The sequence below is a fragment of the Nocardia arthritidis NBRC 100137 genome (assembly GCF_001612765.1).
GTDB lineage: Bacteria > Actinomycetota > Actinomycetes > Mycobacteriales > Mycobacteriaceae > Nocardia > Nocardia arthritidis.
On sequence record NZ_BDBB01000045.1, the window covers coordinates 1 to 57671 of the forward strand.

General features: G+C 69.0%; 53 protein-coding genes, 1 pseudogene and 1 riboswitch. Of the genes and pseudogenes, 36 read left to right on the forward strand and 18 right to left on the reverse strand.

Going from position 1 to position 57671, the window contains the following annotated elements:
• Positions 1–758: 758 nt before the first annotated feature.
• Positions 759–1499, forward strand: coding sequence for a GAF and ANTAR domain-containing protein (locus NA8_RS26505; RefSeq protein ID WP_218019512.1), 741 nt, complete (start codon positions 759–761; stop codon positions 1497–1499).
• A 183-nt stretch (positions 1500–1682) separates the two neighbouring features.
• On the opposite strand, the gene NA8_RS26510 is transcribed toward NA8_RS26505, so the two are convergent.
• Together NA8_RS26510 and NA8_RS26515 are read right to left on the reverse strand one after the other, a co-directional pair.
• Positions 1683–1934, reverse strand: coding sequence for a WGxxGxxG family protein (locus tag NA8_RS26510; RefSeq protein WP_063053075.1), 252 nt, complete (start codon positions 1932–1934; stop codon positions 1683–1685).
• Between the two features lie 93 nt (positions 1935–2027).
• A complete protein-coding gene (locus NA8_RS26515) occupies positions 2028–2213 on the reverse strand; it encodes a hypothetical protein (protein ID WP_063053076.1) in 186 nt (61 codons plus the stop codon).
• A 271-nt stretch (positions 2214–2484) separates the two neighbouring features.
• On the opposite strand from NA8_RS26515, the gene NA8_RS26520 reads away from it, so the two are divergent.
• Both NA8_RS26520 and NA8_RS26525 read left to right on the forward strand, forming a co-directional pair.
• Positions 2485–2844: an STAS domain-containing protein gene (locus NA8_RS26520; protein WP_084467097.1), complete on the forward strand. Its 360-nt coding sequence runs from the start codon at positions 2485–2487 to the stop codon at positions 2842–2844.
• Complete coding sequence (locus NA8_RS26525) at positions 2841–3809, forward strand: sensor histidine kinase (RefSeq protein WP_063053078.1); 969 nt, start codon at positions 2841–2843, stop codon at positions 3807–3809. Before NA8_RS26520 ends, NA8_RS26525 begins: the two co-directional genes overlap by 4 nt.
• A 71-nt stretch (positions 3810–3880) precedes the next feature.
• Here the strand turns inward: NA8_RS26525 and NA8_RS26530 are convergent, their stop codons facing one another.
• Positions 3881–4156: a GlsB/YeaQ/YmgE family stress response membrane protein gene (locus NA8_RS26530; protein ID WP_063053079.1), complete on the reverse strand. Its 276-nt coding sequence runs from the start codon at positions 4154–4156 to the stop codon at positions 3881–3883.
• A 131-nt stretch (positions 4157–4287) separates the two neighbouring features.
• Positions 4288–4992: an AraC family transcriptional regulator gene (locus tag NA8_RS26535; RefSeq protein ID WP_063053080.1), complete on the reverse strand. Its 705-nt coding sequence runs from the start codon at positions 4990–4992 to the stop codon at positions 4288–4290.
• Between the two features lie 150 nt (positions 4993–5142).
• On the opposite strand from NA8_RS26535, the gene NA8_RS26540 reads away from it, so the two are divergent.
• A complete protein-coding gene (locus tag NA8_RS26540; protein ID WP_063053132.1) occupies positions 5143–6132 on the forward strand; it encodes a zinc-binding dehydrogenase in 990 nt (329 codons plus the stop codon).
• A 285-nt stretch (positions 6133–6417) separates the two neighbouring features.
• Here the strand turns inward: NA8_RS26540 and NA8_RS26545 are convergent, their stop codons facing one another.
• Entirely contained in the window at positions 6418–7005 is a 588-nt protein-coding gene (locus NA8_RS26545) for a TetR/AcrR family transcriptional regulator (RefSeq protein WP_063053081.1), read from the reverse strand.
• Between the two features lie 159 nt (positions 7006–7164).
• Here NA8_RS26545 and NA8_RS26550 point away from each other — a divergent pair, with 159 nt between their 5' ends.
• From NA8_RS26550 to NA8_RS26580, 7 genes are all read left to right on the forward strand, one after another.
• Positions 7165–8091: a ParB/RepB/Spo0J family partition protein gene (locus NA8_RS26550; protein ID WP_084467099.1), complete on the forward strand. Its 927-nt coding sequence runs from the start codon at positions 7165–7167 to the stop codon at positions 8089–8091.
• A gap of 54 nt (positions 8092–8145) precedes the next feature.
• Entirely contained in the window at positions 8146–10362 is a 2217-nt protein-coding gene (locus tag NA8_RS26555) for an MMPL family transporter (RefSeq protein WP_063053083.1), read from the forward strand.
• A 15-nt stretch (positions 10363–10377) separates the two neighbouring features.
• Complete coding sequence (locus NA8_RS26560) at positions 10378–11523, forward strand: LLM class flavin-dependent oxidoreductase (RefSeq protein WP_063053084.1); 1146 nt, start codon at positions 10378–10380, stop codon at positions 11521–11523.
• A gap of 129 nt (positions 11524–11652) precedes the next feature.
• Entirely contained in the window at positions 11653–17931 is a 6279-nt protein-coding gene (locus NA8_RS26565) for a type I polyketide synthase (protein ID WP_063053085.1), read from the forward strand.
• 11 nt (positions 17932–17942) lie between these two features.
• On the forward strand, positions 17943–18905 hold the full coding sequence (locus NA8_RS26570) for an AvrD family protein (RefSeq protein WP_169810568.1): 963 nt from the start codon (positions 17943–17945) through the stop codon (positions 18903–18905).
• Between the two features lie 36 nt (positions 18906–18941).
• Complete coding sequence (locus NA8_RS26575; protein ID WP_063053087.1) at positions 18942–19718, forward strand: ATP/GTP-binding protein; 777 nt, start codon at positions 18942–18944, stop codon at positions 19716–19718.
• A 9-nt stretch (positions 19719–19727) separates the two neighbouring features.
• On the forward strand, positions 19728–20405 hold the full coding sequence (locus NA8_RS26580) for a class I SAM-dependent methyltransferase (protein ID WP_063053088.1): 678 nt from the start codon (positions 19728–19730) through the stop codon (positions 20403–20405).
• Between the two features lie 135 nt (positions 20406–20540).
• Here NA8_RS26580 and NA8_RS26585 read toward each other — a convergent pair whose 3' ends face one another.
• Positions 20541–23084: a helix-turn-helix transcriptional regulator gene (locus tag NA8_RS26585; RefSeq protein WP_157106938.1), complete on the reverse strand. Its 2544-nt coding sequence runs from the start codon at positions 23082–23084 to the stop codon at positions 20541–20543.
• Between the two features lie 125 nt (positions 23085–23209).
• Here NA8_RS26585 and NA8_RS26590 point away from each other — a divergent pair, with 125 nt between their 5' ends.
• The gene (locus NA8_RS26590; protein WP_063053090.1) at positions 23210–24412 is read left to right on the forward strand and encodes a styrene monooxygenase/indole monooxygenase family protein; all 1203 of its coding nucleotides are present in this window, start codon (positions 23210–23212) and stop codon (positions 24410–24412) included.
• A gap of 14 nt (positions 24413–24426) precedes the next feature.
• On the opposite strand, the gene NA8_RS26595 is transcribed toward NA8_RS26590, so the two are convergent.
• On the reverse strand, positions 24427–25683 hold the full coding sequence (locus NA8_RS26595) for a cytochrome P450 (protein WP_063053091.1): 1257 nt from the start codon (positions 25681–25683) through the stop codon (positions 24427–24429).
• Between the two features lie 491 nt (positions 25684–26174).
• On the opposite strand from NA8_RS26595, the gene NA8_RS26600 reads away from it, so the two are divergent.
• On the forward strand, positions 26175–26570 hold the full coding sequence (locus tag NA8_RS26600; RefSeq protein WP_063053092.1) for a hypothetical protein: 396 nt from the start codon (positions 26175–26177) through the stop codon (positions 26568–26570).
• On the opposite strand, the gene NA8_RS26605 is transcribed toward NA8_RS26600, so the two are convergent.
• Complete coding sequence (locus NA8_RS26605; RefSeq protein WP_063053093.1) at positions 26560–26844, reverse strand: hypothetical protein; 285 nt, start codon at positions 26842–26844, stop codon at positions 26560–26562. The two genes, NA8_RS26600 and NA8_RS26605, sit on opposite strands and share 11 nt — an antisense overlap.
• Before the next feature lie 59 nt (positions 26845–26903).
• Positions 26904–27018, forward strand: a riboswitch (TPP riboswitch).
• On the opposite strand from NA8_RS26605, the gene NA8_RS26610 reads away from it, so the two are divergent.
• The 4 genes from NA8_RS26610 to NA8_RS34770 all read left to right on the forward strand — a co-directional run bounded on the left by NA8_RS26610 (position 27015) and on the right by NA8_RS34770 (position 31111).
• A complete protein-coding gene (locus tag NA8_RS26610) occupies positions 27015–28382 on the forward strand; it encodes a purine-cytosine permease family protein (protein ID WP_063053094.1) in 1368 nt (455 codons plus the stop codon). It overlaps the preceding riboswitch by 4 nt.
• Positions 28383–28403: 21 nt before the next feature.
• Complete coding sequence (locus tag NA8_RS26615) at positions 28404–29231, forward strand: DUF72 domain-containing protein (protein WP_063053095.1); 828 nt, start codon at positions 28404–28406, stop codon at positions 29229–29231.
• A gap of 19 nt (positions 29232–29250) precedes the next feature.
• Complete coding sequence (locus NA8_RS35595; RefSeq protein WP_281199187.1) at positions 29251–29385, forward strand: hypothetical protein; 135 nt, start codon at positions 29251–29253, stop codon at positions 29383–29385.
• Between the two features lie 292 nt (positions 29386–29677).
• Positions 29678–31111 (forward strand): alpha/beta fold hydrolase, encoded by a 1434-nt coding sequence (locus tag NA8_RS34770; protein ID WP_218019513.1) that lies wholly within the window; start codon positions 29678–29680, stop codon positions 31109–31111.
• Positions 31112–31129: 18 nt separating this feature from the next.
• Here NA8_RS34770 and NA8_RS26625 read toward each other — a convergent pair whose 3' ends face one another.
• The 5 genes from NA8_RS26625 to NA8_RS26645 all read right to left on the reverse strand — a co-directional run bounded on the left by NA8_RS26625 (position 31130) and on the right by NA8_RS26645 (position 35298).
• Complete coding sequence (locus NA8_RS26625; RefSeq protein WP_063053096.1) at positions 31130–31453, reverse strand: ribbon-helix-helix domain-containing protein; 324 nt, start codon at positions 31451–31453, stop codon at positions 31130–31132.
• Entirely contained in the window at positions 31446–31724 is a 279-nt protein-coding gene (locus NA8_RS26630; RefSeq protein WP_063053097.1) for a hypothetical protein, read from the reverse strand. The genes NA8_RS26625 and NA8_RS26630 overlap by 8 nt, the downstream gene beginning before the upstream one ends.
• A 33-nt stretch (positions 31725–31757) precedes the next feature.
• Positions 31758–33176, reverse strand: coding sequence for a DUF4153 domain-containing protein (locus NA8_RS26635; protein WP_245664017.1), 1419 nt, complete (start codon positions 33174–33176; stop codon positions 31758–31760).
• Between the two features lie 344 nt (positions 33177–33520).
• Positions 33521–34564 (reverse strand): HAMP domain-containing sensor histidine kinase, encoded by a 1044-nt coding sequence (locus tag NA8_RS26640; protein ID WP_063053135.1) that lies wholly within the window; start codon positions 34562–34564, stop codon positions 33521–33523.
• 38 nt (positions 34565–34602) lie between these two features.
• Complete coding sequence (locus NA8_RS26645) at positions 34603–35298, reverse strand: response regulator (RefSeq protein ID WP_063825394.1); 696 nt, start codon at positions 35296–35298, stop codon at positions 34603–34605.
• Between the two features lie 60 nt (positions 35299–35358).
• Between NA8_RS26645 and NA8_RS26650 the strand changes: the two are divergent.
• Positions 35359–35598, forward strand: a pseudogene (locus tag NA8_RS26650) (MFS transporter); the annotation flags it as partial.
• Between the two features lie 10 nt (positions 35599–35608).
• Here NA8_RS26650 and NA8_RS26655 read toward each other — a convergent pair.
• The gene (locus NA8_RS26655) at positions 35609–36745 is read right to left on the reverse strand and encodes a lipase family protein (protein WP_063053099.1); all 1137 of its coding nucleotides are present in this window, start codon (positions 36743–36745) and stop codon (positions 35609–35611) included.
• A 118-nt stretch (positions 36746–36863) separates the two neighbouring features.
• Here NA8_RS26655 and NA8_RS26660 point away from each other — a divergent pair, with 118 nt between their 5' ends.
• The 5 genes from NA8_RS26660 (at position 36864) to NA8_RS26680 (ending at position 41077) form a co-directional block, all read left to right on the forward strand.
• The gene (locus NA8_RS26660; protein WP_063053100.1) at positions 36864–37493 is read left to right on the forward strand and encodes a TetR/AcrR family transcriptional regulator; all 630 of its coding nucleotides are present in this window, start codon (positions 36864–36866) and stop codon (positions 37491–37493) included.
• A gap of 74 nt (positions 37494–37567) precedes the next feature.
• On the forward strand, positions 37568–38272 hold the full coding sequence (locus tag NA8_RS26665) for an endonuclease/exonuclease/phosphatase family protein (protein ID WP_245664018.1): 705 nt from the start codon (positions 37568–37570) through the stop codon (positions 38270–38272).
• A 157-nt stretch (positions 38273–38429) separates the two neighbouring features.
• On the forward strand, positions 38430–38957 hold the full coding sequence (locus NA8_RS26670; protein WP_063053102.1) for a hypothetical protein: 528 nt from the start codon (positions 38430–38432) through the stop codon (positions 38955–38957).
• 349 nt (positions 38958–39306) lie between these two features.
• On the forward strand, positions 39307–39879 hold the full coding sequence (locus NA8_RS26675; protein ID WP_063053103.1) for a copper chaperone PCu(A)C: 573 nt from the start codon (positions 39307–39309) through the stop codon (positions 39877–39879).
• Complete coding sequence (locus tag NA8_RS26680) at positions 39872–41077, forward strand: Dyp-type peroxidase (RefSeq protein ID WP_063053104.1); 1206 nt, start codon at positions 39872–39874, stop codon at positions 41075–41077. The genes NA8_RS26675 and NA8_RS26680 overlap by 8 nt, the downstream gene beginning before the upstream one ends.
• A gap of 82 nt (positions 41078–41159) precedes the next feature.
• On the opposite strand, the gene NA8_RS26685 is transcribed toward NA8_RS26680, so the two are convergent.
• Positions 41160–42770 (reverse strand): transcription termination factor Rho, short form, encoded by a 1611-nt coding sequence (locus NA8_RS26685; RefSeq protein WP_245664019.1) that lies wholly within the window; start codon positions 42768–42770, stop codon positions 41160–41162.
• Between the two features lie 81 nt (positions 42771–42851).
• Here NA8_RS26685 and NA8_RS26690 point away from each other — a divergent pair, with 81 nt between their 5' ends.
• The 5 genes from NA8_RS26690 to katG all read left to right on the forward strand — a co-directional run bounded on the left by NA8_RS26690 (position 42852) and on the right by katG (position 48513).
• Entirely contained in the window at positions 42852–43613 is a 762-nt protein-coding gene (locus NA8_RS26690; RefSeq protein WP_063053105.1) for an enoyl-CoA hydratase, read from the forward strand.
• Positions 43614–43907: 294 nt separating this feature from the next.
• Positions 43908–44429, forward strand: a complete 522-nt coding sequence (locus NA8_RS26695; RefSeq protein ID WP_063053106.1) for an SRPBCC family protein — start codon at positions 43908–43910, stop codon at positions 44427–44429.
• Between the two features lie 12 nt (positions 44430–44441).
• On the forward strand, positions 44442–45611 hold the full coding sequence (locus NA8_RS26700; RefSeq protein ID WP_063053107.1) for a zinc-dependent alcohol dehydrogenase: 1170 nt from the start codon (positions 44442–44444) through the stop codon (positions 45609–45611).
• A 191-nt stretch (positions 45612–45802) separates the two neighbouring features.
• On the forward strand, positions 45803–46246 hold the full coding sequence (locus tag NA8_RS26705; RefSeq protein ID WP_063053108.1) for a Fur family transcriptional regulator: 444 nt from the start codon (positions 45803–45805) through the stop codon (positions 46244–46246).
• A 35-nt stretch (positions 46247–46281) separates the two neighbouring features.
• The gene (katG, locus tag NA8_RS26710) at positions 46282–48513 is read left to right on the forward strand and encodes a catalase/peroxidase HPI (RefSeq protein WP_063053109.1); all 2232 of its coding nucleotides are present in this window, start codon (positions 46282–46284) and stop codon (positions 48511–48513) included.
• A 79-nt stretch (positions 48514–48592) separates the two neighbouring features.
• Here katG and NA8_RS26715 read toward each other — a convergent pair whose 3' ends face one another.
• Entirely contained in the window at positions 48593–49258 is a 666-nt protein-coding gene (locus tag NA8_RS26715) for a phosphate signaling complex PhoU family protein (RefSeq protein ID WP_063053110.1), read from the reverse strand.
• Between the two features lie 207 nt (positions 49259–49465).
• Entirely contained in the window at positions 49466–49885 is a 420-nt protein-coding gene (locus tag NA8_RS26720) for a DoxX family protein (protein WP_063053111.1), read from the reverse strand.
• Positions 49886–50115: 230 nt separating this feature from the next.
• On the opposite strand from NA8_RS26720, the gene NA8_RS26725 reads away from it, so the two are divergent.
• Positions 50116–51108, forward strand: a complete 993-nt coding sequence (locus NA8_RS26725) for an MBL fold metallo-hydrolase (RefSeq protein ID WP_084467100.1) — start codon at positions 50116–50118, stop codon at positions 51106–51108.
• Between the two features lie 164 nt (positions 51109–51272).
• Here NA8_RS26725 and NA8_RS26730 read toward each other — a convergent pair whose 3' ends face one another.
• Entirely contained in the window at positions 51273–52001 is a 729-nt protein-coding gene (locus NA8_RS26730) for a hypothetical protein (protein ID WP_063053113.1), read from the reverse strand.
• Between the two features lie 131 nt (positions 52002–52132).
• Between NA8_RS26730 and NA8_RS26735 the strand changes: the two genes are divergently transcribed.
• From NA8_RS26735 to NA8_RS26765, 7 genes are all read left to right on the forward strand, one after another.
• Positions 52133–52756 (forward strand): TetR/AcrR family transcriptional regulator, encoded by a 624-nt coding sequence (locus tag NA8_RS26735; protein ID WP_063053114.1) that lies wholly within the window; start codon positions 52133–52135, stop codon positions 52754–52756.
• Positions 52757–52802: 46 nt separating this feature from the next.
• Positions 52803–53132, forward strand: a complete 330-nt coding sequence (locus tag NA8_RS26740; RefSeq protein ID WP_063053115.1) for a hypothetical protein — start codon at positions 52803–52805, stop codon at positions 53130–53132.
• A gap of 180 nt (positions 53133–53312) precedes the next feature.
• The gene (locus NA8_RS26745) at positions 53313–54335 is read left to right on the forward strand and encodes an Acg family FMN-binding oxidoreductase (protein WP_063053116.1); all 1023 of its coding nucleotides are present in this window, start codon (positions 53313–53315) and stop codon (positions 54333–54335) included.
• 44 nt (positions 54336–54379) lie between these two features.
• Positions 54380–55036, forward strand: coding sequence for a DUF2267 domain-containing protein (locus tag NA8_RS26750; protein WP_063053117.1), 657 nt, complete (start codon positions 54380–54382; stop codon positions 55034–55036).
• Positions 55037–55195: 159 nt separating this feature from the next.
• Positions 55196–55852 (forward strand): response regulator, encoded by a 657-nt coding sequence (locus NA8_RS26755; RefSeq protein ID WP_063053137.1) that lies wholly within the window; start codon positions 55196–55198, stop codon positions 55850–55852.
• A 38-nt stretch (positions 55853–55890) separates the two neighbouring features.
• Positions 55891–56184, forward strand: a complete 294-nt coding sequence (locus tag NA8_RS34590) for a sensor histidine kinase (RefSeq protein ID WP_063053118.1) — start codon at positions 55891–55893, stop codon at positions 56182–56184.
• Positions 56185–56210: 26 nt separating this feature from the next.
• Complete coding sequence (locus tag NA8_RS26765; RefSeq protein ID WP_063053119.1) at positions 56211–57224, forward strand: methyltransferase; 1014 nt, start codon at positions 56211–56213, stop codon at positions 57222–57224.
• The last annotated feature ends 447 nt before the right edge of the window (positions 57225–57671 follow it).

Here is a 57671-nt window from a genome sequence, read left to right on the forward strand (position 1 = left end):
ATCCGCGTCTCGGGGCGGATGCATCCGCACGCGGACAACGGAGTCCTTCTGCGGGGCCCATGTCCGACCCCGGACCACTCCAGAAGCGGAGCGAACCTGCGATAACATACGGTACACAACTGCGAGCACATCACGGGCGCGATCAGGAAATTGGTAGTAACTTAACGCTCTTCGCAGCTGCTCTGAATCCAGAGTACCGGCCCGCGCCGCCCCACGCCCGTGCCCGTTTCGTTCGCTGCTGTCGCAGTTGAGGTTTCGCGAAGGCCTTGTCGCACTCGACAGGTCGGTCGACGTGGCACGGGTCCAGCTACTTCTCCGCGAAAAGAGCGGCGCCGAGGACGTCGGCAACCGCACCCGGCCAACGGGTCGGTGACGCGCTCGCGCAGCTGATCGAGCGCGCCGCTCGAGGCGATGGCTGACACCGGATTACCGGTCGGCCGAGGGTGATCCACTGCCGCTCGCCGACGTTCGCGCCGGCCACGGCGCTGTGCAGGATCGCAGTGTCTTCCTGCCGTGGTTCGGCTGCCCTCGATGCCGTCGTCGCTGTCGCAGTGCCGCATCCACGGTCGATATGGCGCGGCGGCGTGTCGCCGGACAAGTCATCCACTCCCTGCGCTTATCGGTTTGATGACGTTGTGGCGACTTCGCCGCGGGGTCGCGCGTAGGGTGGTGTGCACTGTCCTTCGGAACAGGGCGAGGCCGGCGCTCCCGGACGGCACCTGCCATCTCGGGAGCTTTCTCGGAAAGACGGGCAGACGATGACGGATGCGCGCCTCAGCGCCGACGACAACACACCGACCGGTCCCTCCGCCGCGGACGCCGATCTGGCTGTGCGATTGGGTGATCTGGCACGGTACCTGCAGGAACAAGACGATCTCGACGACACGCTGCGCGGCATCGTCGATACCGCCGTGCAGACGGTGCCCGGCGCCACTTACGCCGGAGTGCTGGTCAGCGGCAACCGCGAGACGATGCATACGCCGGCCGTCACCGCCGACCTGATCCACCGAGTCGACCGAGCGCAGATCGACCTGCGGCAAGGGCCATGCCTGGACGCGCTCTACCACGAGCGCATCGTGGTTCTGCCCGATACGACCGACGAGCCGCGGTGGCCCCGTTTCGCGGCCCGGGCCGCCGAACTCGGTATCGGCAGCATTCTGTCTTTCCAGCTCTATGTCACCGGCAACGACCTCGGTGCCCTCAATCTCTACTCGCCGTCCCCCGCGGCGTTCGACGCCGAATCCGAGCACGTCGGATCCCTGTTCGCCGCCCATGCCGCCGTGGCACTGGCCTCCGCCCAGCAGGTGACCCAGCTCGCGCGTGCGATCGACACCCGCGATCTGATCGGACAAGCCAAGGGGATCCTGATGGAGCGCCACAAACTGACCGCCGATCAAGCCTTCGCCCTACTCGTACGCGCCAGCCAACACACCAATACCAAACTCGCCGATATCGCCGAGTACCTCACTCACCGCGGCGAACTACCCCCGCGCCCATGATCAGCGCTTGAACAACGACGTCGCTGGGAGCCGCGCACCGAGCCGCCCCATCCCACTGTTCAGGCGCGGATCCATCGCCGCATCGATCGGACGGGAATCCCGACGCGTGGCACTCGCAGCCGCGGTAACCGTGGCGGGGCCCCTGTCGGCGGACAGGGGCCCCTGAGTCCAGCGGTTGCCGCGTCAGGGCTGACGGGGATGCGTCCCGGTGGTGGGGGCCGTGCGAGTGTCCTTACGGCGTGCCAGCCCCGCCAGGCCGCCGAGGCCGAGCAGGCCGAGCAGGCCCCACAAGCCGGTCTTGTCGCTGTTGTCGTCGTCCATGTGGGTGTCCTGGGCCAGCTGCGCCGGGGCCGGTGCCGGTGCCGCGTCGGCTACCGCCGCACCGCCGAGCATGAGGAACAGGGCCGTCAATGAGATCGCGAAGGTTTTGCGCATCGTGCATCACACCCTTTCTCTCGATGACCCAGCCGCTGTACCCGGCGGGAGAGATCGGAAACCTGCCGATCCCCTCCTGACCGCATCCGGGTGTCACCCGTTCTCGGTGACGGTGGTGTCCGGGTGGCGGCGGCTGGTGTCGGGCTTGACGAAGTGCCCGGTGATCGACGAGCCGTCGCGACGGTTGTCACCCTGGTGCGGCTCATCCTCGAGCTGTCTGATCGCACCTCTCGTCAGGGCGCCGATCCACTCCTTGACCGAATAGCACCCAGATGCCACGGGAAACGTCCGCCGACAGCGGATTTCGACCCGAGTGGCCGCAGTATGCGCACCAGAAGCCGAAAGCGCCCAGCGAGCCACGGTATTCGGACTCTTCCCGTCACAGCGAGCCGATGGGGCACGTCGGCCGCGTCGCATAGGCCGTGATCACGCGGGATCGTGAATACGTCGTCTGGCCACGGCGCCAGCAGGCGGTGCGGCGGCGCTCGTTCGGCGGAGGCGTAAGATCCCACGCGTCGTCTCGTGTAGGCCAGTGGAAGGTCGGTGAGCAGTGGAGCCCGCACCGTCGGCCACACCTGCGCGTAGTGCGGCGATCTCCGATCCTTCGACCTTCCGCACGTCTCGGACCAGCAGTCCTTCCGGTCTACGGTGCGCAGGAGCGGTGGATTTCACCACCCGGGCTGCTTGGCGCTCGGCGCTGGCGGAACTGACCGCCGCGAAGCGCGACGCCCACTTGGACCTGTCCGAGCTGACGTTCATCGATGTCCACGGAACGTCGATACTGGTGGAAGCCGCCTCCCGCACACCACAGGCGCCACGAATCGTGTTGCATCAGCCCCCGCCGATGATGCTTCGGATCCTCGCAGTGTTCTGGCCTTCCCTACCCACGATCGAGGTAGTGCACACATGAACTCTGTTGGCGCTGCATCGGCCCCTTCGGAATCGACCGATCCGTTCGCGCATCCCGCGCTGTTCTATCGCGACACCGAGGAATACCTCACGGGCACCCTAGGATTCATCCGCGAAGGACTCGCCGACGATGAACCGGTCGCTGTCGCGGTCCCCGGCCCGAACCTTGCCCTCCTGCGTGCCGAGCTGGGCTCTGACGCGCGCTCGATACACCTGATGGACATGACCGTCGAGGGCCGCAACCCTGGCCGCATCATCCCGGGAGTGCTCCGTGCCTTCGCCGACCGGCATCGGTCCGGACGAGTGCGAATCATCGGCGAACCCATCTGGGCCGGCCGCTCGTCGCTGGAGTATCCAGCGTGCGCTCAGCACGAGGCGCTGATCAACGCCGCGTTCACCGGGCGCGAGGTCAGCATCCTGTGTCCCTACGACACCGCGCGCCTATCGCCGGAGGTCTTGGCCGACGCGCACGCCACCCACCCCGTTCTCATCGACCACACGGGCCGGCGGACCAGCGATAACTACGACCCCGGCCACATCGTCGACCTCTACAACGAACCGCTCCCCTCCGCACCCCCCACCGCTACCACCATCGTCTTCGACGCGACATCCCTGGCGCATGTCCGGCACGTCGCCACAGAGCACGCCCGCACAGCGGGTATACCCGAGCACCGTCTTATCGATCTGGAACTGGTCATAGCGGAGACCACCACCAACTCCGTCGTCCACGGCGGCGGGAACGGCACGCTGAAGATGTGGACCGACGACAACCGGCTGTATTTCCAGATCAGCGACAAGGGACACATCACCAATCCACTCGCGGGCCGCCTGCCCGCACAAACCTATCGCCCGGGCGGCCGTGGCCTGCTGTTGGTCAACCAGCTCACCGACCTCGTGCGCATACACACCAGCCGACAGGGCACCACCATCCAGCTCCACTTCGACTTCGATCACGATCTGCCATAACGCATCGCGGAGCGGTCGGCCACCCGGGATGGCCGTCGACCATGTGGCGGCTACCCCGGGTTCGCCAGAAGTCAGCGCAATGCGCCGCGGCGGCCGGTCACCAGCCCGACCAGGAACAGCAGGATCACCGCGCCGCCCAGGCAGGTGAAGAAGCTGAACCACAAGCCTCCGCCTTCGACATCCACCCCCAGCAGCTTCAGCAGGAAACCGCCCAGCAGCCCACCGATCACACCGACGACGACATTGAGCAGGATGCCCTGCTGAGCATCGGTTTTCATGATCTTGCTGGCGATCCACCCCGCCAACCCGCCGATGATGATCCAGCCGAGTATTCCCAGTCCGAGCATCGCGTTCTCCGTTTCATCCGATCCAGCTGCTTACGATGGAGCGTGCGTTCGCGCTCGACATACCCACGGTAGTCGCAGTCAATCCGCCTGTCACGACGCTGTATTCGCCCGGCAGGCAGTCGGTTCACGCGCTACTTCGCCGGATGTCCAGCTCGGTAGCGGCCGGGTGTGGTGCCGAGGACGCCGGTGAAGGCTGCGATGAAGCTGCTGGGGTTCGCCCATCCGCAGGCATGTGCGACGTGGGTGGTGTCGTGGCCGTCGGCGAGCAGGACGAGCGCGTGATAGATGCGTAGCTGGGTGCGCCACTCGTAGAAGGTCATGCCGAGTTCGTTGTGGAACAGACGGCTGAGCGTACGCGCGCCGGCTCCGATCGTCCGCCCGAGTTCGGCCAGCGTCGTGTTGTCCGCGGGGTTTCGGTGCAGTATCCGCGCGACGGCTTGCAATCGGTCGTCGTGCGGTTGCGGGAGGATCAGTGGCTGCTCGTGCGCTTCGCGGAGTTCGTCGACGAGGACCCGGCGAAGGCGAGCGCGCGCGGCGCGCTCGTGGTCGCTTGCGACGCTGTCACCACCGCGCGAACCCGTGAGGGTGAGAAGGATTTCGCGGACGAGGCCGGAGGCTGTGAACACGGCTGGGTGGGCAGGCACGAGGCGGGCCAGGGATGCCGGGAGAAAGACGATCCGCATATCGGTGTGCCCGTGCGCGCGGTGGTAGTGCGTGAATCCGGCAGGGGTCCATGCGACTCGATTGGCCGGAACGATCGATGTGCCACGTTCGGTGTGCACCGACAAGACACCACGCGCCGCGTAGACGAGATGCCCGCGAGGATGGGAATGCACCGCACTCGTTCCTCCCGACGGCCAGGTATGGGCGCCTCCGGACGGCCATATCCGCGATGTCGCGCCGGGCCGGGAATGTTGGCGGCCAACGGGCATAACTCGGCATTCTATCGGTGGCAGGCCAGACTGCCTCCCGGCGACAGTGGACACATGTCTACGACGATGCGAGCGGCGGTCTGTGTCAGGGCGGGTGGCCCGGAGGCGCTGGAGATTCGAGAGTTGCCGGTACCGGCGGTTCGGGAGGGCTGGAGCCTGGTGCAGGTGAAGGGCACCGGCTTGAACCGGTCGGAACTGAGAACCCGGCAGGGTCATTCTCCGAATGTGGCGTTCCCCCGTGTGCTCGGGATCGAATGCGTCGGAATCGTGGCGGCCTCGACCGATCCCGGGTTGCCGGAGGGCATGACCGTCGCGGCGGTGATGGGTGAGATGGGCCGGGACTTCGACGGCGGCTACGCGGAGTACGCGCTGTTGCCGAACGCACTGCTGATGCCGGTCACCACCACGTTGCCCTGGGAGGTGTTGGCCGCGCTGCCCGAGACATATCTGACCGCACAGGGCTCGCTGGACGCGTTGGGGATCGTGCCGGGTGTCCGAGGGCGGTTGCTGATCCGTGGCGGGACCTCGTCGGTAGGGATGGCGGCCGCCTCGATCGCGTCCGGCGACGGTATCGAGATCGCCGCCACGACACGGCAGCCGGGCAAGATCGACGCCTTGGCCGCGGCCGGCGTCGACCACCCACTCCTCGACCAGGGTGGCACACTGGCGGCGAGCGTGCACGCGGTCTGGCCCGAGGGTCCGGACCATGTACTGGATCTCGTCGGGGCGAGCACAGTGGTGGACTCGCTGCACCTGGTGCGCCGCGGCGGGACCGTGTGTGTAGCGGGCTCGCTCAGCGGGTGGTCGATTCAGGACTTCGAACCGGTAGCGATGATCCCGTCCGGAACCAAACTCACGGCCTTCCACAGCGATACGGTGCAGGGCAACGCAGGTACGCCGATGCTGCGGCGGATCGTCCGCGCGGTCGAGGCCGGCGCCTGTCGGCCCAACATCGACCGCGTCTTCAGCCTGGCCGACATCGTTTCGGCGCACCGGTACATGGAGAGCGATCAGGCCACCGGAAAGGTCGTCGTGGTGCCCTGACCACCTGCCCGTCGAAGGCCGGCGTCGAGACGGCCGCGCCGGCGTCGGCCTGAGCGACCGCGGAAACGGTTCCGCTTCCACGTCTGGGACGAGCGCACCGGCGAGGTCCGTTGAATGTGCTCGTTCGACACCACCGAGGCCGATGTGGACGCCTTCGCCGCGGCCATCGCCCGGGAGATGGCCGCCGCGTAGCCGCAACCACAGCAACGTGTCGGCGACGGCAGCTGCCTGGCACCTGCGAGACACGGAAGGTATTCGGTACGAGACACTTTCGGGCCGAGCAGCTCAGATCGCATCGCCCTCGGGCGGTTCCCCGGCAAGCGATCCGGTGCGATTGGCGGTCAGCATGCGCACGGCCGCGATCCGCAGATCCGGACGGGCACGCCGGGAGGTCAGCTCGGCGAGACAGATCTCACCGACCATGGCGACCTTCATCCGGGAGGCGGCGTCGGGGTCCGGCCACCCCGCCGCGACCATGTCCGGCCGCCCGACCGCGATGAACAGCTCGTGGCGGCGGCGGATCTCCTCGCGCAGATCCGGATCCGTGCGCGCTTGGACCATGAACGCCTCGGTGCCGCGGGCGTCGAGGCAGGCATCCAGGAACGCGTCCAGGCTGGGGCCGATCCGTTCGATCCCCGGCGGAATCCCGGCCAGCGCCGCGGCCACCGACTGGGACAACGCGTCGAAGAAGCGGCGGTGCAACGCGATGACGTAACTGCGGCGATTGACGAAGTGATGGTAGAAGGTGCCCTTGGCCATCCCGGCTTCCTCGACCACCGCGTTGATCGAAAGTCGGTGCAGCCCCTCGCGTTCCGCCACCACGGTGCCCGCGATGAGCAGGGCCGTGCGACCCGGGTCGGCAATGACTGTCATGCTTTCGAATTCTCCCGACTCTTTCCGGAAAGCCTAGTGTCGCGCACCGGGCGCACCTACGCTGTGACCGATCGGTCGGTCGAAGCCTAGCCGGGTTCCGGATGGACCATCGGGTCATCGAGGACCGATCTGAATCCGGGCGACCCTGGGGGTTTCGAAATGTCCGCTGAGTTTAAATTGGTGAGCGGCGATGTGGTGCCGCTGGCGTCGAACGCGCGCTATCTCGTATCGATCGGCGAACTGTTGCCCGCGGACTCACCGCGGTCGAACGGCGAGGACCGCAGGCATATCGCACGACTGGCCGAGAGCGACACCGAATTGCCGCCGATTCTGGTGCATCGCAGCACGATGCGCGTCATCGATGGAATGCACCGGCTGCGTGCCGCACAATGGCTCGGCCGCGAGGACATCGAAGTCGTGTTCTTCGACGGAACAGCGGCCGAGGCCTTTCTGCGCGGCGTCGAACTGAATACGACGCACGGGCTGCCGTTGACGCTCTCGGATCGCAAAGCGGCGGCGGAGCGGATCATCGAGACGATGCCGGAATTGTCCGACCGCGCCATCGCGTCCACCACGGGGCTGTCCGCGCGCACGGTGGCCACGCTCCGGCAACGTTCGAGTGCGGAAATTCCGCAGTCGAACATCCGCGTCGGCGCCGACGGCAGGCGCAGGCCGATGGATCGCGCGCAGCGCAGGCGCCGCGTCGCCGAGCTGCTCGCGGCCTCGCCGGACATGCCGTTGCGCGCGCTGGCCGCCGCGGCCGAGGTGTCCATCAGCACAGCGCACGCGATCCGCAAACGCCTGCGCGAGACCGGATCATCCGAGCACGACAGCGCCGCCGACCAGCCCGAGGGCAGCGCGCTGCTGCTGCAGCAGCTCACCCGCGACCCGGCCATGCGGCACAGCCAGCAGGGCCGTGACCTGCTGCGCTGGTTGCACACACACTCGATGCAGCGCGAGGTGTGGACCGCCCTGGTGGCCACGGTCCCCCCGCATTGCATTCCGGCGGTCGCCGAACTCGCCCACCGCAATGCCAAGGAGTGGCGTGCGCTGGCCGGCTACATCGATCCCGGCGCCACCGAATAGCGCCGATCGCATACGCATTCGCCACGGCCGGAGTTCGAGAAGAGGTCTTTCATCATGCTTGTTGGTCTCGCACGCCTGGCGATCCGGCGGCCGCGCTCCATCCTCTACGGCGCGCTGCTCATCGGAATCGTCTGCGTCGGACTGGGCTGGTCGGCGCCTGCCCATCTGAAGTCCGGTGGCTACATTCCGTCCGACACCGAGTCCGCCGAGGTCGCGGCGTTCCTCGGCCGCGAATTCCCCGGCGCAGCCCCGAATCTCATACTGCTGGTCACCGCGCCGGACGGGCTCGACAGCCCCGCGGCGCGGGCGGTCGGTGAGCGCCTGACCGCGGATCTGCGGGGCCAGGAGGAGATCGACGCGGTCCAGTCCTATTGGGAACTCCCCCCGGATCTGCGGCAGGGCCTGCGCGGCAGCGACGGCCGCGACGGTCTGGTCCTGGTCCATGTCACCGGCGACGACACCGACGCGCCCAAACGGTCGGGCGCGATCGCCGGCCGGGTGAGCGGCGATTTCGACGGTGTCACCGTGCGGGCGGGCGGCCAGGCGGTGGCCTTCGACGAGATGAGCCATCGGATCGTCACCGACTTGCTGATCACCGAGGCGATCGCGATACCGCTGACGGGGCTCGCCTTGATCCTGGTCTTCGGCAGCGTGACGGCCGCGCTGATCCCGCTGGCGGTCGGCGTGTTCAACATCTTCGCGACGCTGCCGATCCTGCGGTTGCTCACCGAGTTCGGCGACGTGTCGATCTTCGCGCTGAACATGATGAGCGCACTCGGCTTCGCGGTCGCGATCGACTCGAGCCTGTTCATGGTCAGCAGGTTCCGGGAGGAACTCGCCGCTGGACGCGACACCGCGGAGGCGGTGTCGCGCACAGCACGCACGGCGGGGCGCACCGTCCTGTTCTCCGGTGTGGTGATCGCGCTGTCGCTGTCGACGCTGCTGGTCTTCCCGCTGTATTTCCTCAGGTCGCTGGCGTACGCGGGGCTGGCCGTGCTGGGGGCGGCCGTGTTCACCACGCTGCTGTTGGTGCCCGCGGCGCTCGCGCTGCTCGGCCCCCGTGTCGACGCGTTCGACCTGCGAGCCCTCTCGCGGCGCCGATTCCACCGACCGCAGCCCGAACCCGCCGAGGTGACCGAGACCCGGTGGTACCGCGCGGTGCGGCTGGTCATGCGCCATCCCGTCGTAGCCGCACTGGCCGTGATCGCGCTGCTGCTGGTGCTCGGGTCGCCGTTCCTGTCCATCCGGTTCGGCGCCGCCGACGACCGGGTCATCGCCGGGGCGTCCAGCCATGCGGTCGGCGACGCCTTGCGCACCGGCTTCCGGGAGAACGCGATGGCCGGCGTGCTCGTGGCCATGCCCGGCTACCGCGGCGGAGACCGCGAGATCGCCGCCTACGCAGAGCGTTTGTCGCGCGTGGAGAATGTCTCGACCGTGCTGTCCGCGGCGGGCGTCTATGCCGGCGGGCTGAAAGTCGCCTCCGCGCCGCCCGGCATGCGCGACGACGCGGGCACCTACCTGCGCGTGGGCACCCGCCTCGACCCGTACTCCCCCGCCGCGATCGATCAGCTCGCCCAGGTGCGCGCCGTCTCCCCGCCCAGTCACGCGACGGTCGGGGGTGCGGCAGCCGAAAACGTCGACACGCTCGACGCGCTCGGGGCGAAACTCCCCTTGGCCGTCTTCATGATCGCGCTGTCGACCGTGGTGGTGCTGTTCTTCTTCACCGGCAGCGTGCTGCTGCCGATCAAAGCGCTACTGCTCAACACGCTTTCGCTGGCGGCGACCTTCGGCGCCATGGTCTGGATATTCCAGGAGGGGCACCTGTCGAACCTGCTCGGCTTCACCTCGACCGGCTATCTGGTGCCCACGATGCCGATCCTGATGTTCTGCATCGCCTTCGGCGTCTCGATGGACTACGAGGTGTTCCTGTTGTCCCGGATTCGCGAGGAGTGGCTGTCGTCCGGTGACAACACCGGCGCCGTGGCGACCGGCGTCGCCCGCACCGCACGCATCTTCACCGCCGCCGCCTGCCTGATGGCGATCGCCTTCGCGGGCATGGTGACCTCGCACGTGTCGTTCATCCAGCTGTTCGGCCTCGGCCTGACCCTGGCCGTGCTCAGCGACGCGACGTTGATCCGCGGCGTGCTCGCCCCCGCCTTGATGCGCCTGCTCGGCGCCGCCAACTGGTGGGCGCCGCCGCGACTCGCCCATTGGCACCGAAGGATCGAAATTCCCGAGACCAGTGCCGCTCTCGAACCAGTACCCAAATAGTGCGATAGGAACAACATGGCGAAATTCCGCACAGGTGTGATGGATTCCGGCGTCTACACCCGGTTCGCGCCCGACCTGCAATTTCGCGGCAGCCGCTCGGTGGCGATGGCGGGCGGAGCGGACTCGCTCTGGGTGACCGACCACCTGCCCTCGATCCTGCCCGCCTCGATCTGGAAACCGCGGCACGTCGGCATCACCCGGCTCGCACCGCATGCCGACGGGATCTACGAACCGTGGACGGCGCTGGGCTATCTCGCCGCGCAGAACCGCTTGGCCCGCCTGCGGCTGGGTGTGGGCGTCACCGACGCGGGCCGGCGCAATCCCGCGGTGACCGCGCAGGCCGCGGCCACCCTGCACCAGTTGAGTCGCGGCCGGGCCATTCTCGGCATCGGCACCGGCATCCGGGACAACAACGAGCCCTACGGCGTGGACTGGACCGCCCCGGTCGGACGGTTCGAGGAGGCGCTGGCCACCATCAGGGCGTTGTGGGATTCCCACGGCACCCTGGTGACCAGGGACTCGCCGTATTTCCCGTTGCGGGACGCGGTCTTCGATGTGCCGCCCTACCGGGGCACCCGTCCGGAGATCTGGGTGGCCGCGGGAGGCCCGCGCATGCTGCGGGCCGCCGGTCGCTACGCCGACGTGTGGTTCCCGGGCTTCGCGCAGCGCCCGCACGAGTACCGGCACCGTCTCGAGCAGGTCCGCGCCGCGGCGTCCGACGCGGGCCGCGACCCGTCGTCGGTCGCGCCCGCTGCCGTGTTCAGCGTGCTCACCGCGGCCCGTCCCGGAGAGGTGGACGCTCTCGTCGAAAGTGTCGGCGCGCGGGCGCTGACCCTGTGCGCCCCCGGCGAGATGTGGACCAGGCACGGCGCCACCCACCCTCTGGGCGAGGACTTCACCGGCCTGCAGGACTACCTGCCGCAGACGCTCGACGAGCGCACCGTGCTGGACTACATCGAGAAGGTCCCGGCTTCGCTGGTGCGGGAATTCTGCCTGGCCGGTACGCCGGACGAGATCGTCGAGCAGCTCGCGGACTGGCGCGACCACGGTCTGCGCTACGCCGTGCTGATGAATCTCAGCGCCATTCATCCGCGTCTCACGCACGGGATGCTTTCCAACGCGCCACTGGTGGCGACGTTACGTAAATTGAAAAAGCTGTAACGCAGAACAATTGACGCTCGAGCGGCCCGCGCAATAGCATGACCATTCGAGCGAAGAAGCTCATCAGATATTTGTGCTGCTGCGGTCGGGGGGCTCAGCATGGACCCGCATTTCAGGCCAGGAGAAATAATGGTCGACATTGCAATAGTGGGTATCGGCTGCCGGTTTCCAGGCGGTGTATTCGACCCGAAGAGTTATTGGAATTTCCTGCTCGACAAAGGTGACGGGATCGTCGATATCCCACCGGATCGCTGGAGTATCGAAAAGTACTACGACCCGGATCCGGACGCGCCGGGGCGTATGTACACCCGGCGCGGCGGATTTCTCACCCAGCCGCTGTGGGATTTCGACGCCGACTTCTTCGGCATCGCCCAGAAGGAAGCCGCCATCCTCGACCCGCAGCAGCGGCTGCTTCTGGAGGTGACCTGGGAGGCGCTCGACGACGCGGGCATGGCGGGCCGGGTCTCCGGCCACCGGGTCGGTGTCTACGTGGGCGGCTTCATCCTCGACAACGTGCTCGGACGCAGCGGTCCGCTGGTCCGCTCGGCGATCACCAGCCACACCGCGATGAGCGCCTCGCATACCTTGCTGTCCAACCGCATCTCCTATCTGCTCGACCTGCACGGCCCGAGCCTGACCGTCGACACCGCATGCTCGTCGTCGCTGGTGGCCACGCATCTCGCGGTGCAGGCGATCGCCAACGGCGAGTGCGAGATCGCGCTGGCCGGCGGTGCGAACGCGATGCTGCAGCCGGAGACGTTCATCTCGATGTGCAAAGGCCGGTTCCTCTCGGTCGACGGGCGCTGCAAGACCTTCGACGCCGCCGCCGACGGTTACGGCCGCGCCGAGGGCGCGGGCGCGGTGCTGCTCAAGCCGCTCGACGTGGCGCAGCGCGACAACGACCGCGTCTACGCCGTGATCCGCGCGACGGGCGTGAACCAGGACGGCCGCACCATGGCCATCCCGGTGCCGAATCCCGTTGCTCAGGAACAACTGGCCCGTCAGGTGCGCGACGACGCCGGTGTCGCCGCGCACGAGGTGAGCTACCTCGAGGCGCACGGCACCGGCACCGCGGTCGGCGACCCGCTCGAGATGTCGGCGCTGGGCGCGGTGTACGGCGCGGTGGACGGCCGCGCCGAGCCGGTGCCGGTCGGTTCGGTGAAGAACAACTTCGGGCACACCGAGGCAGCCGCCGGGGTCGCGAGCCTGATCAAGGCCGCGCTCACCCTGCACCACCGCACGGTCGCGCCCCAATTCGACCTGACCACACCGAATCCGGAGATCAAGTTCGACGAGCTCCGACTACGGGTCCCGCTGCTCCCCGAACCGCTGCCCGCGCAGCCGGGCAAGGGCGTGGTCGCGGTCAACGGCTTCGGCTACGGCGGCACCAACGCCCACGTCATCCTCTCCGAAGCGCCGCCGCGGGCCGCGCGGGCCGACGACGAACGCCCGGTGCCGAAGGTACTGCCGATCTCCGGCCGCCACGAGACCGCCGTGCGCACGCTCGCGGGCAACCTCGCGCTCGCGCTCGACCATCATCCCGCCGACGCGGTCACCGCGGCCGCCTGGACCCGGCGCGCCCACCACCCCCTGCGGGTCGGCTTCGCCTACGACGACGCCGACGATCTGCGCACCCAGTTGCGTGCTTTCGCCGCGGGCGAGGGCCGGGCTCCGTCGCGGGTCATCGGTGACGGCGAGGTGGAGCCCGTCTTCGTCTTCAGCGGGATGGGCCCGCAGTGGTGGGGCATGGGGCGTGAGCTGCTCACCACCGACAGCACGTTCGCGAAGGTGGCCAGGGAGATCGACCGTGAGTTCGTCTCGATCGCGGGCTGGTCGATCCTGGACGAGATGCTCGCCGACGAGGCCGACTCGCGGATCGTGCGCACCGCGTTCGCGCAGCCTGCCAACTTCGTGCTGCAGGCCGCGCTGACCGCCGAACTGGCCGAGTACGGCGTGTATCCCGCGGTGGTGGTCGGGCACAGCGTCGGGGAGGTCACCGCCGCGTACGTCTCCGGCGCGCTGTCGCTGCGCGACGCGCTCACCGTCAGCTACCACCGCGCCCGGCTGCAGGCGACCACCGCGGGCACCGGAGGCATGCTGGCTCTCGGCATGTCCGAACGCGAGGCACGGGAGTTGCTCGCCCGCACCGACAGCATCTCCATCGCCGCGGTGAACAGCCCCGGCGCGGTCACCCTCGCAGGCGACAGCCAGGACCTGGAACTGCTGCGCGACACCCTGTCGGCCACCGGCACGTTCGCGCGCAGCCTGCGGGTCGAGGTGCCCTACCACAGCCATCTGATGGACCCGATCCTCGACGACCTGCGCGGCGCGCTCGGCCAGCTCGCCCCGCGGGACGCGAAACTGACCACGTACTCCACCGTGACCGCCGCCGAGATCGCGGGCACGGAATGGGACGCGGACTACTGGTGCCGCAACGTCCGGGAGCCGGTCCGGTTCGCCGACGCCATCGGCGCACTGGTCGACGCGGGCCACCGGGTCTTCCTCGAGGTCGGCCCACACCCGGTGCTCAGCGGCAACATCCGCGAGATGCTGATCCATCGCGGAGTGATCGGCGCCGCGGTGACCACGCTCTCGCGCGACCTGCGCGACCGCAACAACGTGCTGCGCGCTGTCGCGGATCTGTATGTCGCGGGCTCGCTGGACGGTTCGGCCGTACCCGGACGGCCGGACTCGATCGTCGAGCACCTGGATCTGCCCGCCTACCCGTGGCAGCGCAAACGGGTGTGGCACGACGAGCCGGTCACCCTGCTGGATCGTCTCGGCACGCCGGAGGGCTACGCGCTGCTCGGTGACCCCACGACGGCGGCGAGCTCGGAATGGGAGGTGCAGCTGTCGGTGTCGCGGCTGCCCTGGCTGCGCGACCATGTCGTGGACGGGTATGTCGTGCTGCCCGGCGCGGCCTACCTCGATGCCGCGCTCAGCGCCGCCGTCGAGCGCACCGGCCGCACGAGCGTCGGCCTCGAATCGGTGGAATTCGTGGCGCCGCTGGTGATCGACGAGCACGACGTCCCGGTCCTGCGGGTGAGTGTCGAGGAATCGACCAAACGCTTCCGGATCCACTCACGCTCGGCCACCGCCACCACCTGGACGCTCAACGCCCACGGCAGGCTCATCGAAGCCGACTTCGCCGCCGCCGTCGTGGACGTCGAGGCCCCTGAGCACGCCGCCGCGGTCGCGGGGGCGGATCTCTATCGCGGGCTGGCGGCTCGCGGGCTGGATTATGGGCCTGCCTTCCAGCGCATCGTCTCGGCCGTGGTCGGCGCGGACGCGGTGGTCGCCTCGCTCGCGCCGGTCGAGCGGGCGACACCGATCCGGCACCTGGCCCACCCGGCGGTGGTCGACGCCGCGCTGCAATGCGTCGCCGCGCTGGCCGCGGACTCGGATACCGACGTGGCGATCGTGCCCGCCGCCATCGCCGGGGTGCGCCTGCTCGGCGCGCTGCCGGAGCGGCCGCGGGTCGTGGTGACCCGCCGCGGAGCGGCCCCGCTGCGCGCCGACATCGCCGTCGTCGGCGAGCACGGCGAGGTGGCGATGCGGCTGCTGGGCGTCGAGTTCCGCCCGGTCAGCGCGGCTGTCGACGTCACCCACCAGTTGGAACGGGTGTTCTACCAGCCCATCTGGGAGATCGTCGAGGCACCGGCAAGTGAGCCTCCCGCCGAGGAGGCCGTGGTCGCCGTCTGCGTGGGCGCCGACGCGGCCGGCCGCGCGGCCGCACTGCTGGGCGACCGGACCGATGTCACCGTCGTGCTCGCCGACGCGGACGCCGACGACAACGACGAGCGCCTGCGGCTGGCGTTGCGCTCACCCGACGGTGTGCCGATCGCCGAACGGATCCGGGTGGTCAATGTGTTCGGCACGGCGCTCGACGGGGCGCGCAACGTCTACTGGCTCGCGCGCGTGGCGAATGCCATCGAGCATCTGCTCGCCGACGCGCCCCAGGTTCGTGTCCACAGCGTCGTGGTCACCGAGAACGCGCTGTGCACCCCCGCCGACACCGCCGTCCAGGTGTCGCACGGCGCGCTGGTGGGCGCGCGGCGCGCCCTGCTCAACGAACAGCCCGCCGCGGCGTGGCGGTTGGTCGACGCGGGAGCACAGGCCGCGGCGCCGCCGACCGATCTCGTTCTCGCCGAGGACGCGCTCGACGAGATCGGCGTGCGGGGAGACGACCACTGGGCGGTGCGGCTGGACCGGAATTTCGGCACCCACCTCGACGAGCGCGACCGCGCCGTCCCGCTGTCGGACCCGGAAGCCTCTTTCGTGGTGGAGATTCCGAAGTCCCGGTTGTTGTCCGATCTGGCGTTGCGCCGAGTCGACCGGGTCGCGCCCGGTCCGGGCGAGATCGAGGTCCGGATGGAGACGGCCGGGCTCAACTACAAGGACGCGATGAAGGTCATCGGCGTGCTCACCGAAAAGGAGCTCGCGGGAACCTATTTCGGCACGACGGTCGGTATGGAGGGCTCCGGCGTTGTCGAGCGCGTCGGGCCCGGCGTCACCGACGTCGCGGTCGGCGACCGGATGATGGTGTGCGCCCGGGACATCTTGCGCAAGTACGTGACCATGTCCGTCGACGCGGGCGCGACGCTACCGCACCAGCTGCTGCCCGGAGAGGACTACGACCCGCTCACCTGCGGATCCGGATTGCCTTTCCTCACCGCCGAATTCGGGCTGCGGACACTGGCGCGCCTGCGGCCGGATGAGACGGTGCTCGTGCACGGCGCGGCGGGCGGCATGGGCATGGCCGCGGTGCAGGTCGCGCTGGACATCGGAGCGACGGTGATCGCGACGGCGGGCACGCCCGAGCGGCGCGCGCAGGTGCGCCTGCTCGGCGCGCAGCACGTACTGAACTCGCGATCGGCCGACTTCGTCGACGAGATCGCCGATCTGACCGGCGGGCGCGGCGTCGACGTCGTCTACAGTTCGGCTCCCGGCGAGATCCTGCGGCAGAACTTCCGGGTCGCGGCGGAATTCGGTCGTGTGGTCGATATCGGCAAGGCCGACATCTACACCGGCGGCGTCATCGATCTCGGCCCCTTCGACCGCAACCTCACCTTCTTCTCCGTCGACATGGACCGCGCCCTCGCCCACGACCCGGAACTGCTGCGCATGCCGATGCGGGCGAGCCATGCGGCACTGCGCTCGGGCACATACCAGTACCTCCCCTACACGGCTTATCCGGTGTCGGAGCTGGCCGCGGCTTTCGAGTCCGTCGCACGCTCCGACCAGATCGGCCGGGTTGTGCTGGACCTGCGCGAAGAACAGCCGATGGTGCGCCCCGAGCTCGCCCACCCGCGCATCGACCCGGACGGCTGCTATCTGGTGACCGGCGGCTTCGGTGGCTTCGGCCTGGCCACCGCTCGCTGGCTGGTCGCCGAGGGCGCACGGAAACTCGTGCTGGCCGGCCGCAGCGGCGCGTCCACGCCACAGGCCGAGGACCAGGTCGCGGCGTTCACAGCGGCCGGCGTGGCGGTGATCGAGGAACGAGTGGACATCGCCGACTACGCCGCCACGGCAGCGCTGGTGGACCGTATCCGGTCGGTCGCACCGCTGCGCGGGATCTTCCACGCCGCGGGGGTGGTGAACAACTTGCCCATCCCGCAGATCACGCCTGAGTCGCTCGACGAGCTGTTCGCCAAAGTGCGTGGCGCCCAGCATCTGGACCGGGCGGTCGAGGCCGCGGGGATCGAACTGGACATGTTCGTGCTGTACTCCTCGATCAGCGCGTTGGGCTGCATCACCCCGCAGGTCGGCTATGCCGCCGCCAACGCCGCCTTGGACGCGCTCGCGGCCGACCGGCGTGCCCGCGGCGCGGCGGCGCTGGCGGTGAACTGGGGGTTCATGAGCGGTGGCGGCATGGCCGACAAGACCGAGGCACTGGCGGACTACGTGAAGTCGATCGGTTTCCTGCCCATCGACATGGACCGCGCCACCGCCCTACTGCGCGAATGCCTGGCACTCGACAGCGCTCAGGTCGCGGTGGCCGATATCGACTGGACGGTGTGGTCGCGGGTGGCGCGGCCGTCCACCGACACCCGGCGCTTCGGCCAGTTGCTCGCCGACATCGGCGTCGGCGGCGAGGCAGGCGGCACCCTGCGTGCCGAGATCCTCACGCTGCCCACCGAACAGCGCGCCGACTTCGTCGCCCAGCGCCTAGCCGATCAACTCGCGGTGGTGCTCGGCGTGGACTCCGACGCCATCAACATCGATGAGCCGGTCACCGACCTCGGCATGGACTCGCTCATGGCGATGGAATTCGGGGCCCGCACCGAGAAGGAGCTCGACGTCAAGATCTCCGCACTCGAACTCAGCCGGGGCCTGTCCCTGCGCGGCATCGGCGCCAAGGTGGTCAGCCAGTTCGCCGAGCCCGCCGACGCGCAGGCCGCGGCATGAAAGGAACCGACATGTCCACCGAACTGATCGCCTACGCCGATATCGACTCCGTGCTGGGCCACCGGGACGGGCGGTTCTTCGGCGAGGGGTACAAACGGATCACGCACCGCGTCTTCGACATCGCCCTCGACCGCGACGCGCAGGACCGTCCGCGGCTGACGGCGACGGCCGGCGTGCACTATCCGCTGGACTGGTCGCGCAAGAGCACCCGCGTGCTGGTGCCGCACGTCAGCAGCATCGACTGCTCGATCTTCGGCTACCGGCTGCTCGAGGTGATCCTGCGCGAGTGCTATGGGCTCACCGACAGCGACATCCGGTCGTGCTGGGTGCCGTACGTCCAATTCAGCAGCGGAACCATCGCGACGGAATCGCTGGAGGAGTTCCCGATCAGCGCGACGGTCGTCGCGGTGGAAGGGAACACGATCAACGTCACCGGAGCGCTGGGCGGCGGCATGAGCCTGGAGGCCACCGTATCGCTGCCCGCGCCGCCGCGACCGTCGCAGGCCACACGGCGCACCGTGCACGAGACCGGGCGGGGATACTTCCACGGCGGGGTCTACGCCCGTGGGCAGTATCTGCGCAACGTCGTCGTCTCCGACCGCGGCAGCCGCGCACAAGCCGATTTCGCTCTGGCGGAACCGGATTCGGCGGGTCCCTGGCAGGGTGTGGCCGACGCCTACCAGCCTTCGGTGACGCTGGTCGACGCGACGGTGATCCTGGCGCAACTGTCCCAGGTCGTGCTCTACGAGCTGGACAACATCGCCCGCAAAGACAGCGAGACGCTGTGGATGCGCCGGATGACCGCGCGCGCGTCCGCTCCCCCGGCGCCGCTCACCTCCGGCACCGCGACCACGCACATGGTGCGCTCGATGGTCCTCGCCTTCGGCGGCGGCGACTGGCGCATCTCCAGCTGGGCATCGGACTTCGCGGGCTGCGAGATCCGATACGACCTCGCGCATCGGCTGCCCGCCTGACCCGCCCATCCCCCGAACGATCGGAAAGGCACTCCCATGTCGGGAAACAATTATCGACGTATCGTCATCTCCGGAACCTATTCGACCGGAAAGACGACGACCTCCACGGCGCTGTCCCTGCTGACCGGCATCCCCCGGGTGGACGCCTCCTCCGCCCGCGAGGTGGTCACCGAGCTCTACCCGGGCATGCGGTTCCAGGATTTGAGCACCACCGAGTTGATGGCGCTCGGCTTCCGCAGGCTGGAGCTTCGCATCCAGGCCGAGGCGATCCTCGACGCCCAGGGCGGTTTCATCGCCGACGGCTCGGTGCTCAACGAGTGGGTCTACGGCACCACGCGACTGGTCACCGGTCCCAACCCCGGATCGAGCCGATGGCACAAAGCCGTCAAGAACACCATCACGCTGCCCGGCCGGCCGTTCTACCGCCGCTACCTCAACGCCTACGGCGATATGGCCCGGCAGCGGGCCCGGCAGAACTACGACATCTTCTTCCACCTCCCGGTGGAGGTGCCGATGGACCCCGACGGCCACCGGCCGGTCGACGAGCGCTACCGCGCCATCTCCGATCGGCAACTGCTGCACGCGATCAGCGAGCTCGGGCAGCCGGTCGTGACGGTACGCGGCACCCCGGAACAGCGCCTGGAATCCATCGTCTCCATGCTCGACATCCCCACCGTGATGGACATCGACGTCGCGGTGAAGGAGGCGATGGAGATCGTGCGCAGCAGCCGCGAGCGCGTCCAGGAAACGATTATCGCCCAGCAACAACCGCACACTCTCGGCCGCAAGATCAAGTTCGCCACCCGCGTTTAGGAGCACGCCATGACCGTCCTGCTGGACAAGACCAAGCGCTACAACCCGATCGACTCGTGGTTCTACGACAACTTCATCTCTGATGCCGTGCGGGAGATGACCCCCACCCTGTTCGACGACATCGTCGCCCAGCTCGACGAGGGCGCGCAGGTCCTCGATGTCGGTTGCGGCGGTGGGCAACTCGCGGTCGGACTGGCCACCGCCGGGACCACGCTGCGACTGACCGGCATCGACCTCTCCCCGCAGCAGGTGCGCAGGGCTCGCAAGCGCGGCGCGGCGCTGGGCAGCCGCATCCAGTTCCGGGAAGGATCGGCGACGGACCTGCCGTTCCCCGACGCCGCCTACGACGCGGTGATCAGCTCCGGTTCGATCAAGCACTGGCCCGATCAGCGCAAGGGGCTCGCGGAGATGATCCGGGTGCTGCGGCCCGGCGGGCTGCTGCTGGTGATCGAGGCCGATCGGGGCTGCACCTTCGAGGACGCGCGGACCTTCGTCGACCGCTGGAAGTTGCCGCAGCCGATGGCCCGGGCCTGCCTTCCGTTCTTCCGCACCTACATCGCCGGCTACGGCCTCGATCTGGAGGACGGCCGCGACCTGGTGGCCGATCTCCCGATCACCGACGCGACGGTGCGACGCATCCCGGGCGAGCCCGGCATTCAGATCACCGCGCGCAAACGGGCGGAGTGAGCACCGGTCGCCTCGGCGAATCCGGCCGGTAGCGGGCCGGGCGGCATCCCGCAGAGGCGTCGCCCGGCCTGTGGCCTGTCATCGGGGCCGACGACACCACCGGACAGCTCGGCCGAATGCGATTCGGGGCTCGCCTCAGCGCCGGGCGCGCTGCGGTTTGCGCGCGGCCTCCTCGGTCACCTGGGCCTGCCGGTCGGCGGGCACGAGGGCGCGGATGTCCTCTCGCGAGCCGATCATCAGTTTCTGCAGGATCGCGGCCATCTGGGCGTCGACCGTCTTGAACGAACTGCCGCGCCGGGCGGCGATGGCGGTGTTCGTCCAGCCCGCAGCCGCCAGCACGGCCACCTCCTGTTCGGCCGCCGACAAGTCCTCCCAGTGCGAAGGACGGTGCCGCCGGACCGGATGCTCGACGGGTAGGCGATCCAGCGACAGCTTCCCCAGCGCCAGCTGCGCCACCTCGCCCAGTTCCGGCCGCAGCAACGCACCCTCTCGCTCCGCCTCCGCGAAGGCGATCTCGCCCAGGACCGCCCGCGCGGTGCCGGCGGCGATGTCGGTCTCGGTGGCGAACGGGCCGAGATTGGCGATGTCCACACCGATCCTGTCCCGCAGTGTGGCGCCGCCACCGGTCAGGCGCGCGACTTCGCGCGCCCAATCCGTCACGGTGCCGGAGCGTTCGCCGTCGGTGTCGCGGATCAGGCGCGCCAGTGCCCAGGCACGGATGTGGACGGCCCATACCGCGCCCCATTGGTCGCGTATCGCCAGCTGAGTGGTCAGCGACGCGTGCGTCACGGCAAGCGCTTGCTCCGGGTCACCGTGTTTGGTCAGTGCGATAGCCCGGGCCAGGCCGACCCAGGACGCCGCCCACCGCGCCCCGGAGCGCTCGGCGTGCTCCAGGTGCCGCTGGGAGATCTCCAAGGCCTGCGCGGGTGTCCCGAGCAACGCCGAGGCCAGCGCTTCGAACAGTTCGCTCATCGCGGCCCCGCCACGGTCACCGTCGGCGGAGAACTTCTCTCGCGCGCGGGCCAGCACCGCGATCGCGCGTACGTCGCGGTCCACCAGCATCATCTCGGCTCCTCTGGCGAATTCGACCGGAGCGGGCAGACCGAGGTCGTGGTCGGGCTGCTCGCGCCAGCCCGCCCGGGCGGCGCGGTCGGGCGCGCACAGCGCGATGCACTCGTCGAGCATGCGTTCGGCGTCGTGGTGCAGGCCTTGACACAGGCTGATCCACGCGATCAGCGACATCGTCGTGACCTGCAGCGGCTTCGGCGGCGGGGCGAGTTCCCGGCTGGCGGCCAGCGTGCGCTCGGCCCAGCGGCGCGGTTCACGCAGCGAGCCGATGAGGAACGGGCAGCGCAGCGCGATCAGCCCGGCGGCGATCTCCAGCCCGACGGCGGCCTCCTCCGCGGTGGCGAGGCTGCCCGCCATCGCGCACAGCAGGTTGTCCCAGGCTGCCCGCGCCCAATCCAGCAGCCGCTGTTCGTCCGGGCCGAACCATCCGGCTCGGGCGGCGACGACCTTGTCGCGGTAGTAGCGGCGGTGCCTGCGCGCCAGCCGGGCCGGTTCACCGCCGCGTTCGCTCGCGCGCTGCTGGGCGAACAGGCGGACGCTCTCCAGCAGCGAATACCGCACCGTGGTCGCGGTCAGATGCACCGAGACCAGCGATTGGTCCGCCAATCGCTCGAGCAGGCCTTCGATCTCGGCGCGGGCCAGGCCGTCCGGCTCGTCGTCGGCGCAGACCGCCTCGATCGCCTCCAATTCGGCGCCGACGTCCGACTCCGCCGGGTCCGCGTTCTCGTGGTCCACGTCGTACCCGGCCGCGAACACCGACAGCCGGTCGAACAGCAACCGCTCTTTGTCCCCGCACAGGTCGTAGGACCAGGCGATGACGTCGCGAATGCCTTGGTGACGCGCCTCCGCGCCGACCCGGGGACCGTGCGACCAGCGCAGCCGCCGGTCGGTCGCCTCACCACTGAGGTCGCGCAGGATCATCGGCAGCGGCTGCCGCGACAGCCGCGCGGCGGCCAGCCGGATGTAGAGCGGATGGTTGTGCACATGACGGCAGATCGCCACCGCCAGTTCGGTCTCGTCGTCGCCGACGGCGTGCCCGGTCAGGCCGGCGCGGGCGCGGAACAGAGCCAGTGCCTGTTCCCTGGACAGGGCGGGCACCGGCACCAACTGCTCGTCGACCCAGCCGATCGCCTCGCGGCTGGTGGCCAGCACCGTGAGGCCCGGCGCCGCCTCCAGCAGGTCGGCGATCACCCGGCCCGCGCCGTCCAGGACGTGTTCGCAATTGTCCATCACCAGGATCGTCTGCAGGGTTCGCCCGACCGCGTCGCGGCGGCGCAGCGTGTCCAGCACCGCCTCCCACGCCGAGCGTCCGGAGAAGTCGGCGTGGATCAGCGACCGCGCGAGGAGTTCCTCGACCGCCGCCGCGTCGGCGTCGCGCGACAGCAACGCCAGGCGCACCCAGTGCACCGGAACGCGCCGGGCCTTGTGGAACCGGTGCACCGCTTCGGTCGCCAGCCGTGTTTTGCCGATGCCGCCCGCGCCGATCAGCGTAACCAGGCGGGTCCCGCCCAGCAGCGCCATTCCGATCCTGTCCAGCTCACGTTCGCGCCCGACGAAATCACTGGCGGGCGCGGGTGGGAAACCCGGGTTCGACGCACGTCCTACCGACACAACAATGCAGCGTAGTCCGGCCGCATCCGGAGATTCGCGGGGTCTCTACCGATGTGGCGCACCCACCTATACGCGGACTATTGCGCTGTCGCGGTAGTCGATCGCACGACCGGAAGGACAAAAGGGTGGGACAGATACTGGTACTCGGGGCGGGCGAATGCGGATTACCCCTCGCCCATCGCCTGCTGCGCGGCGGCCGGGCCGTCACGCTGGTGACCGATCGGGACGCCGAGGCGGTGCTCACCGGAACGGTGACCAGCACCCAGGTCAAGTTCCCGCCGACGCTCGACCTCGAATCGGACCTCGGCCTGGGCTTCTGGCGCTCGACCGCCCCGACCATCGAAGGTATCCGGTTCACCATGGCCGTCGACCGTGCCACGGTGGTGACCTGGGCCGGACGATTCACCCGCCCCGCGCAGAGCGTGGATCAGCGGACGGTCTTCGCGCGCTGGCTCGGCGAGTTCCTGGCCGCGGGCGGCGACCTGCGCATCGCCGAGCCCTCGGTGGCGGAACTCGATCGGGCCGCCGCCGACTACGCCCTGACCGTGGTGACCCGCGCCGGTCGCGAACTCGCCGACTGCTTCGAGGCCGATCCGGGGTGGCCCGCGCCCGCCACGGCGCTGCGGCGGCTCGCCGTGCTGTACCTGGACGGTGTCGAGCCGGACCCGGAGGGCCTCGGCTCCTACACCGCGCTACCCGAGCACGGTGAAGTGATCTCCTATCCCGGCCTGACCGGACGGCCGGGGCAGGAACGCCGCTGTGAGATCTTGCTTTTCGAGGCGCGGCCGGGCGGCGCGCTGGACGTATTCGACCAGCACGGCACGCCGGCGCAGCGCTGGACGCAGGCCAGGCGATTGCTGGCGGCGCACTTGCCCGCCGAACTCGCCGATCGCTACCGGCACGCCGAACCGACCGACGCCGGGGCCACGCTGGTAGGGGCGGTGACCCCGGTCATGCGTCGTCCGGCGGGCGCCCTGCCCTCGGGACGGCCGGTGCTGGGCGGAGGCGACGTCGTCTGCCGGATGGATCCCGGTGGCGCGCAGGGCGCCAACAATGCCGTGCACTGCGCGATCCGCTACGGCGAGGCGATCCTGCACGACCCGGACGGTCCCTATGACCGCGCGTGGATGGAGTGGGCGGCCGCGCCGTGGCTGACGGCTGTGGCGCACCCCGCCGCGCGGTGGACGGCGACGGTGCTCGATCCGCCCCCTGCCATGCAGGAGATGATGCTCGCCGCCCAGCACGAACCGGCGCTGGCCGACGCCTTCGCCGATACCTTCGCGCGACCGGCGAACCTCGCCCGCCTCGCACCGAAAATACCGTCCTGACCGGTTACCGGATCTCAGGATCGCCAGGGCGGCGTTGCCGGGAAAACGACCGGCAACGCGGCCAGGGCACGGTGGAAAGGCCCCGGCCGCCAAGTCATTTCGTGCACCGGCACGGCGGCCCGCAGTTCCGGCAGCGCGTCCAGCAGCTGGTCGACCGCATCCTGGGCGATGAGATAGGCCGGGTCGCGGGCGGGGCAGGCGTGCGGTCCGGCGCCCCACGCCAGATGCGACCGGTTGCCGCTGTGGTTGTGCCCGCCGATCGCCGGGTCGTTGTTGCAGGCGGCGAAGCTGATCACGACCGGTTGGTTGGCCGGCAGCCAGACGTCGTCGATCAGGATCGGCTGGCGCGGATAGGTGACCGAGAAATTGGCCATCGGCGGGTCGGTGAACAACACCTCGTCCAGCGCATCGCGAGTGGACAGGCTCCCGCCGAGGACGTCGCCGCCGAACCGGTCGTCGGTGAGAATCAGCAGCAGGGTGTTGACGATCAAATTCTGCAGCGGTTCGATGCCCGCGCCGTAGAGCACGACGAGCTGGTGGATCACCTCCGCGTCGTCCAAGCCGGCCGGATGTCGCAGCAGTCGCGTGGTGATGTCTCGGCCGGGCTCGGCGCGCTTCAGTTCGATCAGCCGCATCAGCGCGGCGCCGAGCATACGGTTGCCCTCCTCGGCGTCCACCCCGTCGAACACGGCGGCGGTCGCGGCGGCCACCTCCTGCCCGATCTCCGGCGGGCAGCCCAGCAGGGCGTTGATCACCTCGAAGGCCAGCGGAAGGGCGTACTGGGACACCAGGTCGGCGCTGCCCACCGCATCGAAGGCGTCGATCAGCCCCGCCGCGATCCGCTCCACCGTTTCGTGCAAGCCGTGCAGGTCGACGGCGTTGATGCTCGCGGTGTTGACCTGCCGGTAGCGCGCGTGCGCCGCGCCCACACTGCGCATGGCGTTGGGACGCCACTCCAGTACCGGCAGCACCGGGCAGTCGGCGGGGACGTTCGCCTGCCAGGCGCGCGGGTCCGCGGGAAAGTGCTGCGGGTCGTGCATGATTCGCACGGCGGTGTGATAGCTGAGCACCAACGTCGCGGGCACGCCCGGGGCCAGCTCGACCGGCGCCATCGACCCGTAGCGGGCCCGCATCTCCCGGTAGGCGCGATGTGGATCGGCGGCGAACTCCAGGGAATGCAGCGATGCCCGCTCGATCCCGTGATCGATGGGCGAACCGTGGTGGGCGCCACAATCGTTGATGGTCTGGTCGAGGTCTCGGGGCGTGGTCAACGCGTGACTCCCACAGTAGAAGCGTCTTCGGCGAGCGCGGGCGAGCGAACTCGGCGCGAATCGTCGCGACATCGTCGTCGTTCGGTCCATGCGGTGCGCCGCCGCGCCGCGTTCGGGGCACCGCGCAGCAGGTCGACACACAGGATGGTCGCGTAGGTAGAGAACGGGCATCGGTAGAGGCGGGCGGCCTGCGGCAATGCGATTACTCGTCCGCGCGGCAACCGAAGTCGAACACGGCACGCCGACCACACCTCCTGCCTCGCTACCACGATCACCGGCGGCTGAGCGCGGCTCGTCCCCGCTCTTGAATCCGATTGCGATGCTGGGTATTCGCTAGGGCAGGCATGGGCTGAGGGGGCGGTCTGCTGCGCTTCGAGGGGGCCGACCGCGTGCTCGCATCGCCGGGAGCACAAGCGCTTCGACGTGCGGATGGCTGGTGTATAACTTCCCTCGGCCCGGTCGACTCCACCGACAAGCGATAGCGAGACACGATGCACGGTTACCTGAATCAGGTGTCCCAAGGCACGACACCCTCCGGCTATCCGACGCGCGAGCCCGAGACCCACGCGGTCGCACCGCCCCGCACAGCGGATCTCGTCGTCAGCGCCCTGTTGTGGTTCCTGCCCGCGACGCTGGCCGCGATGTCGACAGTCCTCGCGCCGTGGTTCCTGATGGCGGGCGGCATTTGCGCGTCCAAGCCCGAGTGCCGGGTCGATACGGGCGCGGGCGTCTGGATCATGGTCGGGGGCGGGATCGTGGGATTCGCTGTGGGGGCTTTGCTCTCGGGTATGGCGGCCCGGCAGGGGCGGGCGTTGTTCCCCGGCGCGCTCGTCGGTGCGGTACTGGTCGTGCTCGCCTGGTTCGCCGCTTCGTTCCTCATGGGCTGAGACGCCGGGCGGGCCGGATGGCGGTTCGGCGGGAGTGGCTGCCGCCGACACGTTCCGGCGCCGGAAGATGGGCACCAGCTCGGTCGCCGCGTCTCCCGGCGCCGAAATCGTCTTCCCGGTACGGATTCTCGGCCGCCCCGACCGTGCCGCCGAGCGGAAGCGGCGCGTGCGAGTAGGTGCCCGAACCGTAGCGGCGCCCGTGCCTTCGGGTGTAGACGGCGTAACCGGGATGCTCGACACCGGCGTGGGCCTGCTCGAGCCGCGCCGATGTCACGGCGATCTCCAGGCAACCGACCCGGCGGAAAATTGGCGCGGGTGTACTATTCGCCGGAATCACCCCACCGCGGGAGCTCGGGCAGGGCCGGGCTGAGAGGGCGAACCGCACTCGTCGCCGACCGCATGCACCTGTCCGGGTAATGCCGGCGTAGGGAGAGCGTTTCCGTCATGTCGTCGTCGACCCGTGCCGCCGCGAGGCGGGAAGCCCCGCTGACCCTCGACCAGCCCGCCCCGAAAGTGCTCTCGTTCTGGGACCAGAGCGCGTTCTGGGCCAATCTCGGCGTCAGCCTCTTCGCGTTCTCCGGCGCGTATACGGTGCTCGCGCCGAACCCCGAGGGAGCCGCGCAGCTCTCGATCGCGGCCGGAATCCTGGCGACCGTCCTGGGCACCCTGGTGGGTGCGGCGATGCTCGGTGCCGCGGCACTGACGGGCGCGCGCACGGGACAACCCGCGATGGTCCTGCTGCGCGGGCTGTTCGGCGCGAAGCTCAGCTATCTGCCCACCGCGCTCAACATCGCTCAGTTGATCGGCTGGGGAACGTTCGAGCTGATCGTCATCGGTGACGCGGCCGAGGAACTGTTCGGCGGTGATCCGCACTGGCTCTACGTGGTGGTCGCCGGCGTGCTGACGACCGTGCTCACGATCTGGCCGCTGGGCTCGGTGCGGTTGCTGCGCAGATTCGTCACCGCGGGCGTCGTGATCGCCCTGGTCTGGTTCTACACGCAGTTCTTGCGCGCCGGTCTGCCCGATCTGCGGGCGAACCCGGGTCCGAGCGGGGGCGGGCCGTTCGGCGTCGACTGGAACCTCTTCTGGGTCGCCACCGATGCCGCCTTGGCCGTCTCCATCTCGTGGGTGCCGGTCGCCGCCGACTACACCCGGCACGCCCGCTCCGGTCGCTCGGCATTCGGCGCGGCAGGCGGGGCGTACGCACTCACCCAGATCATCGCCTACGTGCTCGGCCTGTTCGCGCTGGCCCTGGCGACCGGCGAAGGCGGACCATACGCACCGTTCCTGCACGTGAGCCTCGGTGCGCTGTTCTTCTTCGTCTTCGTGCTGCGAGAAGCGGATCAGTCCTTCGCCAATGTCTATTCCACCGCCGTCTCGATCCAGAATCTCGCACCGCGCGTGGATCGCCGGGTGCTCTCGATCGGCCTGGGCGCCCTGATCACGATTCTGGCCCTGCGGTTGAACATGGCGAACTACTTCGGCTTTCTCGGGCTGATCGGCTCGGTGTTCGTGCCGCTGCTCGGTGTGCTCGTCGCCGACTTCTTCTTGCGTGCCCGCCGCGAGTGGAACACCGCGCCGGACGCGCCCGCGCGCTGGGGCATGGTGGCCGCCTGGCTGGCCGGGTTCGTGGTATATCAACTGGTCAACCCGGGTGACGCCGGTGCGTGGACACGATTCTGGGACGACGTCCAGCAGGCCCTGCACTTCACCGGGCAGGCGTGGATGAGCGCATCGCTGCTGTCGTTCGTGGCGGCACTGGCGGTGGCCTGGCTGGTCGGCAAGGTGACGGCGAAGACCCCATCGGCGTAGGGGATTTGCCACCATGGAGAGATGGGCCGGATCAGGATCGGTACGTCGGGCTGGGTCTACCCGCCATGGCGCGGAACGTTCTACCCTCGGGGCCTCGCGCACAAGCGTGAATTGGCCTATCTGTCGGAGCGACTCGACAGCGTCGAGATCAACGGCTCGTTCTATTCGTTGCAGCGTCCGTCCAGTTACCAGAGGTGGGCGGAGCAGACTCCGGACGACTTCCTGTTCGCGGTGAAAGGCAGCCGCTTCATTACCCACATGAAGCGGCTTCGCGACGGTGACGAACTGCTGGCGAACTTCCTCGCGTCCGGCCCGCTGGCGCTCGGGCCCAAACTGGGCCCGATCCTCTGGCAGCTGCCCCCGACCTTCCGCTTCGACGCCGACGTGCTGGACGTCTTCTTGTCCGGGCTCCCCCGCAGCACCGAGCAAGCCGCCGAGATCGCGCGGCGGCACGATCACCGCGTCGACCCCGCGCACACCAGCACCGATGCCGACCGGCCGGTGCGGCATGCCCTGGAGATCCGGCACGACAGTTTCATGACCCCGGCGTTCACCGATCTGCTGACCCGTCACAACGTGGCCCTCGTCGTCGCCGATGCCGCGGGCAAGTATCCGCTGCTCGAAGCGGTCACCGCCGACTTCGTCTACATCCGGTTGCACGGGCACGACGAGCTCTACGTCAGCGGATACACCGACGAGGGCTTGGACATGTGGGCGGAGAAGATCCACTCGTGGGCGAGCTCGTGCGACGTCTACACCTATTTCGACAACGACGCGAAGGTGCGGGCGCCTCGCGACGCGATGGCGTTGCGCGAGCGCCTCGAACCGGTCGTCCGGCCCGCGGGGTGAGGACAGGAAGGTGAGGCCGGTGCGGCCGGTCGCGGTCTGCGGGCCGAGAGAGTGCACGTCGCGGGAAGCGGAGTGGGCGCGCGCGGTCGGCGGGCTCTTGGCACGCGCGGTGGGCCGGGTGCTGGACGGGATCGCACAGGCCGAGCCGACCTGATATCACCCGGGCGGCCCGAGTCGGACGGACGAATGGTCCCGATGCCGCCGAATCGGCCACAGCGCTTGCCATCGAGCATCCCCTGGGCGGAAAGCCACGGCCCACCGTCATTGCGTGAGACGCGGCTCCACCTGCTCGACCTGTGCCGGGTATTCACGCCGTGATGTCCTAAGCCATCCGATTACCCACCGCCACAGTTGTTTCGGCATGCCGAGACCTCTGATCCGGTCTGGCACAAAACTTTCTGATCACGCAATCTTGCGCCCCACGCAAGTTTCGTTAGGGTGGAGACGTGGCATTCGTACTCGGCCTGCGCGAGCGCAAGAAGCTCGCCACTCGCGAGGCGCTCGGCTTCGCGGCGCTGCGGCTGGCTGTGGAACGCGGAGTGGACAACGTCCTGGTCGAGGACATCGCCGCGGCGGCCGAGGTGTCGCCCCGGACGTTCAACAACTATTTCGCGAGCAAGTACGAGGCCGTCTGCTCGGTGGCGGTCGACCGGGCCCGCCGGATCGCCGATCACCTGCGCGAGCGGCCCGCCGACGAGCCGCTGTGGCCTGCGGTGATCCACGCCGTGCTGGCGGAGTTCCGTGATGCCGAGCCGCCCGACCCCGCGTGGACCGCCGGCGTCCGTTTGGTCACCCGAGCGCCGTCGCTGCAGGGCGAGTACCTCAAATCCCAGGCGGTGATCCAAACCGCCCTTGCCGCGGCCATCGCCGAGCGCACCGGACGCGACCTCGGCGCCGACATGTTCCCGCGGATCATGGCGGGCGCCATCGCGGCCGCGCTGTCGGTGGCCATCGACCGATGGGTCGACGCCGATCCCCCCGTTTCCGCGCTACCGGTCATCCGGGAGGCGTTGCGGCAACTGTCTCTTCTTCCAGGAGCATTCCCGATGGACGTACCGACCCAGCACACCCTCGCCGTCCCCGGCGCCACGCTCTACTACGAGATCCGCGGCAACGGACCGGTGTTGTTGCTGATCCCCGGCGGCAACGGCGACGCCGGGACTTTCGACGGCATCGCCGAACGTCTCGCCGACCGATACTGCGTGGTCTCCTACGACCGGCGCGGTTTCACCCGCAGCCCCCTCGACGGACCGCCGGACAATCGCGTGATCACCGATGGCCAGGACGCCGCGGCGCTGCTCACGCACCTGACCGACCAGCCCGCCCACGTGCTCGGCAGCAGCTCGGGCGCGATCGTGGCGCTCGAATTGCTGCGCGCCCGGCCGGACCTGGTGCGCACGCTGGTCGCGCACGAACCACCGCTGGCCACACTGCTGCCCGATGCCCAGAAGTGGCTGACCTTCTTGGACAGCGTCCACGAACAGAGCAGGAGCGAGGGCACGCTCGCGGCCATGGCGGCGTTCGCGGAGGGCATCGGTCTGCGGATCGCGCCACCTCCGCCGGGCGAGCAGTTGCCGCCCGAGGCCGTCGAGATGATCGGGAGGATCCAGCGGAACCTGGTGTTCTGGATGGAGCACGAACTGAGGCAATACCCGCGCTACATCCCGGATCTCGCGGCGTTGCGTGCGTCGGCGGACCGTCTGGTGCTCGGGGTCGGGCAGGACTCGCGAGACACCTTCCCGGCGCTCCCGAACGCCGCGCTCGCGGAGAAACTCGGGCTGGACGTCGTCGAGTTCGCGGGCGACCACGTCGGCTACCGCAGCGCACCCGACGAGTTCGCCGCCCGGCTGCACCGGATCCTCACCCGCGACGACCGGTGACGCCGTCGCGGCGGAAACTCACGCCGACTGCCGCAGCGGATGAAGGGCGGCCAGTGCTCGCAGGGCGTCGGCACGCGAAATGGGCTGGTCGTTCTCCAGGGCGGCCAGCTCCAGTTCGATCCAGTCGCGAATGAGTGCGGACATGGTCACGTTGCGCTGCTCGGCGGCCTTCTTGACGCGCTGGTGCAGCTCCAGCGGGATGCGCAGCGACGTGGTGACGGTGACCGTGTCCTCGGCGCGCAGCGGCGGGGGCAGCTCGGCCGGGTGGACGGGCGCGTCGCCGTATTCCAGACCGGACAGGAAGTCCCGGACGTCCTCGGGGTTCGTCGGATAGTCAGTCATCGGCGTGCTCCCAACGCTCGAGTTCGGCCACCTGGGCTTCGGTCATCTCGACCGCGCCCAGGATGTCCCACTGCCAGCCTTCGGTGCGGCGGACAGCGACGATGAGCGGTCGGCCCGTCTCGGTCCGGCCCCACACCGTCAGGACCGTGAGTTCGTTCCGGCCACGCGCCCACCGAGGCCATCGGCGGGCGCCCATGAGCACCTGCAGCACTTCGCGAGGGTCGATCCCCACCAGCGACAACAGTGCCCACTCAGGCCAGTTATAACCCACGATCAGCGATAATACAAGTGTATTGCACGGAGCTCACCGCGCTCTCGCCCGGGACAGATTCCAGCTCGGCCAGGCGTCCCCGTCGAGGTCCGCCCGCAGCCGGGTACGCACCTGCGTGCGCAGCGGCTCGGGGAGCCGGTCGGTCGCGGGCAGGATGTCCGGCGAGAGGGTGACCAGGTATTCGATGTCCAGCGTTTTGCCGCGCTGCCAGCGATCGATGTTCTGCTCGGCGATCAACCGCTCCGGGTCCAGGACGGCCAGCGCAAGCAGCGTCGCCATCGCGGTGCCCACCACGGCGCGCGGCAACCATTCCCGGCGCAGCCGCAGGACCGCGGCCGACACCAAGACGTAGACCAGGCCGAGCCACAGTTCGCAGACTTCCACCAGCAGGCGCAGCACTGTGAACCCGTAGGCCTGCTGGTAGGTCCACATCCGGCCGAGCGCCGAGGCGACGATCACCAACGCGAGCACACTCACCGCCACCAGCAGACCCCGCAGCCACCACCGGTCGGCAGCGGTGTCCTGGGCCGCCCAGCGCAGCACGACCATGAGCACCGCGAGGGTCAGCACGGTGACGGCCGACAGCTGCCAGAAACCGGTGCGCGCGTATTCGGCGTAGGTCAGGCCCGAGGTCTGCCGGACGTAGTCGTCGCCACCGAAGAGCACCACGAACTGGGTCGCGACGAACGCCGCGAACAGGACCGCGAGCGCGCCGACCGGCAGCGCCCATTCCGATCGGCGCAACGTTCGCGCGGCCACCGCCGCTGTGGCGGGCGGCGGCGGGCCCGCCAGCAGGAACAGCGCGCCGAGCGTGCCGAGACCGGCCACCGCGAACAGCGCGATCCACCGCGCCATCGACGGAATGTCCACCTCCGGCGTCACGGTTTCGAGCAACGCCGCGAACATGGCGTCGGCGCTGCCGAGCAGCGGGACGAACACCGTGAGCAGCGCGACGGTCACCGCTGCCGACAACCCCAGCCGCCACGCATGTGGCGCGTTCCCGCTACGCACGCGGGCGGTACCGGCGTATGCCCACGGCACGGCGGGCGCCGCCGCGAGCCAGACGGCGAACGCGTCGTAGAGGATGCCGTTCGCCGAGCGGCGTGCGACGACCGCCAGCGAACCGGCGACGCATGCGGCGACCACGCACAACGCGAACAACCAGCCGGCGGCGCGGACGGCCCCTACCGCGAGCAGGGCGAGCGCGAGCGTCGCCCACCACAGCCGCCCCGCGTTGTACCGAGGAGAACCGCTGCGGGCGGTCTGTCGTTCGAACGTCGCCTCGCCCGCATCATCGCTCGTCGTACTCGCCGCTCGCCTACGAGCGTCGCGGTCGACGAGGAACACCGCCGACGCGGCGATACCGGCCGCGAGGAGCCACCCGACGCCGGGCCGGTCCCAGTGGATCAGCACCGCGGCAGCCGCTCCGGAGACGAGCGCGGCGAGCGCCACGCCGGGAGGGCAAGCGACCCGGCGCCACTTGGGCGGACATGGGGGAAACATCGGGCCGGTCACCGGCGGACCGGTGTTCTCCGCACGCACCTGGGCAACCGCGACCGCTGCGCGCCCCGGCGGCGCCCACACCGATGCCGGCGTAGCGGGAACTTCGCTGGAATCGGTTGCGGATGGCGCGGATTCAGCCGGCGGAACCGAGGACATCTCATCGGCCGGCCCGGATGGCGCCGCGCCGGGCGCCGGCGCTGGTTCGGGATCTGGAGGCATGGTTCGTTCCTTCGATAGGCGTGCGGAATCACCCCGGGTCCGCTCCCGCGGTCCGGGTCGGGTGGTGTGGCAGATCAGCGTCCGGGCAGAACCACCCGGATGCGGGAGCCGGGATCGGCGACCGCGATGGCGCCGCCGTGCAGGTCGACCACCCAGCGGGAGATGGCCAGACCCAGTCCGGTGCCTCCGCCCGCGCTGCGGCCACCCCTGGTGAACCGGTCGAACACTTGGGCTCGTTCGGCGAGCGGAATGCCGGGGCCGTCGTCCTCGACCTCGATCACGATCTCGCCCTGCGATGCGCGCACGGCCAGGCGGACTTCCCCGCCCGCGGGCCCGTGCCGGGCGGCGTTGTCGAGCAGGTTGAGCAGCACCTGATGCAGGCGCGCACGGTCGGCGTACACGCGGGCGGCGCCGGGCAACACGTCGGTGCGGAAGCGCACGCCGCGGCCGAGCGCGGCGGTCATGACCTCCGCTTCGGCGACGACGTCGGCCAGCAACGGCGCGATCGGCAGATCCTCGCGATCGAGCGGGAAGGCGCCCGCTTCGATGCTGGAGAGGTCGAGCAATTCCGAGACGAGAAGTGTCAGCCGCTCGGTCTGGGCCAGCGCGGTGCGCAGGGTCGCCGGGTCGGGTTGGGAGACGCCGTCGACCAGGTTCTCCAGTACGGCGTGCAACGCCGTGATCGGGGTGCGCAATTCGTGCGAGACGTTCGCGATGAGATCGCGGCGTTGCCGATCGGCCGCCGCCAGGTCGGCGGCCATCTGGTTGAACGCCTCGGCCAGTTGCCCGACTTCGTCGCGCGAACTCGCCCGCACCCGCAAGGTGTAGTCGCCGTGGGCCATCCGCTTCGCCGCCGCGGTCATCTCCCGCAGCGGCCTGGTGATGCCGTGGGCGAGGAATTGCGAGGTGACCAACGCGATCACCACCGCGGTGAGCGTGGTGCGCGGCGGCAGCCACCCTATCTTGAATCGGAAGAACCCGAACGCGACACCGCCGGAGCACAGCATGAGGATCGCGAGCTTCAGCTTGATCGACTTCACCGGGTCCAACGGCCGCGGCAGCAGCTCGGCCACCCCGTCGCTGAGCCTGCGCCACTCGCCGGAAACGGTGCCGGACATCGCCTTCCACACCCGTGGCGCGTTCTCGGGACCGGCGCTCATCGGGCTTCCAGGGCGTATCCGACGCCACGCACGGTGCGGATCAGGTCGGCGCCGAGTTTGCGGCGCAACGCCTTGATGTGGCTGTCGACCGCGCGGGTGCCCGCCGCGTCGGACCAGTCCCAGACGTCTTCGAGCAGTCGCTCCCGTGCGAGCACCATGCGCGGGCGCCGGGCCAGCCGGGCGAGCAGATCGAATTCCAGCGGCGTGAGCAGCGCCTCCACCTCCGCGCGCCAGACCCGGCGCTGGTCGACATCGATGCGGAGATCACCGACCAGGATCGTGGCGCCGTCGCGATCGGCCGCCCGGTCCATCCGGCGCAGCAGCGCGTGCACCCGGGCAGCGAGCACACGCAGCGAGAACGGCTTCGTCAGATAGTCGTCCGCGCCGACGCCCAAGCCGACGAGCTGGTCGGTTTCGTCGGCGCGCGCGGTCAGCATGAGCACGGGCACCGCCCGGCGCGCCTGAATGCGACGGCATACCTCCAGGCCGTCGAATCCCGGCAGCATGACGTCGAGCACCACCAGATCGGGGTCGACGGCCTCGGCGGCGGCGACGGCCGAGGGGCCGTCGTGGGCCAGCTCGACGGTGAACCCCTCCGCGCGCAAGCGTGCCGCGACGGATGCGGCGATGGTCATCTCGTCGTCTACGACCAGGATCCGCCGTGCGGGGTGCGCCGGTGCGCTGTGTTCCATGCACCGAACCCTAGCCACCGGTTGTGGAGAGAACCGGCGGCATTTGTGGAGATTTCGTGATTGATGCGCTCGATCGGGACCACGGTGTCCGCGGCGGTCGCCGGAGTCGTTCTGGCGCAGATGAGCACCGGTCTCGGTGGACACACCATCCCCACCGCGGCCGGTTTCCGCACCGAGCTGCTGATCGGGTGCGGCGTCTGCGTGCTCGCCGCACTGGTCGCGCTGGCCATTCCGGTCCGCAAGCCCACCGAGCCGCCGCGGGACACCGCAGACCTCGAGCCCGCGGCCGCGCGCGCCTGAGCGCCCCGGCTCAGGCGAACAGGCGCGCGACGAACGGAATGCTGTGCGGCAACGAAGCGGCCATCGTGGCGCTGTGATCCTTCCCCGCGTACACGTGGATGTCCGGCCGGACACCGTGCGATTCCAGATCGATGACCAGCTTCGCGGTCAACGGCGCGGGGACGTCGGTGTCGTTGGTGCCCTGTCCGATGAACAGCGGCCGGTCGTATCCCGTCAGCGGGACGTCCATGACCGGGCGGGCCGTGACGACGAAATCGCCGTCGGCGAGCGGGCGGGAGAACAACTGGTCGACCGAGATTCCCTGCGCGCGATCAGCGAGCGGCTGGAAGCACAGCGATTCCGCGGCGGTCGCCAATTGCTTGCCGACCGGGCTGAGATAACTGTCCAGATCGAAGCCTGGTCGCGCCGCCTTCACTCCGTTCATCACGTACGCGATGTAGGCGGTGAGGTGCGCGTTGCCGATCGCGGGCACACCGGGTCCGATAAACGAAGCGGCCTCGACGATATTGGAGGCCGGGCCGGTGGCGACGGCGCCGCGATAGTCGAGATCGGGTGCGTATTTCGTGGCCAGTGACGCGGTGAACACCGCGGCGCCGCCGCCTTGCGATTGCCCGATCGCCACCCACTTCGACGACAGCGAATCGTCGGCCGCGCGAGCCGCACGCACCATGTCGATCGCCGCGTGCGCCTCGGCGCGTCCGTCCAGGTACGCGTGCGGTCCCGGGGTGCCCAGACCGATGTAGTCGGTCGCGACGACAGCGTAGCCCTGGCGCATCCAGGTCGCCAGGTAGTCCAGGTCGCGTTTGCTGCGACCCGCGGTGGAAGGCGCGCATTCGTCGGCGAGGCCGACCGTCCCGTGCTCCCAGGACACTACCGGCCAGCCACCGCTCGGCGGCGTGCCCGCGGGCACGAAGACAGCGCCGCTGGACAGCGCTGGCTGGTCGTCGGAGGTCCGAGTCCAGTACGTCAGGCGATGGGCCGTGCCCGCGCCCTCGATCCAGAGCGGTTCGGGCATTGCCTCATCGGTGGCGACCGTGCCCGGCGCCGCCCCCGGCCCCGCGGGATCGGCCACCACCGGACCCATCTGCGCCCCCGCGCACAGCAACGCCGCCATAGCCACGGTAAATCCCGCACGTCGCACCGACATGGGCGTCACCTCTCGATCGTCGGCTTGGTGTCTCGATGAGACACTATAGCCCGGCAATCGGCTAAAGTGTCACTTTGAGACATCAAGGTCGGGGACATCGCGAAGAGAGACTGCGGGCATGACGGGCGTGAACGGTCCACGCGAACGTGAGAAGACGCGGGTGCGCCGGGAGTTGGTCGAGGCGGCGCTGCGGCTGTTCGAACTACACGGGTTCGAGCAGACCACCGTGCAGCAGATCGCCGACGCGGCGCAGGTCTCGCGGCGCACATTCCATCGCCATTTCCCCTCGAAGCTCGCGGTGGTCTTCAGCCACGAGGAAGACCTGATGGCGCAACTGCTCGCCGCCGTCGACCGGCGCCCGGTGAGCGAATCGGTGCTGACCGCCCTGCGCGCGGCGCTGCGCGACTTCTTGCTCGACGAGCAGGACGCCCCGGCACGCCACCGCCAGGCGGACACGGCGCGCCGGGCCAGGCAGCTGCTGGTCGGCAACCCGGAATTGCGCCGGGAGAACTTCATCGGCGCCCTCGGACGGCAGCGCTCGATGGCGCAGAACTTCGCCGCGCGCGCCGGGCTCCCTGCCGGCGATCTGCGGCCGCAGCTCACGGCCGCGGCCTGTTTCGCGGCCTTCGGCGTCGGCCTCGATCACTGGATGATGGGTGCGGACCATTCGATTCCGGCCCTCCACCGCATCCTCGATCGCGCGGTGGCCTCGCTCCAGCAGGGCGTCGACATCCAGAGCGCGGGCTGAGTGCGCCGAGGGTGGCGCAGCCCGCGCCGTAACTTGTTCCACCCCGGTCGCATACCATCGCGAAGGTGATCACGGTGGCCACTTGGAATGTTCTGCATCGCGTGCACGCCGAGAACTGGTACGAGGACGTCGCCACCCGATGGCCGGACGAGGGCGCGCGGATCGCCGCGGTGACCGCGCGGGTGGCCGAACGCACCGAACGGATCATCGCGTTACAGGAGGTCAGCGGCGATCAGTTGGCCGGCCTGCGAATGGCGCTGCCGGGCCGGACGATCCACGCGATGCGGTATCAGCGGCTGCCGACACCGCGGCGCGTCCCCAGCTCCCTGCTCGACGGCGGCGAATATCTGGTCGTGCTCACCGCCGAGCCGAGCCGTGAAGTCACCGCCGAATCCTTCGCGCAGGACCGCGGCAAAGGCGCTCTCGTCGTCGACGCGGGCGGCCTGACGGTGATCGCCACCCACGTGACCGGTGACCGGCGGCGCACAGACCAACTCACTCGCCTGGCCGAACTCGCCACCGACGCATCGCAGAACGCCGCGGTGCTGCTGGGTGACTTCAACATCGACCGCGCCTCCGTCGCCGCCGGGTTGGGTGACGACTTCGTCGTCGCCGAATACGCCGCAGGCGCGATCCCCACCCGCCCCCGCGATTCGGGCCCGAAGTCGCAGTACATCGACCACGTGGTGGTGCACGGCGCCACCGTCGCGGCGGCGGCGGTCGACGACGTCGGCGGGGTATCCGACCACAATCTCGTCCACGCCGCCCTCACGGTCTGAGCGGGCCACCGCGGACCGTCGTCGCTGTTCTGCTGCACACATATTGCGCACCAGGCCGATTGGGTCCGAACAGCCCGGAGTCGCGGCAGACCCGACGGCCCGGGCATGAACTCGATCCGGTGCCGGTCACCGCTACGACAGGCAGTAGTATGAACCGGTGGGTAATCCGGCGGTAGTGGCGGCGCGGTTGCGCGGCGCGTTCGTCGGATCCGCGGCCGGGGCGGTGAGCATCGCCGCGCACGCACTCGGTGGCGGCGCGCTGTCTCCCGGCGCCGCACCGATCGCCCTGCTGATCGCCGCGTGCGCGGCGGTGGGCGTGCTGGCCGGTGCGTGGCCCCACCGGCGTGGACCGGGCGAGATCATGGCGACGCTGGCGGTCGGGCAAGCCGTCGCGCACCTCGCATCCACCCTCTCGGCCGGCCATCACCACCACGCGGGCACCACGTGGGCCATGCTCTGCACGCATCTGGCGGCCGTTCCGCTCGGCGCGCTGCTCATCCGCGCCGCCGAACAGGCTGTGCTGCGTGCGGTTTCCGACGTGCGGCACACGGTGCGCGCGCTCGCCGACGGGCCCAGCGCACCGGTCCGGATCGGTTCGTTCGCCCTCGGCCGGGCGCTGCCCCATCCACGGCGCCTGCTGCTCGGTTCGGGCTCCGGTCTGCGCGGCCCACCACTGCGCGCCTGACCTCTCCCTCGCGCCGGCGCGCGTCGCGGGCTTCCCGCCTGCGACGCGAATCGGATCGACATCGTGCGGCTGGAGAAAACCTGTACGAACCGTCGAATGCCACGGCAGATCGTGGGTCGGCGCAGCGATTCGCCACGAGATTCGCAGGGCCGCGGTCTATTCGGCGAGTTCCCATTGGGTTGCGGCGTTCGTAGCGAACGCCCGGAACGATCCGGTCATGTCGCGACGAACCCGCTGCGCCGACCGACAGCACCTGGTGACGGACCGACAGGCCCACCGACGGATCGGTTGTCCAACGCCTCGTCGGCGCACCACACAACACCACATCACACAAACTTCCGGAGTTCTCATGGCTGTTAATACCTTCACTCCGCCACGCATCGCTCGCCTCCTGCGGGGCGCGATCGCCGCCGCGGCGGTGCCTCTTCTGCTGACCGCGTGCTCATCGGCCGACAAGACGGACACCGTCGCATCCGCCGATGCGGTGACGATTGCCGACCAGTGGGTCAAGGCGGCCGACAGCGGGATGTCGGCCGCGTTCGGCGAGCTGATCAACAGCGGCGACACCCCCCGCACCATCGTCTCGGCCACCAGTCCCGCCTCCGGCCGGATCGAGCTGCACGAAGTGGCCACCGACGCGAACGGGACGAAGGCGATGCGGCCCAAACGCGGCGGTTTCGTCATCCCAGCGCACGGCCGCACCCGACTGCAGCCCGGCGGCGACCACATCATGTTCATGGACCTGCACGGACCACTGCGCACCGGATCGGAGACGTCGCTCACGCTGACCTTCGACGACGGCTCGAGCACGACATTCACCGCCCAGGTGCGCGACTTCGCGGGCAATCAGGAGAACTACGTGCCCGAACACGCGGGCGGCGAGTCACACGCCGGCGCGCAGACCCCCGCGCACGGTGGCTGAGCGGAGCGGACCGCGACCCGCACGGATCAACCGGCGACTCCTGCTGGGCGGCGGCGCCGCGGCAGGCGTCGCCGGTGCCGGGCTCGGCGCCGCCCGCGTCGGACAGCGGAAACCCGATCCGTCGCCGTGGGACGTGGCCGTGCCGTTCTACGGACCGCACCAAGCCGGGATCGACACCGTGGCGCAAGCGCACGCGGCGTTCGTCGCATTCGATCTGAGGGCGGAAGTCCGGCGCGAGGACCTCGTCGGACTGCTGAAGATATGGACCGGCGACGCCGCCCGGCTCACCCAGGGCAGGCCCGCCCTCGCGGACACCGAACCCGAACTGGCGCAGCGTCCGGCGCGACTCACCGTTACCGTGGGTTTCGGGCCCGCGGTGTTCGCGGTGGCCGGCCTCGAGCACCGCAGGCCGTCCTGGCTGCGGCCGTTGCCCCCGTTCCCCATCGATCGGCTCGATGCCGCCTGGAGCGGAGGCGACCTGCTCTTGCAGGTGTGCGCCGATGAGGCGACCACGGTGTCGCACGCGGTGCGTGTGCTGTGCCGAAGCGTGTCGTCGCTGGTCGCCGTGCGCTGGGTGCAGCGCGGATTCCGCGACGCCACGCCGGGCAGGACGCCGCGCAACCTGATGGGCCAGGTCGACGGCACGGTGAACCTCGCTCCCGGCACACCGGAGTTCGCCCGCCTGGTGTGGGACGACGGCGCGACCCAGCCCTGGCTGAGCGGCGGTACCTCGTGCGTGCTTCGGCGGATCGCGATGACATTGGACACTTGGGACCGAATCGACCGAGAAGAAAGGGAACTCACCATCGGCCGCACCGTTGCCAACGGTGCTCCGCTGACCGGAACCGACGAGTTCGACGAACCGGACTTCACGGCCGTCGACGCGAACGGGATACCCGTCATCCCCCCGTCGTCGCACATCGCTCGGGCTCATCACACCCACGACGGCGAGCGCTTCCTGCGCCGCGGTTACAACTACGACGACGCGCCCGCGCCGGGCGGGATCTCCAACTCGGGTCTGCTGTTCGCCGCCTATCAGCGCGACGTGGACGCGCAGTTCGTTCCGGTGCAGCGCCGGCTCGCGGAATTCGACGCGCTCAACGTATGGACGACGCCGGTCGGTTCCGCGGTGTTCGTGATCCCGCCCGGGGTCGCGGCACCGGGCGGGTATCTCGGGCAATCGCTGTTCGAGGCGTGAGACGTGTTCGGCGCCCGGCGGGCGCCGAACACGTCGCGTCCGCGGAACAGCTGCAGGACATCTCGTCGAACAGCGCATCGACTCAGCCCGCGTTGCGGATCTGGGTCAGGAACTCCGGATTGGTCTCGGTTTGCCTCATGCCGGTCAGCAGGAGTTCGAGCGCTTGCCGCGGGTCGCGGCCCGCGAGGGTCTTTCGCAGCGATCGCGTGGCGGCGAGTTCATCGGCGGTGAGCAGCAGTTCCTCTTTGCGGGTGCTCGATCGGTCGATGTCGATCGCGGGGAACAGGCGGCGGTCGGCGAGGTGCCGATCGAGCTTCAGTTCGGCGTTTCCGGTGCCCTTGTACTCCTCGAAGATCACGGTGTCGGCCAGCGAACCGGTCTCGACCAGGGCGGTGGCGATGATGGTGAGCGAGCCGCCGTTCTCGATATTGCGAGCGGCGCCGAGGAATTTCTTCGGGGGCGCGAGCGCCCCGGCGTCGACGCCACCGGAGAGGACCCGGCCGGATCCGGCGGCCGCCAGGTTGTAGGCGCGGGCCAGCCGGGTCAGCGAGTCCAGCAGCACGACCACGTCGCGGCCCATTTCGACGAGACGTTTGGCGTGCTCGATGGCCAATTCTGCCAGCGCGATGTGTTCGCGGGTCGGCTGGTCGAAGGTCGCGGCGGCGACCTCGGCCGGCACCGCGCGGGACAGGTCGGTCACCTCTTCCGGGCGTTCCCCGACCAGTACCAGCATCAGGTGGCACTCGGGATGATTCTTGGCGATGCCGTGCGCGATGGATTGCAGCACGGACGTTTTGCCCGCCTTGGGCGGTGCGACGACCATCGCCCGCTGGCCCTTGCCGATCGGCATGACCAGGTCGGTGACGCGAGTGGTCAGCTCGTGCGGCTCGGTCTCCAGCCGTAGGCGGTCCTGCGGATAGATGGGGACCAAGTCGGCGAAGTGCGGTCGCGACCCGGCATTGCCCGGAGGCAGGCCGTTGATGCTGTCGACTCCGATCAGCGGTGCCGGTTGCACGCCTTCTCGCCTGGATCCGACTGTGCCGGTGACGATATCGCCGCGGCGAAGGCCGTGCTCGCGGATCGAGCGCGCGGGCACATGAGCATCGCGCGGTCCGGGCAGGTAGCCGTCGACGCGCAGCGAGGCACGGTTGTCGGTGATATCGAGGATGCCGGTGACCGATGTCGTCCGGTTCTCTCCGATTACGTTGTCTTGTCTGCGAATAGTGTTGTCCTGCATGGTCTTACTCCTGGTGAGTTGTGGATGCGGCGGGTCGCCATGAATGCCGCCTGCTGGGAAGGACGCTCGCTGCGCGCCGGTGTGCTGGGTGGCTGAAGCGATCCGGTCCGAGCGCGGTGCCGTGGACACGGCATGCGAGATCGCCGTGGCGAATGTGGACTCTTGTGGGAGGGAACTGTCACCTACATCCACAAGATGGAGACCGCACCAACAGTAGCGGCACCAGTGACAACACGCAATGGCGCCCGAGTTCACCACGGCCGTAATCGGCGCGCCGCCCTGCGCCAGCTTGGCCACCGCGCCTCCGAACGCCCCGCCGAAGTCGACCTGACCGGTCGCCGCCGATTGGATGTCCTGCGGGCCGCTGATGGTATTGCCTTGCCACTCGAGCTTCACTTCGGCGTCGAAGAAGCCGCGATCCTCCGCGAGTTCCGGAATGGGCAATCTCGCGGCCATGATTGTCTTCGGCGCGATTGGAAAGCGGCAATCATCACGTGCGTGTCCACCGGCCGCTCCCGGGCGCCTACGATCCCGGTCATGGCGGAGATCAGCACAGAGCGGCGGGACAAGGTCGCGGTCATCACCGTGCACGACCCGGATCGGCGGAACGCGTTGACCCCGGATCTGTCCGGACAACTGGCCGCCGCGGTGGCCGAGGCCGAGCGCGATACCGGCGTGCACGCGGTGGTCGTCACCGGAACCCCGCCGGCGTTCTGCGCTGGCGCCGATCTCAGCGCGCTCGGCGAGGCCCGCGAGCAGGGGCTGCGGGTGATCTACGACGGATTCCTCGCGGTCGCGCGATGCGCACTGCCGACCGTCGCGGCGGTCGGCGGCGCTGCCGTCGGCGCGGGACTCAACTTGGCCTTGGCCGCCGACGTGCGGATCGCCGGTCCGCACGCCCGGTTCGACGCCCGGTTCCTGCGGCTCGGCATTCATCCGGGTGGCGGGATGACCTGGATGCTGCAACGCGCCGTCGGGCCGCAACGAGCCGCCGCGATGACGCTGTTCGGGGAGATCCTCGACGCCGAGGCCGCCCTCGGCGCCGGTTTGGCGCACCGGGTGATCGACGGTGACCACGACGCACTGCTCGCCGGCGCGGTCGAGTTCGCCGCGGCCGCGGCCCACGCGCCGCGCGACCTGCTCATCACCACCAAGCGCACCATGCGCCACACCGCGAATCTCGCCGCCCACGCCGATGCGGTCGATGCCGAGATCGTTCCGCAGGTGGCCTCTCTCGAATCCCCCGAATTCGCCGCGCGGCTGGCGGCGAAGAAGGCCGAGATCGGCCGAGCGAGATGATCTGACGGCGCTCGTGGGGCAGGGGCCGGCCGCCGAGCGCGACCCCGGTCGGCGGCCGACAGCTGAGGACGGCGAGCTCCGCTCCCGCTGACCTTGCCGGAATCGAGCGAGAACGGCGAATCCGGTTTGGCGTATCCGGCGGCGGGTAGCCGCTTCGAGACCGCAGAGGACATGGGCGGCAGTACTTGCTCCGCGTCCTCTGCGACCGACGATTCGTGCCGCTGACCAGCAGGGCACGGTGCTTCTCGTGCGCGTCGAAGTGTCTGGCGACTACGGAGAGCAACAGGAGGCCCCATGCACTACATCGATGACACCAAGCATTTGCTGAGCGACCTCGTGGGGCGGCTGATCGAGTCGGCGAGTAGCTATTCGAGCAGCCAAACCGTGACCATCGCTCGCCCGCGAGCCGAAGTCGAGCGGTTCTGGCGCGACCCGGCGAACCTGTCCGAGGTGCTCGGCGATATCGCCGAGGTCAGATCGACCGAACCGTCGACCTACGAGTGGACGTTGCACTCCGGCACCGACGGGCGCACGACCTGGAAGACAACCCTGCGCGAGGAGGACGGGCACCTGCGCTTCGTCGGCTCCGACGACGAGGACAGCGCCTCCGCCCGTGGCATCGAGGTCGACCTCGGCTTCCGGGACGCGCCGCGCAATCTGGGCACCGAAGTGACCATGCGGGCGCGGACCCCACTGCCCGACCTGCTGACCGGCGCGGTCATGTTCACCGCCCTCTATCGAGCCCGAGCCCGGCTGCAGACCGGCGAAATGCCCACTCTCGCCCACAATCCGAGCGCTCGCTCGTCGGCTCGGTGAACAGGAGGAGACATGCGTGCGCTCTGCTGGAACGGCGTCAACGACCTCGCCGTGGAAACCGTGCCCGATCCGACGCTGGTCAATCCGCACGATGTCATCGTGCAGGTGCGGCTGACCACCACCTGCGGCTCCGACCTGCATTTCATCGACGGATATCTGCCCGGGATGCGGGAAGGTGACGTTTTCGGGCACGAATTCATGGGCGAAGTCGTCGAAATCGGAGCCGAGGTCGGCTCGACAAAGGTGGGCGACCGCGTCGTCGTCCCGTCCTTCATCGGGTGCGCATCGTGCTGGTATTGCGACCACGAACTCTATTCGATGTGCGACACCACCAATCCGAACGGTGCGCTGCAACAACCGCTGCTCGGCTATCCGAGCGGTGGAATCTACGGTTACACCCACCCCTTCGGCGGCTATCAGGGATCACACGCGGAATATGTCCGCGTCCCCTTCGGCGACGTCAACTGCTTCCGGATACCGGAAGGCATCACCGACGAACAGGCATTGTTCCTGTCCGATGCCGTACCGACGGGCCTGATGGGCGCCGAGTTCTGCAACATCCACCCGGGTGACACCGTCGCCGTGTGGGGCAGCGGCGGCGTCGGATTGATGGCCGGGCACACCGCCCGCCTGCTCGACGCCGACCGGATTTTCGTCATCGACCGGTTCCCCGAGCGGCTGCGCGTCGCGAGTGAGCAGTTCGGCGCGGAGACCATCGACTACACCGCCGTCGACAGCGTCCAGGAGATGCTGCGCGAGAGCACTGGTGGCCGCGGCCCGGACGCCTGCATCGATGCCGTCGGGATGGAAGGGCACGGCACCGGACTCCAGCAGATGTACGACAAAGCCAAACAACTCCTGCGGCTGGAATCCGATCGCGCGGCACCGCTGCGAGAAGCGACTCTCGCGTGCCGGAAAGGCGGCGTCGTCGCGGTGCTCGGCATCTACGGACTCACCGACAAGTTCCCCATGGGGGTCGTGACGAACAAAGGCCTCACCATCCGCACCGCACAGCAATTCGGGCAGCGGTATGTGCCCCGGATGTTCGATTACATCCAGCAGGGTGACCTCGACCCGTCCTATTTGATCACCCACGACATGCCACTCGACGACGCGGTGTACGGCTACGACATCTTCAAGCACAAAAAGGAAGGGTGCATCCGATCCGTCTTCCGGCCTTGACGCCGGATTTCCGGAGGAATCGGTGACCCTCCGGGCGCCACGCCGGGGCACCCGGGAACGCCCGGCGGTGGACCCGCCCCACCCGCGCCGCTGACCGGCTACCAGGCCCGGAAGCACCGATCTCGATTGGGAGAGCGCGACTTTCGGACACACTCTTGACTCGTTCCAGAAAGCGGACGAGACTTCCGTGCATGCCAACGGCCACGGAATTCCAGCAGCTGCTGCGAGGAGTTTCGCTGCGTGTGACCCGTCCCCGGGTAGCGGTGCTCAGCGCGGTGCACGACCATCCGCACGCCGACACGGAGTCGATCATCCGTGCGGTTCGATCCGCGCTGCCCGAGGTGTCCCATCAAACGGTGTACGACTCGTTGAACGCACTCACCGCTACCGGCCTGGTGCGGCGTATCCAGCCCTCCGGGTCCGTCGCTCGCTACGAGTCGCGGGTCGGCGACAATCACCACCACGTCGTATGCCGGGCGTGCGGGGTGATCGCCGATGTCGACTGCGCCATCGGCGATGCCCCGTGTCTGACCGCGTCCGATGACAGCGGGTTCTCGATCGATGAGGCCGAAGTCATCTACTGGGGCCTGTGTCCCGACTGTGTGGAAGCACAGGCTTCCCGATCACATCCGTGATCGCAGCCCACATCACTCATTCAGGAAGGAATGCTGTGTCATCCGATAGCCGCCCGCCCAATCCTGACACCGAAACTCACAGCGCAAGCGAAAGTGAGAACCCGGCGATCCCGTCGCCCACCGCGAAGACGGATCATCGCCCCCACAGCAACAAGGACTGGTGGCCGGAGCAGATCGATGTCTCGGTGCTGCACGCCCATTCGTCCAAATCCAACCCCCTGGGTGAGGACTTCGACTACCCCGCGGAGTTCGCGAAACTCGACGTCGATGCCCTCAAGGCCGACGTCGCCGCGGTCCTGACCAATTCGCAGGACTGGTGGCCTGCCGACTACGGCAACTACGGCGGCCTGTTCATCCGGATGAGCTGGCACGCCGCGGGTACCTACCGCATCGCCGACGGCCGCGGCGGCGGCGGTCAGGGCGCGCAGCGCTTCGCGCCGCTCAACAGCTGGCCGGACAACGCCAATCTGGACAAGGCTCGCCGGCTGCTGTGGCCGGTCAAGCAGAAGTACGGCAACAAGATCTCCTGGGCCGACCTGCTCGTCTTCGCAGGTAACGTGGCCTTGGAGTCGATGGGCTTCCAGACCTTCGGTTTCGGCTTCGGCCGCCCGGACATCTGGGAGCCGGAAGAGGTCTTCTGGGGCCCGGAGGACACCTGGCTCGGCGACGAGCGCTACAGCGGCGACCGTGAACTCGCGGGCCCGCTCGGCGCGGTCCAGATGGGTCTGATCTACGTGAACCCGGAAGGCCCCAACGGTCAGCCCGATCCGGTGGCCGCCGCGCGGGACATCCGGGAGACGTTCGGCCGCATGGCGATGAACGACGAGGAGACCGCCGCGCTGATCGTCGGCGGCCACAGCTTCGGCAAGACCCACGGCGCCGGCGACGCCGGTCTGGTGGGCGCCGAGCCGGAAGGCGCCCCGATCGAGCAACAGGGCCTGGGCTGGAAGAGCGCCTACGGCACAGGCAAGGGCAAGGACGCCATCACCAGCGGCCTGGAGGTCGTCTGGACGTCCACCCCGACCCGGTGGGGGAACGGCTTCCTGCAGAACCTGTACGGCTACGAGTGGGAGCTGACCAAGAGCCCCGCCGGAGCCTGGCAGTGGAAGCCGAAGGACGGGGCGGGCGAGGGTGCCATCCCGGATCCGTTCGGCGGCCCCGCGCGTACCCCGACGATGCTGACCACGGACCTCGCGCTGCGGGAAGACCCGATCTACGGCGAGATCACCCGTCGCTGGCTGGAGCACCCCGAAGAGCTGGCCGAGGCGTTCGCCAAGGCGTGGTACAAGCTGCTGCACCGCGACATGGGACCGATCAGCCGCTACCTCGGGCCGTGGGTTCCCGAGCCGCAGCTGTGGCAGGATCCGGTTCCCGCCGTCGACCACGAGCTGATCGACGAGCAGGACATCGCGGCCCTGAAGAGCAAGGTCCTCGAGTCCGGCCTGTCGGTCGCGCAACTGGTCAAGACCGCCTGGGCGTCGGCAGCCAGCTACCGCAGCACCGACAAGCGCGGCGGCGCCAACGGTGCCCGGATTCGTCTCGAGCCGCAGAAGAACTGGGCGGTCAACGAGCCGGACGAGCTGGCCAAGGTACTCCCGGTGCTCGAGCAGATCCAGCAGGACTTCAACGGCTCCGCCTCCGGCGGCAAGAAGGTCTCGCTGGCCGACCTGATCATCCTGGCCGGGTCCGCGGCGATCGAGAAGGCCGCGAAGGACGCCGGGCACGACGTCACCGTGCCGTTCACGCCGGGGCGGACGGATGCGACCCAGGAGAGCACCGACGTCGAGTCGTTCGCGGTGCTGGAACCGCGGGCCGACGGGTTCCGCAACTACGTGCGGAGCGGCGAGAAGGCCCCGCTGGAGCATCTGTTGCTCGACCGGGCCTACATGCTGGACGTGACCGCTCCTGAGCTCACGGTGCTCATCGGCGGCCTGCGAGCCTTGGGCGCCAACTACGGCGGCACCGACCACGGTGTGTTCACCGACCGGCCGGGCGTGCTGACGAACGACTTCTTCGTCAACCTGCTCGACCAGGACACCGAGTGGAAGTCGTCCGAGTCGGCGGAGAACGTCTACGAAGGCTTCGACCGGTCCTCCGGTGCGGCCAAGTGGACGGCCACCGCCAACGACCTCATCTTCGGGTCGCACTCGGTGCTGCGGGCACTGGCCGAGGTGTACGCGCAGGACGACGCCGGGGCGAAGTTCGTGAACGACTTCGTCGCCGCGTGGGTCAAGGTGGTCGAGAACGATCGGTTCGACCTCGCCTGATCCGTCTGAGCGAATTCCGGGCCGGCCCTTCGGGGCCGGCCTGGATTCTTGTATCGCGATGGTCGCTTACCGCCCGGGTCTAGCTGGATTGCAGAGCCGGGTCGTCGGGCCGATGCCCGGTGGTCATGTACAGGGTGCGGCGGCCGACCTCGACGGCATGGTCGGCGAAGCGTTCGTAGTAGCGGCCCAGCAGGGTGACATCGACCGCAGCGGCGGTGCCGTTGTCCCAGCCCTCGGCGAGGATCGCAGCGAGCAGATCGCGGTGCAGATCGTCCATGGTGTCGTCGCGGGCGTCGAGATCCGCGGCGTCGCCGGGGTCGGCGGTGGTCAGTACGCCGACCGCGGCATCAGCGAGGTCGACCGCCGTCTCACCCATGTGACTCACCAGGTCGCGCACCGCTCCGGGGACGGCGTCGGCGGGATGCCTGCGCCTCGCGGTACGGGCGATGTGCTCGGTCAGGGTGCTCATCCGGGTGAGGTCGTCGACCAACTGCAACGCGGTCACCACCCGCCGCAGTTCACCCGCCACCGGCGCCTCGAGCGCCAGAAGCGTGACCGCGGCGTGTTCGGTGTCCTCGCGCATCGCCACGGTTTCGGCGCAGTAGTCGATGGTGCGCTCGGCCAGCTCCAGATCCGCGCCGAGCAGAGCGTCGGTCGCCATCGCGATGGCTTCACGATTGCGCGCGCACATCACTCGCAGTCGACCGGCGAGCTGCGCGAGGTGATCGTGATAGCGGGTGCGCACTACTCCATCATCGCGCGGATCCCTGCCGTGCGCCGCAGGTCGCGGCGTCAGTCCGGTACAGGTCTCTCCCCTGCCCTGGCGCACGTTCACGAGGTCGCTCGGAAACGCTCGGCGGACAAGCCCACGGCGCAGCGCCGTACGTTCGGCACGCCGCCGTGAGTCAGCCATCCTCGCCAACCGGCGAACAGGGTGTGCCGCGAGACCCGCTCAGCGCTGCACGCGGCCTGCTCGTTGCACCTTCCGGGCGGCGAGCACCAACGGGACTTGCAGCGGAAGTCGCACCAGGGCAACCGCTTTCACGGGCGCCGGGATCCGGTCGTTGCGCAGCCAGTCGACCGTCATCTGAATGTTGGCCGGAAACACCGCCAGGAACAACCAGGCCGCCCATCGCCCACCCCACCGCCGCGTTCGCGGCGTGACGAGCGCGGCGGCCACGACGAGTTCGGCGACACCGGAGCCGTGGGTGTACAGGCGGGGCCGGCCGGGCAGCTGTGCGGGGATCACCGAATCGAATGGTTGTGGCGCTAGGAAGTGCAGTATCCCCACGCCGAACAGGAGCGCGGCCAGTCGCCGCGCCGTCGATGCCGCGGCGCGTTCGCTCGCGTCGGCCTGTTCCACTGATGCCATCCACCTCTCCCCTTTCGGCAACCACACGGCACGCCCGTATAGAAATATAGAATCAATAGTAACTTATTACCTGCCGACTCTAGCGTCGCGAGTGCCATAGGTCGACACAACAACGAGTCTCCCGAGCAATAGACCGCACTACCCTGCCGTACGAACAATCGCGAACCACTAGACCATAGATAAGAACACGAATTCACATAGTGCGGTGCGCGAGTAGGCTGTCGTCGGACATGTCGCTGCCGGTCGGGCGGGAAGGGGCGGGTGTGGGATTGCCATCAACCGGACCGTTGACAGCGCGCACCGGCGCCGCCGGAACGTGGTGGTCGTGTTGCGCCGCGGGGATGTCGATGCCGTGGCGGACGGTGTTCCCCCGCCGCCCCGACGCGGAGTTGCTGGGCTCGATCACGAACGCGGGACTGCCCCCGGCACGGGCCACAGTTCGTTTGACCGCGCTCGTCCATGGTGTGCGGCCCGCCCAGGCTTACGGGGTGATAGAAGGAGCGCTGCGGCCGCCCACGGTAGCGATCGCGATGACCAGTTTCCTCGTCGAACATCCGGAAGCTCGTTTCCTGGTCGATCCGGCGATGTGCGCCGACGCGCATACCCGGGTCCTGCCGCGGCTGCGCCGCCCATATCGCGGACTCGTCGCGCCGAGGAAACCCTTTGTCGGACTGGGCGATTCGCTGGCGATGTCGGCCATCCCCGTCGACGCGGTCGACTTCGCGATCGCGACGCATATTCACTGGGACCACGTGGCGGGACTGCTCGATCTTCCGGCGTCACTCGCGCTGCGGGCCACCACGGCCGAACTGGCGTGGGCGACGAACCCTGCGACGGCCCCGATCGGAGTCGCCGAGTCGCTCGGCTCACGACCGACACCGTCCTTCGACCTCGACGGACCTCCGGTTCTGACCTTTCCCCGCAGCCACGATTTCTTCGGCGACGGCTCGGTCCTGGCGGTGGATCTCTCCGGACACACCCCGGGCAGCATCGGGCTCGTTCTCGCCGTACGAGGCGGTGGGACCGTACTGCTGGCCGGTGACGCCGTCTGGCGCCGCGAGCAGATCGCACTGCTGCGCGAAAGGCCTCCGCTGCCGGGTCTTCTCGTCGACCATGATCGATCCGCCGCCTTCGCCGCCATCCACCGCCTCTACCGCCTGCCCGCCGGCATCGAAGTCATTCCCGCACACGACTACGCGGCAGCGAAAAGATGGGCGCCGTAACGGGATCACCGGCAGCGAAAGAAGAGGAACCTGACTTCTCCATCGCGGAGATGGGTGATGATCGCGCCGAGCATCAGCAGGATCCAGCAGACGGCGATCGGTCGCGCACAAGACACCACCGGTCCGGCGCCTGTGACACCCCATGACGATTCTCAGGACCTCGGTCATCTCCTGAAGCGGTTGGCGAGGGCGGGAAGCTTGGAGGCGGCCAGCAGGGCACGGAACTGCCAACTGCCGTCGCCGGGCAGGATCCCGGCGCGTTGCGTGACATCGAAAGCGTCGTAGAGGGTTTCGCCTTCTTCCATCAGGCCGTCCCGGTTGAAGTGATAGCGGTCCACGGCCGGGCACTGGATGAAATGGCCGTCGCCGTGGAGCGCGGGCGCGCTGTCGTCGTACGGATACAGTCGCAGCGGGCCGTCCCAATGGCCGCTGCCGATGTACCGGATGACGGTGCGCACCCGGCCCTCCGGCGTCACGTCGAGGTACACCTGGCCGGGCACCGGGTCGTATCGCCAATCCGGGATGGCGTCGAAGAAGGCGAAGTTGTACTTCACGAACTCGTCGATGCCGACGATCGTGCGTCCGAACGTGGTCACGTCGGTGTAGCGGACGTCGGCGGTGTAGAGCTCGTGGTTGAGGCTCATGTCCCGGACCAGGAAGCTCCACCAGTACTTCTTCGCCCAGTCGAGCAGCCAGCTCAGATCGATGCCGAGCTTCCCGTAGTAGGCCAGCTTGCGCTCGAACTCGCCGAACCACTCCTCGGTCGTGGCCTGTAGCTCCGACTCCGGGACAGCCCGGATCGGCACCGCCCGGTTCGTGCTGAGGAACTCCGGCACCGGTTTCGACAATCGGGGACGACGCAGGGCTTGCTGAAACTGTTCGTCGCTGAACATGGGCAACCTTTCACCGCGGCCCGCCGCAGGGCGCGCGAGGCGGCACGCCCGCCTAACATGAATCAGATGATTCATGTTGAATCGGTTGATGTCAACAGGGTGGCGCGGCATCCCGATGCGAGGATGAGCGGGTGAATGCCCCCAAGCTCTGGCGAGGCCAGACGCTGCGAGACCGATCCGGCGATCGCCGCGAACAACTCTTGGACGTCGGGTTCGAACTGCTCGGTACGGCGGGAGCGAGCGCGGTCACCATGCGGGCGGTGACGCGTCAGGCGAACCTGAGCCCGCGCTACTTCTACGAAAGCTTCGACAGCCGCGAGACACTGATCCGGGCGGTCTACGACCGTGTCGAAGCGGCCCTGCGGGAGCGGGTCGCCGCCCTGGAGCCCGCTACCGATCCGCGCGCCGCCGTCCGATCCGCGCTGCGCATCTGCGCGGACTTCTTCGAACAGGACCCCCGCCGCGCCCGCGTACTCCTGCGCGAGCCTCTCGCCGAGGATGACCTGCGTTTACATGTCACCCTCCGGACGCCCGCGGTCGTGCGGGCCTTCGCTCCCGTTCTCGGCACCGCCGCCGTCGGCCTGTTCGCCAGCAGCGACGAGACGCTCGCCGCCATCGGCACCGCCCTGGCCGGCGCCCTCACCGCGGTCTACGTGGACTGGGTCGACGGCAGGCTGCCGATGGACCGCGACCGGCTCGTGGACGCCGCGGGCGACATCGTCGTCGCGCTGCTGAGCATCGCCTTCGAACTCTGATCCGGGACCTCCGATATTCTCGGCCCCACTGACACCCAGGAGAGACATGGTCACGGGAATCCGTTCCACGACACACACGCTCGCCAGGTTCGCCGCGGGCGCCCTGCTCGTCAACGCCGTCCCGCATACGGTCAAAGGCCTGAGCGGAGAACGGTTCCCCACTCCCTTCGCGAACCCGCCCGGCGTCGGCCTCTCCTCCCCGACCGAGAACATAGCGTGGGGGGCCGTCAATCTCGTGGTGGGCAGCGCACTACTGCGCGGAGGCCCTCGAACGACAGGCGAGAAGATAGCGGCGGCGGCCGGTGGCGCGCTGATGGCAGTCGGTATCTCCTACTACTTCGGAACCCTCCCGAATCGCCGCGCCGCCGCTCGCTGAGGTCGGCCGCGGCCACGCCCCACATCGGGACGTTCGCCCCCCGCTTACGGCACTCACAGCGGCCGAGGACGCGGTGGGGCCGTGGTTCGTTCCGGCGCCGGACGCGAAGGGGACCAAGGACCCTGCGTCCCGGGCGGAACGCCCGTAGTCTCCCGCGGCGATTACGCGAAGACTCGAAGCATGACCGCGAACGACGAAGCACCCGCCCTCCCGGTACCCGATCATCGGGTGATGCTGGCTGCGCTGCGGCTCGCCACCCGTGCGCCGTCGGTGCACAACACCCAACCATGGCGCTGGATCTTCGACGGCACGCGCCTGCACCTCTACACCGACGCCGACCGACTACTGCCCTCGACCGATCCGCACGGACGCCAACTGGTCATCAGCTGCGGAGCCGTCCTGCATCACGCGCGAACCGCCTTCGCCGACCAGGGCTGGCACACTTACACGACGCGCGTACCCGACCGGCAGCGACCCGACCACCTGGCGGTGATCGAATTCCAGCCGTGGGCCGACCCACCCGAGGGAATCCACAGCCGAGCACTCGCCATCGACCGGCGACGCACCGACCGGCTGCCGATGGCCGAACCCGACGGCTTCGCCGACATCCTCCCCCGGCTGCGGATGCTCACTTCCCCGCACGAGGTGGAACTCAGCGTCTTGGACGACAGCGCCCGGCCCCGGCTGGCCGCCGCCTCCGAACAGGTCGGTGCGCTACGCAAGCACGACTTGCTGTATCAGACCGAACTGGAATGGTGGACAGGGCATTCCGAGAACCCGGAGGGCGTGCCCGCCGCCGCGCTGGTGTCCGACGCGGAATTCGCTCGGGTCGGAGTCGGCCGCGCGTTCCCCCCGGCTCCGCATTCGATGCGACGAGCCCGGCAGGAGGATCGCGCGCGACTGGTGGTGCTCGGCACCGAAGGCGATTCGGTGACGCAGTGGCTGCGCACCGGGGAGGCGTTGTCCGCCGTGCTGCTGGAGTGCACCGCCGCGGGGCTGGCGACCTGCGCGCTGACCCACATCACCGAACTGCCGACAACCCGAGGACTGCTCGGCGGTCTGGTCCCGCGCCCGGCCACCCCGCAGGTGCTGATCCGCGTCGGATCCGCACCCGACGACACGGAGATGATCGCGCCGACCCCGCGCCGACCGGTCACCGACACCTTCACCGTCACCGGCTCGCATCGGCCCCGTGAGATCTAGATGGCGGCATCCGGTTACCAGGTTCACTCGTGAAAGGCACCCCCATGAGCTACCACCGTGACCCCCTCGCACCCGCGGTTCACACCGCACACGAATGGCTGCGCACTCTCGCCGACGGACTCGCCACCGAAGACCGGCCCTTCGCGCACCGCGCCTTGCGAGCCTGGCTGCACACCGTCCGTGACCGCATCGGTGTCAACGCCTCCGCGCACCTGAGCGCCCAGCTGCCCGAACTCCTGCGCGGAATCTTCTACGAGGGCTGGGTTCCCGCGCACGTCCCCGTTTCGCACGACGTACCATCGTTCGTCGATCAGTTCGCACGGGAAGCGGGCGTCTCCCGGGACGAGGCCTACGCACTCGCGGGCGCGGTGACCGACGCGCTGGCCGACTTGTTCTCTCCCGGACAGCTCGATCACGTCTTCGCCTGGCTGCCGGAGGACCTGCGGGCGGTACTGCGCGGAACCGATCTGGCGGGCACCTTGCCGGACAAGACCGCGGTCCGGCAAGCGGAATCGCCTCGTCTCGATGAACTGGACACCCGCCTACGGGCACTCACCGACGCGGTGGCGGTGCTCGCGCGCAGCCTCGAAGCGGCTTCTGGTGGCGAAGCAGGCGATTCCGATCAGCTCTCCGCCGCCCGGCAAGCCCACCGGATCCTGATCGCCGAAGGACTCGCCCGCTCCGACGCACCCACGCGATGACCCGATCCCCTGTGGGGGCCGGCTTCCTGCGCGTCGCGCCCAGCCGCGCCGCCCATTTCGCAGCGCCTATTCGTCCGGGAAAGGGACTTTGGTCAGTACCGCGCCTTCCACCCCATGCGTAGTGTCGACCACACACCTGCTCCCGGATTGGACACCATCATGATCACGGTGTTTCTGGTCGACGACCACGAGATCGTCCGTCGCGGCCTCGCCGACCTGCTCTCCGACGACCCGGAACTGTCGGTGATCGGCGAAGCGGGCGACGTCGCCCAGGCGCTCGCCCGCATCCCCGCACTCCGGCCGGACATCGCCGTGCTCGACGTGCGCCTGCCCGACGGCAACGGCATCGAGCTGTGCCGCGATCTGCTGTCCAAACTCGATGATCTGCGCTGCCTGATCCTCACCTCGTTCACCGACGAACAGGCCATGCTGGACGCGATCCTGGCCGGGGCCAGCGGTTATGTGGTCAAGGACATCAAGGGCATGGAGCTGGCCAAAGCCATCAAGGAAGTCGGTGCGGGGCGCTCCCTACTGGACAACCGCGCCGCCGCCGCCCTCATGCAACGATTACGCGCCAACACCGACCACGACGGTCCCCTGGCCGGACTAACCGAGCAGGAACGCAAACTCCTCGACCTCCTCGGCGAAGGACTGACCAACCGTCAAATCGCGCAGCGCATGTTCCTCGCCGAGAAAACGGTGAAGAACTACGTCTCCCGGCTGCTCGCCAAACTGGGGCTGGAACGGCGCACCCAGGCCGCGGTCTACGCCTCCAAGCTCCGCTCCCGTTCGTCCGGCTCCACCATCGACTTCTGACCGTTCGTTTCCGCCACGGGGTGAAATATCCTGGAGCGATGGCGAGCAGCGCGCTGACGGCGTTCCAGGCGCGGCGCAGCCCACCGATTTCGCGTCGGCAGTCGGTCGCGATCGAGATCACGGTGGCCGACGACCTGACCGTCGTCATCGAGGACGACGGTTGCGCTGTGCCCACCGATGTCGCGCCGAGCGGACTGACGAATCCTGCTCGGCGCGCCGAGCAGGCGGCCGGAACTATCACCGTCGCGGCCCGGCGCGGGCCCGGATGGCAGCACAGCGGGCACCCGGTTGTGCTGGAGAGTGCCGCTGCGCTGAACATTGGAGTCCGGTAAGGGCGTGCTGTCGAACGAGGAGGGTCATGGCCGAGGATCAGACGGACTGGGGTGGTGCGCTGTGGGCGGCCGCCGACCTGGTGACCCCGATGGCCATCCGGGTGGCGGCGACGCTACGGCTGGCCGACCACATCGCCGCAGGCACGTCGACGACCCAGGCGCTGACCTCGGTGGTGGACGCGGACCGGGACGCGCTGGGACGCCTCTTGGACCACCTGGTGTCCGCCGGGGTGTTGTCGCGTGTGGATCCCGGTACCTACGGCCTGACGGCGTTGGGTGAGCGCCTGCGTGACGATCATCCGGAAGGAGTGCGACGCTGGATCGATCTGGAAGGCGCCGTCGGGCGCGCCGATCTGTGCTTCGTGCAGCTGTTGCACACCGTTCGCACCGGTGAACCCGCGTTCCCACGTCAGTTCGGCCGTACGTTCTGGGACGATTTGTCCGCCGACCCCGGCCTGGGGGCGTCTTTCGACGCTCTGATGGGAGCCCGGCTGGTCGAGGACGCGCCCGCGGTGGCTGAGGCCTACCCCTGGGGCGCCCTGGGTCACGTCATCGACGTGGGTGGCGGCGACGCCAGCCTGCTCATCGCCCTCCTTCGCGCCCACGGCGCATTGCGCGGGACGGTGATCGACCTGCCCGGCCCGGTGGCCCGCGCGGATCGGGCCATCGCCTCCGCCGGACTGGCCCATCGGGCCGACGCACAGGTCGGCAGCTTCTTCGATCCCCTCCCCGCCGGAGCGGGCGGCTATCTGCTCTCCGGTGTCCTGCACGACTGGGACGACGAGGCTGCTGTCCGCATCTTGCGGCGATGCGCCGACGCGGCCTCGGAGACGGGAAGGGTGCTCGTCGTCGACCACATCGGCCATGCCGAGGGCGGCCCACCGGACACCGAGGGAGATCTCCGGATGCTCTGCTACGTCCGCGGCCGGGAACGCACCCTCGATCAAGTGAACGCGCTGGCCGAGTCGGCCCGCCTACACGTCGGCTCGGTCGTCTCGGCGGGTTCTCGGTCGATCATCGAGTTGCGTCCTTCTCGCTGAGCCGCCACCGAGCGGGTGCACCCGACGCAGCTCGCGACTCCCGATGGTGTTCGCACCGGATACGATCGAACCGCTCGGCGCAGATCCCTCCCCAGGTGGACTGCGCCGCGCAGGTGGGGTCCGATGACCGGGCTTCAGGGCGCTAGGTCCGGGGTGTCGAACAGGTGCGTGTCCCAGATGCGGCGTGAGCGTTCCTCGGGATAGGCCCCGGTGGTCGGCTCGTCGTCGTACACACGAGTGGTCCGAATGTCCGGGTCATAGGGGACCATCCGGGATGGCCTGTGGTCGCGAAGCTCAACTATCGCCGGGGCGGTTCGAACCCCGTCGGCCATGGGCTGTTGTGGATGCTGGCGGGCGGAACACCCGCAGGGCATGTAAATGGCCCATACGCCGGCCGATGCGGTGCAAAGCTTTCTGCATACCCGCGGCGACCGGCCGATCATGGTG

Coding starts and splice junctions, on each gene's coding strand:
- NA8_RS26505 (WP_218019512.1), top strand. CDS start 759: ATGACGGATGCGCGCCTCAGCGCCGACGACAACACACCGACCGGTCCC.
- NA8_RS26510 (WP_063053075.1), bottom strand. CDS start 1,934: ATGCGCAAAACCTTCGCGATCTCATTGACGGCCCTGTTCCTCATGCTC.
- NA8_RS26525 (WP_063053078.1), top strand. CDS start 2,841: ATGAACTCTGTTGGCGCTGCATCGGCCCCTTCGGAATCGACCGATCCG.
- NA8_RS26530 (WP_063053079.1), bottom strand. CDS start 4,156: ATGCTCGGACTGGGAATACTCGGCTGGATCATCATCGGCGGGTTGGCG.
- NA8_RS26540 (WP_063053132.1), top strand. CDS start 5,143: ATGTCTACGACGATGCGAGCGGCGGTCTGTGTCAGGGCGGGTGGCCCG.
- NA8_RS26545 (WP_063053081.1), bottom strand. CDS start 7,005: ATGACAGTCATTGCCGACCCGGGTCGCACGGCCCTGCTCATCGCGGGC.
- NA8_RS26550 (WP_084467099.1), top strand. CDS start 7,165: ATGTCCGCTGAGTTTAAATTGGTGAGCGGCGATGTGGTGCCGCTGGCG.
- NA8_RS26555 (WP_063053083.1), top strand. CDS start 8,146: ATGCTTGTTGGTCTCGCACGCCTGGCGATCCGGCGGCCGCGCTCCATC.
- NA8_RS26560 (WP_063053084.1), top strand. CDS start 10,378: ATGGCGAAATTCCGCACAGGTGTGATGGATTCCGGCGTCTACACCCGG.
- NA8_RS26565 (WP_063053085.1), top strand. CDS start 11,653: ATGGTCGACATTGCAATAGTGGGTATCGGCTGCCGGTTTCCAGGCGGT.
- NA8_RS26570 (WP_169810568.1), top strand. CDS start 17,943: ATGTCCACCGAACTGATCGCCTACGCCGATATCGACTCCGTGCTGGGC.
- NA8_RS26575 (WP_063053087.1), top strand. CDS start 18,942: ATGTCGGGAAACAATTATCGACGTATCGTCATCTCCGGAACCTATTCG.
- NA8_RS26580 (WP_063053088.1), top strand. CDS start 19,728: ATGACCGTCCTGCTGGACAAGACCAAGCGCTACAACCCGATCGACTCG.
- NA8_RS26600 (WP_063053092.1), top strand. CDS start 26,175: ATGCACGGTTACCTGAATCAGGTGTCCCAAGGCACGACACCCTCCGGC.
- NA8_RS26610 (WP_063053094.1), top strand. CDS start 27,015: ATGTCGTCGTCGACCCGTGCCGCCGCGAGGCGGGAAGCCCCGCTGACC.
- NA8_RS26615 (WP_063053095.1), top strand. CDS start 28,404: ATGGGCCGGATCAGGATCGGTACGTCGGGCTGGGTCTACCCGCCATGG.
- NA8_RS26625 (WP_063053096.1), bottom strand. CDS start 31,453: ATGACTGACTATCCGACGAACCCCGAGGACGTCCGGGACTTCCTGTCC.
- NA8_RS26640 (WP_063053135.1), bottom strand. CDS start 34,564: ATGTCCGGCACCGTTTCCGGCGAGTGGCGCAGGCTCAGCGACGGGGTG.
- NA8_RS26645 (WP_063825394.1), bottom strand. CDS start 35,298: ATGGAACACAGCGCACCGGCGCACCCCGCACGGCGGATCCTGGTCGTA.
- NA8_RS26655 (WP_063053099.1), bottom strand. CDS start 36,745: ATGTCGGTGCGACGTGCGGGATTTACCGTGGCTATGGCGGCGTTGCTG.
- NA8_RS26660 (WP_063053100.1), top strand. CDS start 36,864: ATGACGGGCGTGAACGGTCCACGCGAACGTGAGAAGACGCGGGTGCGC.
- NA8_RS26675 (WP_063053103.1), top strand. CDS start 39,307: ATGGCTGTTAATACCTTCACTCCGCCACGCATCGCTCGCCTCCTGCGG.
- NA8_RS26685 (WP_245664019.1), bottom strand. CDS start 42,770: ATGGCCGCGAGATTGCCCATTCCGGAACTCGCGGAGGATCGCGGCTTC.
- NA8_RS26690 (WP_063053105.1), top strand. CDS start 42,852: ATGGCGGAGATCAGCACAGAGCGGCGGGACAAGGTCGCGGTCATCACC.
- NA8_RS26695 (WP_063053106.1), top strand. CDS start 43,908: ATGCACTACATCGATGACACCAAGCATTTGCTGAGCGACCTCGTGGGG.
- NA8_RS26700 (WP_063053107.1), top strand. CDS start 44,442: ATGCGTGCGCTCTGCTGGAACGGCGTCAACGACCTCGCCGTGGAAACC.
- NA8_RS26705 (WP_063053108.1), top strand. CDS start 45,803: ATGCCAACGGCCACGGAATTCCAGCAGCTGCTGCGAGGAGTTTCGCTG.
- NA8_RS26720 (WP_063053111.1), bottom strand. CDS start 49,885: ATGGCATCAGTGGAACAGGCCGACGCGAGCGAACGCGCCGCGGCATCG.
- NA8_RS26725 (WP_084467100.1), top strand. CDS start 50,116: ATGTCGCTGCCGGTCGGGCGGGAAGGGGCGGGTGTGGGATTGCCATCA.
- NA8_RS26730 (WP_063053113.1), bottom strand. CDS start 52,001: ATGTTCAGCGACGAACAGTTTCAGCAAGCCCTGCGTCGTCCCCGATTG.
- NA8_RS26740 (WP_063053115.1), top strand. CDS start 52,803: ATGGTCACGGGAATCCGTTCCACGACACACACGCTCGCCAGGTTCGCC.
- NA8_RS26745 (WP_063053116.1), top strand. CDS start 53,313: ATGACCGCGAACGACGAAGCACCCGCCCTCCCGGTACCCGATCATCGG.
- NA8_RS26750 (WP_063053117.1), top strand. CDS start 54,380: ATGAGCTACCACCGTGACCCCCTCGCACCCGCGGTTCACACCGCACAC.
- NA8_RS26755 (WP_063053137.1), top strand. CDS start 55,196: ATGATCACGGTGTTTCTGGTCGACGACCACGAGATCGTCCGTCGCGGC.
- NA8_RS34590 (WP_063053118.1), top strand. CDS start 55,891: ATGGCGAGCAGCGCGCTGACGGCGTTCCAGGCGCGGCGCAGCCCACCG.
- NA8_RS26765 (WP_063053119.1), top strand. CDS start 56,211: ATGGCCGAGGATCAGACGGACTGGGGTGGTGCGCTGTGGGCGGCCGCC.